Source organism: Sphaerotilus hippei, from assembly GCF_003201595.1.
GTDB lineage: Bacteria > Pseudomonadota > Gammaproteobacteria > Burkholderiales > Burkholderiaceae_C > Sphaerotilus > Sphaerotilus hippei.
Window position 1 is genome coordinate 1 of record NZ_QJJS01000023.1, and the last position, 54,152, is coordinate 54,152.

54 protein-coding genes and 1 riboswitch (1 of these 55 running past the window's edge) are annotated in these 54,152 nt (G+C 70.6%); of the genes, 29 read left to right on the forward strand and 25 right to left on the reverse strand.

Features of this window, described 5'->3' with window-relative positions; all coding sequences use genetic code 11:
* Positions 1–138: 138 nt before the first annotated feature.
* Complete coding sequence (gene mnmA / locus C7444_RS18110; RefSeq protein ID WP_110402267.1) at positions 139–1,377, reverse strand: tRNA 2-thiouridine(34) synthase MnmA; 1,239 nt, start codon at positions 1,375–1,377, stop codon at positions 139–141.
* A 104-nt stretch (positions 1,378–1,481) separates the two neighbouring features.
* Between mnmA and C7444_RS18115 the strand changes: the two genes are divergently transcribed.
* From C7444_RS18115 to C7444_RS18135, 5 genes are all read left to right on the forward strand, one after another.
* Positions 1,482–2,609 carry a Re/Si-specific NAD(P)(+) transhydrogenase subunit alpha gene (locus C7444_RS18115; protein WP_110402268.1) on the forward strand — a complete coding sequence of 376 codons (1,128 nt, stop codon included), beginning with the start codon at positions 1,482–1,484 and terminating at the stop codon, positions 2,607–2,609.
* A gap of 2 nt (positions 2,610–2,611) precedes the next feature.
* A complete protein-coding gene (locus tag C7444_RS18120; RefSeq protein WP_110402269.1) occupies positions 2,612–2,932 on the forward strand; it encodes an NAD(P) transhydrogenase subunit alpha part 2 in 321 nt (106 codons plus the stop codon).
* Complete coding sequence (locus C7444_RS18125; RefSeq protein ID WP_110402270.1) at positions 2,929–4,365, forward strand: NAD(P)(+) transhydrogenase (Re/Si-specific) subunit beta; 1,437 nt, start codon at positions 2,929–2,931, stop codon at positions 4,363–4,365. Before C7444_RS18120 ends, C7444_RS18125 begins: the two co-directional genes overlap by 4 nt.
* Positions 4,366–4,529: 164 nt before the next feature.
* Positions 4,530–6,212 carry a long-chain-fatty-acid--CoA ligase gene (locus C7444_RS18130; RefSeq protein WP_110402271.1) on the forward strand — a complete coding sequence of 561 codons (1,683 nt, stop codon included), beginning with the start codon at positions 4,530–4,532 and terminating at the stop codon, positions 6,210–6,212.
* 39 nt (positions 6,213–6,251) lie between these two features.
* Positions 6,252–7,040, forward strand: coding sequence for a 5'-methylthioadenosine/adenosylhomocysteine nucleosidase (locus C7444_RS18135; RefSeq protein WP_110402272.1), 789 nt, complete (start codon positions 6,252–6,254; stop codon positions 7,038–7,040).
* Here C7444_RS18135 and C7444_RS18140 read toward each other — a convergent pair.
* The 3 genes from C7444_RS18140 to metX form a co-directional block, all read right to left on the reverse strand.
* The gene (locus tag C7444_RS18140) at positions 7,021–8,511 is read right to left on the reverse strand and encodes a M20/M25/M40 family metallo-hydrolase (RefSeq protein WP_110402273.1); all 1,491 of its coding nucleotides are present in this window, start codon (positions 8,509–8,511) and stop codon (positions 7,021–7,023) included. The genes C7444_RS18135 and C7444_RS18140 overlap by 20 nt on opposite strands.
* 64 nt (positions 8,512–8,575) lie before the next feature.
* Positions 8,576–9,160 (reverse strand): methionine biosynthesis protein MetW, encoded by a 585-nt coding sequence (metW, locus tag C7444_RS18145; RefSeq protein ID WP_110402274.1) that lies wholly within the window; start codon positions 9,158–9,160, stop codon positions 8,576–8,578.
* Positions 9,157–10,290 (reverse strand): homoserine O-succinyltransferase MetX, encoded by a 1,134-nt coding sequence (gene metX, locus C7444_RS18150; RefSeq protein ID WP_110402275.1) that lies wholly within the window; start codon positions 10,288–10,290, stop codon positions 9,157–9,159. The genes metW and metX overlap by 4 nt, the downstream gene beginning before the upstream one ends.
* 50 nt (positions 10,291–10,340) lie before the next feature.
* Positions 10,341–10,413: riboswitch (SAM riboswitch) on the reverse strand.
* Between the two features lie 108 nt (positions 10,414–10,521).
* Between metX and C7444_RS18155 the strand changes: the two genes are divergently transcribed.
* Positions 10,522–11,364, forward strand: coding sequence for a sensor histidine kinase (locus C7444_RS18155; protein ID WP_146219439.1), 843 nt, complete (start codon positions 10,522–10,524; stop codon positions 11,362–11,364).
* Here C7444_RS18155 and C7444_RS18160 read toward each other — a convergent pair.
* The 8 genes from C7444_RS18160 to C7444_RS18195 form a co-directional block, all read right to left on the reverse strand.
* On the reverse strand, positions 11,337–11,954 hold the full coding sequence (locus C7444_RS18160; protein ID WP_110402277.1) for a glutathione S-transferase family protein: 618 nt from the start codon (positions 11,952–11,954) through the stop codon (positions 11,337–11,339). The genes C7444_RS18155 and C7444_RS18160 overlap by 28 nt on opposite strands.
* A gap of 111 nt (positions 11,955–12,065) precedes the next feature.
* Positions 12,066–13,367, reverse strand: a complete 1,302-nt coding sequence (locus tag C7444_RS18165; protein WP_245909629.1) for an amidohydrolase family protein — start codon at positions 13,365–13,367, stop codon at positions 12,066–12,068.
* Between the two features lie 3 nt (positions 13,368–13,370).
* Positions 13,371–14,963, reverse strand: coding sequence for a GGDEF domain-containing protein (locus C7444_RS18170; protein ID WP_146219440.1), 1,593 nt, complete (start codon positions 14,961–14,963; stop codon positions 13,371–13,373).
* A 240-nt stretch (positions 14,964–15,203) separates the two neighbouring features.
* Positions 15,204–15,842, reverse strand: coding sequence for a uracil phosphoribosyltransferase (gene upp, locus C7444_RS18175; RefSeq protein WP_110402279.1), 639 nt, complete (start codon positions 15,840–15,842; stop codon positions 15,204–15,206).
* A 39-nt stretch (positions 15,843–15,881) separates the two neighbouring features.
* Positions 15,882–17,153, reverse strand: a complete 1,272-nt coding sequence (locus tag C7444_RS18180; RefSeq protein ID WP_245909630.1) for a URC4/urg3 family protein — start codon at positions 17,151–17,153, stop codon at positions 15,882–15,884.
* Complete coding sequence (locus C7444_RS18185; protein WP_110402280.1) at positions 17,146–18,438, reverse strand: GTP cyclohydrolase II; 1,293 nt, start codon at positions 18,436–18,438, stop codon at positions 17,146–17,148. The genes C7444_RS18180 and C7444_RS18185 overlap by 8 nt, the downstream gene beginning before the upstream one ends.
* Before the next feature lie 124 nt (positions 18,439–18,562).
* The gene (locus C7444_RS18190) at positions 18,563–19,375 is read right to left on the reverse strand and encodes an HDOD domain-containing protein (protein WP_170130799.1); all 813 of its coding nucleotides are present in this window, start codon (positions 19,373–19,375) and stop codon (positions 18,563–18,565) included.
* A 96-nt stretch (positions 19,376–19,471) separates the two neighbouring features.
* Positions 19,472–19,717, reverse strand: a complete 246-nt coding sequence (locus C7444_RS18195; protein ID WP_146219441.1) for a hypothetical protein — start codon at positions 19,715–19,717, stop codon at positions 19,472–19,474.
* Between the two features lie 166 nt (positions 19,718–19,883).
* On the opposite strand from C7444_RS18195, the gene C7444_RS18200 reads away from it, so the two are divergent.
* Positions 19,884–21,083, forward strand: coding sequence for a zinc-binding metallopeptidase family protein (locus C7444_RS18200; protein ID WP_110402283.1), 1,200 nt, complete (start codon positions 19,884–19,886; stop codon positions 21,081–21,083).
* A gap of 3 nt (positions 21,084–21,086) precedes the next feature.
* On the opposite strand, the gene C7444_RS18205 is transcribed toward C7444_RS18200, so the two are convergent.
* Positions 21,087–22,346, reverse strand: a complete 1,260-nt coding sequence (locus tag C7444_RS18205; protein WP_110402284.1) for an NAD(P)/FAD-dependent oxidoreductase — start codon at positions 22,344–22,346, stop codon at positions 21,087–21,089.
* Between the two features lie 113 nt (positions 22,347–22,459).
* Here C7444_RS18205 and C7444_RS18210 point away from each other — a divergent pair, with 113 nt between their 5' ends.
* The 3 genes from C7444_RS18210 to C7444_RS18220 are packed head-to-tail and all read left to right on the forward strand — an operon-like array spanning position 22,460 to position 25,686.
* On the forward strand, positions 22,460–22,873 hold the full coding sequence (locus C7444_RS18210; RefSeq protein WP_110402285.1) for a TraR/DksA C4-type zinc finger protein: 414 nt from the start codon (positions 22,460–22,462) through the stop codon (positions 22,871–22,873).
* 44 nt (positions 22,874–22,917) lie between these two features.
* Positions 22,918–23,298 carry a hypothetical protein gene (locus C7444_RS18215; protein ID WP_110402286.1) on the forward strand — a complete coding sequence of 127 codons (381 nt, stop codon included), beginning with the start codon at positions 22,918–22,920 and terminating at the stop codon, positions 23,296–23,298.
* A gap of 24 nt (positions 23,299–23,322) precedes the next feature.
* On the forward strand, positions 23,323–25,686 hold the full coding sequence (locus C7444_RS18220) for a patatin-like phospholipase family protein (RefSeq protein WP_211317599.1): 2,364 nt from the start codon (positions 23,323–23,325) through the stop codon (positions 25,684–25,686).
* A gap of 22 nt (positions 25,687–25,708) precedes the next feature.
* Here the strand turns inward: C7444_RS18220 and yihA are convergent, their stop codons facing one another.
* Entirely contained in the window at positions 25,709–26,521 is an 813-nt protein-coding gene (gene yihA, locus C7444_RS18225; protein WP_110402287.1) for a ribosome biogenesis GTP-binding protein YihA/YsxC, read from the reverse strand.
* Between the two features lie 64 nt (positions 26,522–26,585).
* Here yihA and C7444_RS18230 point away from each other — a divergent pair, with 64 nt between their 5' ends.
* The 8 genes from C7444_RS18230 (at position 26,586) to C7444_RS18265 (ending at position 34,473) form a co-directional block, all read left to right on the forward strand.
* Positions 26,586–27,215 carry a c-type cytochrome gene (locus C7444_RS18230; RefSeq protein ID WP_110402288.1) on the forward strand — a complete coding sequence of 210 codons (630 nt, stop codon included), beginning with the start codon at positions 26,586–26,588 and terminating at the stop codon, positions 27,213–27,215.
* Between the two features lie 100 nt (positions 27,216–27,315).
* Positions 27,316–29,475 carry a cytochrome c biogenesis protein ResB gene (locus C7444_RS18235; RefSeq protein ID WP_110402289.1) on the forward strand — a complete coding sequence of 720 codons (2,160 nt, stop codon included), beginning with the start codon at positions 27,316–27,318 and terminating at the stop codon, positions 29,473–29,475.
* Positions 29,472–30,833 carry a c-type cytochrome biogenesis protein CcsB gene (gene ccsB, locus C7444_RS18240; protein WP_245909631.1) on the forward strand — a complete coding sequence of 454 codons (1,362 nt, stop codon included), beginning with the start codon at positions 29,472–29,474 and terminating at the stop codon, positions 30,831–30,833. Before C7444_RS18235 ends, ccsB begins: the two co-directional genes overlap by 4 nt.
* 72 nt (positions 30,834–30,905) lie before the next feature.
* A complete protein-coding gene (locus C7444_RS18245) occupies positions 30,906–31,277 on the forward strand; it encodes a hypothetical protein (RefSeq protein ID WP_110402290.1) in 372 nt (123 codons plus the stop codon).
* 143 nt (positions 31,278–31,420) lie between these two features.
* Positions 31,421–32,437 (forward strand): protein-methionine-sulfoxide reductase catalytic subunit MsrP, encoded by a 1,017-nt coding sequence (msrP, locus tag C7444_RS18250; protein ID WP_110402291.1) that lies wholly within the window; start codon positions 31,421–31,423, stop codon positions 32,435–32,437.
* Positions 32,438–32,442: 5 nt separating this feature from the next.
* Complete coding sequence (locus C7444_RS18255; protein WP_245909632.1) at positions 32,443–33,093, forward strand: protein-methionine-sulfoxide reductase heme-binding subunit MsrQ; 651 nt, start codon at positions 32,443–32,445, stop codon at positions 33,091–33,093.
* Positions 33,094–33,241: 148 nt separating this feature from the next.
* Entirely contained in the window at positions 33,242–33,778 is a 537-nt protein-coding gene (locus tag C7444_RS18260) for a hypothetical protein (RefSeq protein ID WP_110402293.1), read from the forward strand.
* A gap of 77 nt (positions 33,779–33,855) precedes the next feature.
* A complete protein-coding gene (locus C7444_RS18265) occupies positions 33,856–34,473 on the forward strand; it encodes a YitT family protein (protein WP_110402294.1) in 618 nt (205 codons plus the stop codon).
* A gap of 120 nt (positions 34,474–34,593) precedes the next feature.
* On the opposite strand, the gene C7444_RS18270 is transcribed toward C7444_RS18265, so the two are convergent.
* Genes C7444_RS18270 through C7444_RS18285 form a run of 4 tightly spaced genes read right to left on the reverse strand, consistent with a single transcriptional unit; the run spans position 34,594 to position 39,105 of the window.
* Positions 34,594–35,913: a HupE/UreJ family protein gene (locus tag C7444_RS18270; RefSeq protein ID WP_245909633.1), complete on the reverse strand. Its 1,320-nt coding sequence runs from the start codon at positions 35,911–35,913 to the stop codon at positions 34,594–34,596.
* 18 nt (positions 35,914–35,931) lie between these two features.
* On the reverse strand, positions 35,932–37,263 hold the full coding sequence (locus C7444_RS18275; RefSeq protein WP_110402295.1) for a tetratricopeptide repeat protein: 1,332 nt from the start codon (positions 37,261–37,263) through the stop codon (positions 35,932–35,934).
* Positions 37,264–37,316: 53 nt separating this feature from the next.
* Complete coding sequence (locus C7444_RS18280; protein WP_146219443.1) at positions 37,317–37,550, reverse strand: hypothetical protein; 234 nt, start codon at positions 37,548–37,550, stop codon at positions 37,317–37,319.
* A gap of 7 nt (positions 37,551–37,557) precedes the next feature.
* A complete protein-coding gene (locus C7444_RS18285) occupies positions 37,558–39,105 on the reverse strand; it encodes a DUF4331 domain-containing protein (RefSeq protein WP_110402297.1) in 1,548 nt (515 codons plus the stop codon).
* A 155-nt stretch (positions 39,106–39,260) separates the two neighbouring features.
* On the opposite strand from C7444_RS18285, the gene lipB reads away from it, so the two are divergent.
* The 6 genes from lipB to C7444_RS18315 all read left to right on the forward strand — a co-directional run bounded on the left by lipB (position 39,261) and on the right by C7444_RS18315 (position 43,809).
* The gene (gene lipB, locus C7444_RS18290) at positions 39,261–39,944 is read left to right on the forward strand and encodes a lipoyl(octanoyl) transferase LipB (protein ID WP_110402320.1); all 684 of its coding nucleotides are present in this window, start codon (positions 39,261–39,263) and stop codon (positions 39,942–39,944) included.
* 73 nt (positions 39,945–40,017) lie between these two features.
* Entirely contained in the window at positions 40,018–41,007 is a 990-nt protein-coding gene (lipA, locus tag C7444_RS18295; protein WP_110402298.1) for a lipoyl synthase, read from the forward strand.
* Positions 40,997–42,310: a hypothetical protein gene (locus C7444_RS18300; protein WP_110402299.1), complete on the forward strand. Its 1,314-nt coding sequence runs from the start codon at positions 40,997–40,999 to the stop codon at positions 42,308–42,310. The genes lipA and C7444_RS18300 overlap by 11 nt, the downstream gene beginning before the upstream one ends.
* Before the next feature lie 65 nt (positions 42,311–42,375).
* On the forward strand, positions 42,376–43,113 hold the full coding sequence (locus tag C7444_RS18305) for a DUF4197 domain-containing protein (RefSeq protein ID WP_110402300.1): 738 nt from the start codon (positions 42,376–42,378) through the stop codon (positions 43,111–43,113).
* A gap of 10 nt (positions 43,114–43,123) precedes the next feature.
* On the forward strand, positions 43,124–43,435 hold the full coding sequence (locus C7444_RS18310) for an antibiotic biosynthesis monooxygenase family protein (protein WP_110402301.1): 312 nt from the start codon (positions 43,124–43,126) through the stop codon (positions 43,433–43,435).
* A complete protein-coding gene (locus C7444_RS18315; protein ID WP_211317600.1) occupies positions 43,432–43,809 on the forward strand; it encodes a DUF4087 domain-containing protein in 378 nt (125 codons plus the stop codon). Before C7444_RS18310 ends, C7444_RS18315 begins: the two co-directional genes overlap by 4 nt.
* Before the next feature lie 13 nt (positions 43,810–43,822).
* On the opposite strand, the gene C7444_RS18320 is transcribed toward C7444_RS18315, so the two are convergent.
* From C7444_RS18320 to C7444_RS18330, 3 genes are all read right to left on the reverse strand, one after another.
* The gene (locus C7444_RS18320; RefSeq protein WP_110402303.1) at positions 43,823–44,374 is read right to left on the reverse strand and encodes a peroxiredoxin; all 552 of its coding nucleotides are present in this window, start codon (positions 44,372–44,374) and stop codon (positions 43,823–43,825) included.
* 31 nt (positions 44,375–44,405) lie between these two features.
* The gene (locus C7444_RS18325) at positions 44,406–45,605 is read right to left on the reverse strand and encodes an acyltransferase family protein (RefSeq protein WP_110402304.1); all 1,200 of its coding nucleotides are present in this window, start codon (positions 45,603–45,605) and stop codon (positions 44,406–44,408) included.
* 126 nt (positions 45,606–45,731) lie between these two features.
* Positions 45,732–46,235, reverse strand: coding sequence for a peroxiredoxin family protein (locus C7444_RS18330; protein ID WP_110402305.1), 504 nt, complete (start codon positions 46,233–46,235; stop codon positions 45,732–45,734).
* Between the two features lie 105 nt (positions 46,236–46,340).
* On the opposite strand from C7444_RS18330, the gene gatB reads away from it, so the two are divergent.
* Positions 46,341–47,795 carry an Asp-tRNA(Asn)/Glu-tRNA(Gln) amidotransferase subunit GatB gene (gene gatB, locus C7444_RS18335; protein ID WP_110402306.1) on the forward strand — a complete coding sequence of 485 codons (1,455 nt, stop codon included), beginning with the start codon at positions 46,341–46,343 and terminating at the stop codon, positions 47,793–47,795.
* A gap of 24 nt (positions 47,796–47,819) precedes the next feature.
* Here gatB and C7444_RS18340 read toward each other — a convergent pair whose 3' ends face one another.
* Together C7444_RS18340 and pyrE are read right to left on the reverse strand one after the other, a co-directional pair.
* Positions 47,820–48,503: a DUF4124 domain-containing protein gene (locus C7444_RS18340; protein ID WP_110402307.1), complete on the reverse strand. Its 684-nt coding sequence runs from the start codon at positions 48,501–48,503 to the stop codon at positions 47,820–47,822.
* A gap of 14 nt (positions 48,504–48,517) precedes the next feature.
* Positions 48,518–49,210, reverse strand: coding sequence for an orotate phosphoribosyltransferase (gene pyrE, locus C7444_RS18345; protein ID WP_110402308.1), 693 nt, complete (start codon positions 49,208–49,210; stop codon positions 48,518–48,520).
* Between the two features lie 18 nt (positions 49,211–49,228).
* Here pyrE and C7444_RS18350 point away from each other — a divergent pair, with 18 nt between their 5' ends.
* Positions 49,229–50,017, forward strand: coding sequence for an exodeoxyribonuclease III (locus tag C7444_RS18350; RefSeq protein ID WP_110402309.1), 789 nt, complete (start codon positions 49,229–49,231; stop codon positions 50,015–50,017).
* Positions 50,018–50,226: 209 nt separating this feature from the next.
* Here C7444_RS18350 and C7444_RS18355 read toward each other — a convergent pair whose 3' ends face one another.
* Entirely contained in the window at positions 50,227–50,670 is a 444-nt protein-coding gene (locus tag C7444_RS18355) for a Cd(II)/Pb(II)-responsive transcriptional regulator (protein ID WP_110402310.1), read from the reverse strand.
* 78 nt (positions 50,671–50,748) lie between these two features.
* Here C7444_RS18355 and C7444_RS18360 point away from each other — a divergent pair, with 78 nt between their 5' ends.
* A complete protein-coding gene (locus C7444_RS18360) occupies positions 50,749–51,396 on the forward strand; it encodes a cation efflux transmembrane domain-containing protein (protein WP_110402311.1) in 648 nt (215 codons plus the stop codon).
* 17 nt (positions 51,397–51,413) lie between these two features.
* On the opposite strand, the gene C7444_RS18365 is transcribed toward C7444_RS18360, so the two are convergent.
* Entirely contained in the window at positions 51,414–52,166 is a 753-nt protein-coding gene (locus C7444_RS18365; RefSeq protein WP_110402312.1) for an SDR family NAD(P)-dependent oxidoreductase, read from the reverse strand.
* A 282-nt stretch (positions 52,167–52,448) separates the two neighbouring features.
* Here C7444_RS18365 and C7444_RS18370 point away from each other — a divergent pair, with 282 nt between their 5' ends.
* Complete coding sequence (locus C7444_RS18370; protein WP_110402313.1) at positions 52,449–53,108, forward strand: hypothetical protein; 660 nt, start codon at positions 52,449–52,451, stop codon at positions 53,106–53,108.
* 302 nt (positions 53,109–53,410) lie between these two features.
* Positions 53,411–54,152, forward strand: partial view of an SIR2 family NAD-dependent protein deacylase gene (locus tag C7444_RS18375; protein WP_110402314.1) — the 5' portion only. Its footprint extends 59 nt past the window's final position; 742 of the gene's 801 nt are visible here — the first part of the coding sequence; its start codon is at positions 53,411–53,413; the stop codon falls past the right edge of the window.

Consider the following 54,152-nt stretch of genomic DNA (forward strand, 5'->3'; position numbering starts at 1 on the left):
CACCCGGTCCTTGTATTCCTTGCCGTATCGAGCCACGTCTTCTCCTCGTCTTCGCCCCCTCTTTGGGTTCTATCGACGCGGCAACTATTCTGACGTGAGGGGATCCCCACAGGGCGGCTCCACGCCGCCCCTCGGGCCTCACTCGATCATGCCTCCACCCAGGCACACGTCCCCGTCATACAGCACGGCCGACTGACCTGGCGTGACGGCCCAGTGGGGCTCCCGGAAGGTCAGCTGGAAGGTGTTCTCCCCTTCCCGCGCGCGATATTCACAAGCCGAATCGGCTTGCCGGTAACGTGTCTTGGCCGCGCAGGAATGCAGTTGCGGGGCCTGTCCGGCCACCCAGCTCGCATCGTTGGCGCGCAGTTCGTGCGACGTGAGCCAGGGGTGATCATGTCCCTGCACGACATAGAGCGTGTTGTTCGCCATCTCCTTGCGCGCGACGAACCAGGGTTCGTGATCACCGCCTCCGCGCGGGGCCTTGGCTTCCTTGACGCCCCCGATGCCGATGCCCTTGCGCTGTCCGAGCGTGTAGAAGCTCAGTCCGACGTGTTCGCCCAGCACCCGCCCACGATCGTCCCTGATCGGTCCGGGCTCCTTGCTCAGGTAGCGGTTCAGGAATTCCCGGAACGGGCGTTCGCCGATGAAGCAGATGCCGGTCGAGTCCTTTTTCCTCGCATTGGGCAGGCCGATCTGCTCGGCGATGCGCCGCACTTCGGTCTTGTGGATCTCGCCGATCGGGAAGATTGTGCGGGCCAGCTGGGCCTGGTTCAGGCGGTGCAGGAAATAGCTCTGATCCTTGGCGGGATCGATCCCCTTGAGCAGTTCGTGGCGATCGGTCAGCGGGTTGTGCCGCACGCGCGCATAGTGGCCGGTGGCGATGTGCCCGGCCCCCAGCCGGACGGCATGGTCAAGGAAGGCCTTGAACTTGATTTCCGCGTTGCAGAGGATGTCGGGGTTGGGCGTGCGCCCGGCGGAGTATTCCCGCAGGAACTCGGAGAACACCCGTTCCTTGTACTCGGCTGCAAAATTGACGTGCTCGAGGTCGATGCCGATGACATCGGCGACGGCCGCCGCATCGAGGAAGTCCTGACGCGACGAGCAGTACTCGCTGTCGTCGTCGTCTTCCCAGTTCTTCATGAAGATGCCGATGACCTCGTGGCCCTGCTGCTTGAGCATCCACGCGCTCACCGCGGAGTCCACGCCACCGCTGAGGCCGACCACCACCCGTTGTTTCATCATCGCTCGTGTTGTCCGATCAATCCGTGAACATACACGATTCGCCGGGTGTCCCCTCGTTGACCATGGCTTGAAGGACGAGTGTGCCCGACGGTGCTCGCCGATGCCACAGGCGGCCCGCGGCCCGGTGACACCCATGTCTGCTGAGCTGCGACAAGTGCGGGCAAACCTGATGCATGCGTTCGCTGTGCTTTCGCCGATTCTGTGCGAAGCTGAACTCACATGGAGTTGGAGGAGCAAACATGCTGATCGGAGTACCGCGAGAGGTGGCGGCGGGGGAGACCCGTGTGGCCGTGACGCCGGAGACGGCGAAGAAGCTGGCGGCACAAGGTCACCAGCTGGTGGTGGAGCGTGATGCGGGGCGCCTGGCCAGCGTGCCCGATTCGGCCTACGAGGCGGTGGGTGCACAGATCGCCGATGCGGCGCATGCCTATCGTGCCGACCTGGTGCTCAAGGTGCGTGCACCACAGGCTCACGAGCTGATCCTGCTGCGCGCCGGATCGACGATGGTGGGCATGCTCGATCCGTTCGATCGGGAGGGGCTGCAGCGCCTGGCTTCGGCCGGGGTCACCGGCTTCGCGCTGGAGGCCGCGCCACGCACGACGCGCGCCCAGAGCATGGACGTGCTGTCCTCGCAGGCCAACATCGCCGGCTACAAGGCGGTGATGCTGGCGGCGAACACCTACCAGCGCTTCTTCCCGATGCTGATGACGGCAGCGGGGACGGTCAAGGCCGCCCGCGTCGTGATCCTCGGGGTGGGTGTGGCGGGGCTGCAGGCCATCGCGACGGCCAAGCGCCTGGGGGCGGTCATCGAAGCTTCCGACGTGCGACCCTCCGTCAAGGAGCAGGTCGAGTCGCTGGGGGCGAAGTTCATCGACGTGCCCTACGAGACGGCCGAGGAGCAGGCCGCCGCCGAAGGGGTGGGGGGTTATGCCCGGCCCATGCCCCCCAGCTGGCTGGAGCGCCAGCAGCGTGAAGTGGCCAAGCGGGTCGCGCAGGCCGACATCGTCATCTCGACCGCGCTGATTCCGGGGCGTCCCGCCCCGACGCTGGTGACCGAAGCGATGGTGCAGGCGATGAAGCCGGGTTCGGTCATCGTCGACATCGCGGCCGGGCGCGGGCCGGGGGGTGGGGGCAACTGCCCGCTGACCGTGGCCGGCCAGACCGTTCAGGCGCACGGCGTCACGCTGATCGGCGAGACCAACCTGCCCGCCCTGGTCGCGGCGGACGCCTCGGCGCTGTACGCCCGCAACGTGCTGGACTTCCTCAAGCTGATCATCACCAAGGACGCCACGCTGCAGGTGCCGATGGACGACGACATCGTCGCGGCCTGCCTGATGACCCGTGACGGTCAGATCACCCGGAGCTGAACATGGATGCCGTTTCTCCCACCCTCATCAACCTGATCATCTTCGTGCTGGCGATCTATGTGGGCTACCACGTGGTCTGGACCGTCACGCCGGCGCTGCACACGCCGTTGATGGCCGTGACCAACGCGATCTCGGCCATCGTCATCGTCGGCGCCATGCTGGCGGCGGCCTTGACCGAGACCCCGACCGGCAAGGTCTTCGGCGTGCTGGCCGTGGCGCTGGCTGCGGTCAACGTGTTCGGCGGCTTCCTCGTGACCCGCCGCATGCTGGAGATGTTCAGGAAGAAGGACAAGAAGGCCGCGGCCGCAGGAGACAAGCAATGAGCATGAATCTGGTGACGCTGCTCTATCTGATCGCCAGCGTCTGCTTCATCCAGGCCCTGAAGGGCCTGTCGCATCCCACCACCTCGATCCGGGGCAACCTGTTCGGCATGGTCGGCATGACCATCGCCGTGCTGACCACGGCCGGCCTGATCCAGCGCCAGGCGGTGGCGCTCGACGTCGGCTTCGGTGACGGCCTGGCCTGGGTGCTGGGCGCACTGGTCGTGGGCGGGGCTGCCGGGGCCACGATGGCCCGGCGGGTCGAGATGACCAAGATGCCCGAGCTGGTCGCCTTCATGCACAGCATGATCGGCCTGGCCGCGGTCTTCATCGCGGTGGCGGCGGTGGCCGAGCCCTGGGCCTTCGCCATCACCACCAAGGGGGGCGAGATCCCGGGTGGCAACCGCATCGAGCTGGGCCTGGGTGCCTTCATCGGCGCGGTCACGTTCAGCGGCTCGGTGATCGCCTTCGGCAAGCTCAGCGGCAAGTACAAGTTCCGGCTGTTCCAGGGCGCGCCGGTGGTCTTCGCCGGCCAGCACAAGCTCAACGCCGCGCTGGGCCTGGCCTCGCTGTTCTTCCTGTTCGGCTTCTGGCACAGCCAGAGTCCGCTGGACTTCGGCCTGGTCTGCGCGCTGGGTCTCGTGATGGGCGTGCTGATCATCATCCCCATCGGCGGGGCCGACATGCCCGTGGTGGTGTCGATGCTGAACAGCTACTCGGGCTGGGCCGCGGCGGGCATCGGCTTCTCGCTGAACAACTCGATGCTGATCATCGCCGGCTCGCTGGTCGGCAGCTCGGGCGCCATCCTCTCGTACATCATGTGCAAGGCGATGAACCGCTCGTTCTTCAACGTGATCCTGGGCGGCTTCGGCGGGGATGCCGCCGCGGCCACCGGCGGCAAGGCCGAGCAGCGTCCGGTCAAGAGCGGCAGTGCCGACGATGCGGCCTTCATCCTGGGCAACGCCGAGACGGTGGTGATCGTGCCGGGCTACGGCCTGGCGGTCGCGCGGGCCCAGCACGCGGTCAAGGAACTGGCCGAGAAGCTCACGCACAAGGGCATCACGGTGAAGTACGCGATCCACCCGGTGGCCGGACGCATGCCGGGCCACATGAACGTGCTGCTGGCCGAGGCCGAGGTGCCCTACGACCAGGTCTTCGAGATGGAGGACATCAACGGCGAGTTCGGCCAGGCCGACGTGGCCATCATCCTGGGCGCCAACGACGTGGTGAACCCGGCCGCGCTGACCAAGGGCACGCCGATCTACGGCATGCCCATCCTGGAGGCCTACAAGGCCAAGACCATCATCGTCAACAAGCGCTCGATGGCGGCAGGTTATGCCGGCCTGGACAACGAGCTGTTCTACATGGACAAGACGATGATGGTGTTCGGGGATGCGAAGAAGGTGGTGGAGGACATGGTCAAGGCCATCGAGTGAACCCGTTGCCGTCCTGAATCCATGCCGGCAGACATGCCTGAAGGGCCGCCTCGTGCGGCCCTTTGTCGTGCGGTCTGGGATTAGAGTCCAGCCTCCAGCGCTGGCATCCCCCAATGACCGGTCCGCCGGGTCACGTGAGAATCGGTCGCAGACAGGAGATATCCATGGAGAAGATCTGGCTGAAGCACTATCCCGCAGGCGTGCCTGCGGAGATCGAGGCCGACCGCTATGCCTCGCTCGTCCAGTTGATGGACGAGAGTTTCACGACCCATCGTGATCGTGCGGCCTACCGCTACATGGGCCAGACGTTCAGCTATGGCGAGGTGGCCGAGCAGTCGCGCGGGTTCGCGGCCTGGCTGCAGGGCCAGGGCATCGGGCGAGGCGACCGGGTGGCGCTGATGATGCCCAACGTGCCGCAGTACCCGGTGGCCGTCGCGGCGGTGCTGCAGCTCGGCGCGGTGGTGGTCAACGTGAACCCGCTCTACACCGCGCGCGAACTGGAGCACCAGCTGCTCGATGCCGGTGCCACGGCCATCGTCATCCTCGAGAATTTCGCCCAGACCCTGCAGCAGGTGCGCAGCCGCCTGCCGGCGCTGCGCACGGTGGTGCTGTGCTCGATGGGCGAGATGCTGGGCTTTCCCAAGGCCCTGATCGTCGACCTGGTCGTGCGCAAGGTGCGCAAGCTGGTGCCGGCCTTCGACCTGCCCGAGGCCGTGCGCTTCAAGGCGGCCCTGGCCCGGGGGCGCACGATGGTGCTGAGACCCGCCGTGGTCGGCCCCGACGACATCGCCGTGCTGCAGTACACCGGCGGCACCACCGGGGTCAGCAAGGGCGCGGTGCTGCTGCACCGCAACCTGGTGGCCAACGTGCTGCAGTGCGAGGCCTGGTATCGGCCCGCGCTCGAGCGCATCGACCCCGACGAGCAGATCACCCAGGTCTGCGCGCTGCCGCTCTATCACATCTTCGGCTTCAACACGAACATGATGCTGGGCATGCGGGTGGGCGCCTGCAACGTGCTGATTCCCAATCCGCGTGACCTGCCGGCCCTGCTCAAGGAGCTGGTGGGCGTGCGCTTCCACACCTTCCCGGCGGTCAACACGCTGTTCCAGGCGCTGGCGAACCACCCGGACTTCAGCACGGTGGACTGGTCGCACCTGAAGATCTCCGTCGGCGGGGGCATGGCGGTGCAGCAGGCCACGGCCAGGCTCTGGCTGCAGAAGACCGGCTGCGCGATCTGCGAGGGTTACGGCCTGTCCGAGACCTCGCCGACCGTGGCCTGCAACCCGACGACGAGCAGCAGCTTCAGCGGCTCGATCGGCCTGCCGCTGCCCGGCACGGAGCTGAGGCTGCTCGACGACGAAGGCCGGGAGATCGCGCCGGGCTCGCCGGGCGAGATCGCCGTGCGCGGGCCGCAGGTGATGGCCGGCTACTGGCAGCGTCCCGACGAGACCGCCAAGGTGATGACCGCCGACGGTTTCTTCCGCACCGGTGACATCGGCCTGATGGACGAGCGGGGTTACTTCCGCATCGTCGACCGCAAGAAGGACATGATCCTGGTGTCCGGTTTCAACGTCTATCCGAACGAGATCGAGGACGTGCTGACCCAGATGTCCGGGGTGGCCGAGTGTGCGGTGGTCGGCGTGCCCGATGAGCGCACCGGCGAGGCGGTCAAGGTGGTCATCGTGCGCAGGGAGGCCGGACTGACCGAGCAGGCCGTGCGGGCCTACTGCGAGCAGAACCTGACCGGCTACAAGCGCCCCAAGGTGGTCGAGTTCCGCGACGACCTGCCCAAGACGCCGGTGGGCAAGGTGCTGCGCCGGCAGTTGCGCACGCCCACGCCGGCCTGACGTACGCTCGCGGGTGGATTCCACCCACCGAGCTCGACCATGCCCATCGCCCGTACCGCCATCGTCAGTGCCATGCAGGAGGAGCTGGCCGCCGTGCTGGCGCTGGCCGGCGATCTCGAGGTCCATGAACATGCCGGCCGGCGCTTCCACCGCGGCGAGCTGCAGGGCGAGCCGGTCGTGCTGGTGCTGTGCGGCATCGGCAAGGTGGCGGCCGCGACCACGGCCACGCTGCTGGCCGAACGCCATGGCGCGGACCGGCTGGTCTTCACCGGGGTGGCCGGCGGCCTGGGCGAGGGCGTGTGCATCGGGGACGCCGTGCTGGCCACCGAGCTGGTGCAGCACGACATGGACGCCCGCCCGCTGTTCCCGCGCTACGAGGTGCCGCTGACCGGCCGCTCGCACTTTCCCGCCTGCGCCACGCTGAACGCCGAGCTGGCGCAGGCCACCCGGACCGTGCTCGATCGCCCCGCGCACTGGGGTGACGAGGCGATCGCGCTCGGCGTGCGCACGCCCCGGCTGCACCACGGGCTGGTGCTCAGCGGCGACCGCTTCGTCTCGACTCGTGAAGAAAGCGCGGCCCTGCGCACGGCCCTGCCGGCGGCCCTGGCCGTCGAGATGGAAGGCGCCGCGCTGGCCCAGGTCTGCCACGACCTCGGGCTGCCGTTCGCGGTGCTGCGCACCATCTCCGACCGGGCCGACGACACCGCCCACCTCGATTTCGGCCGGTTCATCCAGGCCGTGGCGGCGCAGGCCAGTGCCGCCATCATCGACACCTGGCTGAAGGCGGCGCCACGCCGCCGGGCCGTGCTCAGGGATGGGCGGCGATGACGTCGGCCACGGCGGCGGTCAGCCGCTTGGCGTAGGGCAGGTGCAGGAACTCGTTCGGGCCGTGGGCATTGCTCTTCGGGCCGAGCACGCCGCAGACCATCATCTGGGCCTTCGGGAAGCCCTGCTGCAGCAGGTTCATCAGCGGGATCGTGCCGCCCTGGCCGATGAAGGCCAGCGGCGCGCCGTAGTGCGCCCGCGAGGCGCTGTCCATGGCGCGCTCCAGCCATGGTGCCAGGCTCGGGGCGTTCCAGCCGGTCGCGCCACCGCCGAGGCGGTCATCGGCCTCGAAGGTGACCCGCGCGTTGTAGGGCGCATCCAGCTCCAGCAGCTGCTTGAGGGCCTGGCAGGCGGTCGAGGCCTCGACCAGCGGCGGCAGGCGCAGGCTGAGCTTGAACGCGGTGAACGGCCGCAGCACGTTGCCGGCCTGGCCGAGGCCGGGAAAACCGTCGGCACCCGTGACCGACAGCGTCGGTCGCCAGGTGCGGTTGAGCAGCGCTTCGGTCGGGTCGGTGGTGGTCGGCAGCGTCGCTCCGCCGTCGGCACCGCAGGCCCAGGGATAACGTTTCCAGACCTCGTCGCCGAGGATCAGCGCGGTGTCGCGGGCCTGGCGCAGCCGGTCGCCGGGCACCTCGCAATGGAAGACGCCGGGCAGCAGGCGCCCGGTCGCGCTGTCCTCCAGCCGGTCGAGCACCTGGCGCAGGATGCGGAAGCTCGAGGGCACCAGCCCGCTGGCGTCCCCCGAGTGCACCCCTTCTTCCAGCACCTCGACCTTCAGCGTGCCGGTCACGTTGCCGCGCAGCGAGGTGGTCAGCCAGAGCTGGTCGTAGTTGCCGGCGCCCGAATCGAGGCAGACCACCAGGCTGACCTCGCCCAGACGCCCGCCGAGGGCGTCGATGCAGGCCGGCAGGTCGTGGGAGCCGCTCTCCTCGCAGGTCTCGATCAGCCCGACGATGCGGGGATGGGCGCGGCCCTGCCGCTTCAGCGCCTCGATCGCGGTGATGCTGGCGTAGACCGCATAACCGTCGTCGGCGCCGCCGCGGCCGTACAGCCGGTCCTGGTCGATCACCGGCGTCCAGGGACCGAGGTCGGAGCGCCAGCCGCTGAACTCGGGCTGCTTGTCGAGGTGGCCGTACATCAGCACCGTGGGCGCCGGCCCCGGGTCGGTCGACGGGGCCGTGGCCGGCACCTCGAAGAACAGCACCGGGGTGCGGGGCCGTCCGGCCGCGTCGACCAGGCGGATCACCTCCAGCGTCAGGCCGGGCACCCGGCGCGACTCGACCCATTCGGCCGCCCGTCGCATCACCGTCTCGATGTGGCCGTGGGCCACCCAGTCGGGGTCGAACATCGGGCTCCTGGCCGGGATCTCGATGTACTGGCGCAGTTGCGGGATCAGGTCCTCGTCCCAGCGCTGGTTCACCCAGGCGGCAAGCGTGTCGGCGTCCGGGGCGGGCAGGCGGTCAGGTGCGTTCATCGTGGCGACTCCAGAGGCGGCGGATCAGGTCCGCCGCCAGTTTATGCCGCCTCGGCCGCCGGGTTCAGGCGCGCTCGAACTTGAACACCGCGGTGCTGGCCAGCAGGTTCGGCAGGTGGCGCACGACCTGGCCCTCATGCAGCCCGAAGGACTCGAGGATGCGCAGCCCGCACTGGCCGGCCAGCACCTCGAAGTCCTTGAACGTGCCCACGCGGATGTTGGGCGTGTCGAACCACTGGTAGGGCAGCGCCTTGGTCACCGGCATGCGCCCGCGCATCACGCTCAGGCGGTTGGGCCAGTGCGCGAAGTTCGGGAAGGCGACGATGCCGATGCGTCCGACCCGGGCGGTCTCGCGCAGCATCGCCTCGGTGTTGCGCAGGTTCTGCAGCGTATTGAGCTGCAGCACCACGTCGAAGCTGCCGTCCTCGAACAGGCTCAGGCCTTCCTCGAGGTTGCGCTGCAGCACGTTGACGCCGCGCTTGACGCAGTCGAGCACCTTGGCATCGTCCAGCTCCACGCCGTAGCCGACGCAGCCGCGCTCGCGCGCCAGCAGGGCCAGCAGGCCGCCGCCGCCGCAGCCGAGGTCGAGCACGCGGCTGCCCGGGGGCACCAGCGAGGCGAACACGTTCATGCTGTCGTGCTGGCTCATGCGCCGACCTCCTGGGCGATGCGCTCGAAATAGGCCCGCACGACCCCGTGGTAGCGCGGGTCGTCGAGCAGGAAGGCGTCGTGGCCGTGGGGGGCGTCGATCTCGGCGTAGCTCACGTCGCGGCGGTTGTCGACCAGCGCCTTGACGATCTCGCGCGAGCGCAGCGGCGAGAAGCGCCAGTCGGTGGTGAAGCTGACCACGAGGAAGCCGGCCTGGGCGCGCGCCAGCGCGCGCGACAGGTCACCGCCGAACGCGCGGGCCGGATCGAAGTAGTCCAGCGCCCGCGTGATCAGCAGGTAGGTGTTGGCGTCGAAGTACTCGCTGAACTTGTCGCCCTGGTAGCGCAGGTAGCTCTCGATCTGGAACTCGATGTCCTGGGTCGAGTAGGCCAGCTCGGCCGCGCGCAGCTCGCGGCCGAACTTGGCCTCCATCGAGTCGTCCGACAGGTAGGTGATGTGGCCGATCATGCGGGCCACCCGCAGGCCGCGCTTGGGCAGCACGCCGTGGGCGTAGAAGTGGCCGCCGTGGAAGTCGGGGTCGGTCACGATGGCGCGCCGTGCCACCTCGTTGAAGGCGATGTTCTGCGCCGACAGGTTGGGCGCACTGGCCACCACCACGGCATGGCGCATGCGGTCGGGATACTGCAGCGTCCACGACAGCGCCTGCATGCCGCCCAGGCTGCCGCCCAGCACGGCCGCGAGCCGGCGGATGCCCAGCCGCTCGAGCAGCCGTGCCTGGGCGTCGACCCAGTCTTCCACCGTCACGACCGGGAAGTCGGCGCCGTAGGGGCGGCCGGTGTCGGGGTTGTCGTGCATCGGCCCGGTCGAGCCGAAGCACGAGCCCGGGTTGTTGACGCAGACGACGAAGAAGCGGTCGGTGTCCAGCGGCTTGCCGGGGCCGATCAGGTTGTTCCACCAGCCCTCGCTCTTCGGGTCGTCGGCGTGCACGCCCGCCACGTGGTGGCTGGCATTCAGCGCGTGGCAGACCAGCACGGCATTGCTGCGGTCGGCGTTGAGCGTGCCGTAGGTTTCGTAGACGAGGTGGTAGTCCCGCAGTGACGCGCCGCTGCGCAGTGGCAGCGCCTCGTCGAAATGCATCTGCAGGGGAACGACGGTGCCGAGTGACGCCATGCTTGCCCAAAAAACAAAAACCGGCTCCACCTGCAGAGGTGAACACCGGTCGATTCGGGTGCCCCTCTTTAGCGGAATTTCTAAAGCGCCCGCAAGCCGGACCAAATCGGCGCTGAAATCGCAGTGTAGCGCGGCTCGAGGGTCCCCGATGCGGGGGGCTTCCCCCCGAGGACCAGGGTGCCCCCGGAGCCTGGGATGGGCCTGGAGAGCGGGCTGCGGACAATCCGCACGATGCCTTGTCTGTCTGCCTTCTTCTTTCCGGGAGCGCTGGAAGTGTCCGGTCCGCCGTCACGTGAACGTCCGTCGACCGCACGGGCGGCCGTGTCGCATCGGCTGCGGTCCTGGTGTGCGGCCGCTCGTGGCCTGTGGCGGCGCCGGCGCGGGGCCGGGCCGGAGGTCACCACGCCGGCGCCGCTCGAGGCGCAGGGCTCGGCGCTGTCTCCCCACGAACTGCTGCGAGATGTCCAGGACGGGCTGGGCGCGCGGCTGAGTCGCCTCGCCGGTGCGGCGGGCCATGCCGGGCGGCCCGAAGGGGCCCTCGGACGTGATCTGGAGGCCAGCCGGTTCGAGATGCGGGTGCTGGGTCATGCCGCGCAGCGCTCCATGCTGACGCTGGACGAGCCGCTCGGCTGGCTGCACGAACAGGTGCAGCAGGCCTTGTGCGATCGTGGCCTGGTGCTGCACTGGCAGGTCGATGAGCGGGTGGCGCAGCTGGCGCTGCCGGTGCGCGACACGCTGGCCCTGCTGTGGATCGCCCGCGAGGCGCTGGACAACGTGGTCCTGCATGCCCATGGCGCGGTGTCCGCCCGTTTCGGGCTGGAGCTGACCTGCGGCGAGACCGGCTGCCACCTGCGGCTGAGCGTCGAGGACGACGGCCGCCCGAACGCGGTCATCGGATCGGTGGCGCGTTTCCATCCGGGGCGTGGCCTGGCCCGGGTGCAGCGTCAGGCCACGGCACTGGGGGCCCAGCTGGTGGTCGGGCCGGAGGCGCAGGGCTGGACGCTGGAGATCGGCCTGCCGCTGGAGCCGGCCGATCGTTGCCAGGTTCAGGCGCGTGGGGGCTCGGTCGCCTGAAAGCTCGGGCGCAGCGCCAGCTTGTCCGACAGGCGGGCCAGGTTGGGATGGCGGCTGCGCCAGTCGATCTCGGGGAAGCGGAAATCCAGGTACTGCAGCGCGCAGCCGGCGGCGATGTCCGCCAGCGACAGGTAGAGACCGCAGCACCAGGCCTGCTCGCCGAGCGAGGTGCTCATGGTCTGCACGCTGGCGCGCACCTTGCCCAGCTGGCGGTCGATCCAGGCCTGGCTGCGCTGGCCGTCATTGCGGCCGGGCCAGGTGGCCTCCAGCCGCGCGAGGATGGCGGCGTCGAGCAGGCCGTCCGACAGCGCTTCCCAGGTGCGCACGACCGCCCGCTCGCGGCCCTTTTCAGGGATGAGCCGGCCCACCGGCGACAGGGTGTCGACGTATTCGACGATCACCCGGGAGTCCTGCAGCACCTCGCCGCCTTCCAGCACCAGGCAGGGCACCTTGCCCAGCGGGCTGGTCGCCTGGTCCTGCGGCTGGGCCCAGACGTCTTCCAGCTCCAGCTTGTAGTCGAGTTTCTTCTCGGCCAGCACGATGCGGACCTTGCGGACGTAAGGGCTGGTCAATGATCCGATGAGTCGCATGGAGAGGGCAGTGTCCGGGGGTCGCGGTGCGACGTGAACCACGATTCTACCGGCAGGGTCAGGGTCGACCCGCCCCCCTCGGCGGGGTCTGCCGGTACCGTCGTGAACGTGTCAGCGTGCGAGGGTCCAGTCGACCCGGGACGGCCGTCCGGGCAGATCGAGGCAGCTCTGCACCGGGGCGGTGCGTGCGACGATGCGCCCGCGCCGGGCCACGAGCAGGCGGGCCGACCGCAGCCGCAGCGCCTCCACGCAGGAGCGGGCCTGCAGCAGCACGAAATCGGCATGGCAGCCGGGCTCGAGCCCGTAGCCGTCCAGGCCGAGGATGCGGGCACTGTTGACCGTCACCGCGTCGAAGCAGGCCTGCATCTGCGCCTGCGAGGTCATCTGCGCGACATGCAGGCCCATCTGGGCCACCTCGAGCATGTCGCCCGAGCCGAGGCTGTACCAGGGGTCCATCACGCAGTCGTGCCCGAAGCCCACGTTCACGCCGGCGGCCATCAGTTCGGGCACCCGGGTCATGCCGCGGCGTTTCGGGTAGCTGTCGTGCCGACCCTGCAGCGTGATGTTGATCAGCGGGTTGGCCACCGCGTGCACGCCGGCTTCGGCGATCAGCGGCAGCAGCTTGGACACGTAGTAGTTGTCCATCGAATGCATCGAGGTCAGGTGCGAGCCCGTCACCCGCCCCTGCAGGCCCAGCCTCAGCGTCTCGGCGGCCAGCGTCTCGATGTGGCGCGACAGCGGGTCGTCCGATTCGTCGCAGTGCATGTCCACCCGCAGGCCACGCTCGGCGGCCAGCGTGGTCAGCAGCTTCACGCTCTCGGTGCCGTCGGCCATCGTGCGTTCGAAATGCGGGATGCCGCCGACGACGTCGACGCCCAGGTCCAGCGCCCGCTTCAACTGGGCCAGCGCGCCCGGCGAGCGCAGCAGGCCGTCCTGTGGAAACGCCACCAGCTGCAGGTCGATCCAGGGCCTCACCTGCTCACGCACCGCCAGCAGCGCCTCGACCGCCAGCAGGCGCGGGTCGCAGATGTCGACATGGGTGCGGATGGCCAGCAGGCCCCTGGCCACCGCCCAGTCGCAGTACTGCAGGGCGCGCTCGATCAGGGCCTCGGCGGTCAGCAGCGGCTTGAGCTCGCCCCACAGCGTGATGCCCTCGAGCAGCGTGCCGCTGCGGTTCACCCGCGGCAGGCCGTGGCTCAGCGTCGCATCCATGTGGAAATGCGCGTCGACGAACGGCGGGCTGAGCAGCCAGCCGTCCGCGTCGACCTGCTCGCAGCCTTCGGGCGCGGGCAGGCCCGGGCCCAGCGCGGCGATGCGGCCGTCGAGGGCCAGCAGGTCGATGCCCTGGCGCCCGTCGGGCAGGCAGGCGTTGCGGATCAGCAGCGGGCGAGGGGCGTCGGGCGGGGTGGGCACGGTTCAGGCGGTCTGGGGCTGAGGTTCGGGGGCGGTCCGACCGGCCGAACGCACCTCCTGGCAGCGCTGCATCAGCAGCGTCAGCGTGTCGTTCGGGCGGGCCTGCGTGTGGCCGGTCTGCAGCTGCACAAGCAAACCGCCGGCCAGCACCGACCAGTCCTCGCTGGCCAGGTGCTGGCGCACCCGTTCGGCGACACGCTCCAGGTCCTCGCCCCCCGACCGGTGCAGCAGCACCGCGAGCTCGTCGAGGCTCCAGCGCGCCGGCAGGTCACCGGCGCGCAAGGCCTGGCGCAGCAGCATCGCCGCCCGGCCCAGCGTGCGGTCACGCACCTGCGCGCCCTGCTGTTCGCCCACGTCGGCCAGGCCGGCGATGCGCACGGTCAGCACGGCGCAGCGCTGCCGAGACAGGTCCAGACCCTGCAGGGCCTCCTCGCCACGCTGCACGAACTGCTGGCGGCTGATCACGCCGGTGAAGGGGTTGTCGAGCAGCCACGACGAGGCGCCCGACCCCGTGCCCGTGTGCTCGCGGTGCTGCAGCTGGAATTCCAGGATGTGCTGGCGCAGCGGGCGTGCCAGCTGGCTGGCCAGCAGCCGGGCCTGCCAATCCTCTTCCAGCACCGCCATCGCCTCGTCGAGGCGGCCGAGCTGGGTGAGCCAGCGGGCGCGCCGGCGGGTGCCGAATTCGGCCAGCGTCTGGTGGTGCAGCGTCCGCGCGGCCTCGACCCAGTTGCGCGCGCCGGCCACGGCGAGGTCGATCGTGCCCTGGGCGGCAGCGAGTTCCACTTCCGTCCAGTCGGCCAGCAGGTTGAGCCAGGCCCGGCCGGCGCTGCGCTCCTGGTGCAGCACGCTCACCCCCTCGAGCGCGAGGTCGAGCCGGCCTTCCCAGCAGTCCAGCAGCGTGCCGATGATGCCCAGCAGGCGGTGGTCGGTGGGCGACGGTGCCGGTCCGTCCGGCGCCGTGCTCCGGGCCCGCGCGGCCGCCAGCGTGTGGCGCAGCTCCTCGAGGACCGGGCCGGCCTGGCCGGCGGCCAGGTCGTGCACCACCGCGATCGCGGCGATCGCCGCCTGCAGGATCAGGAAGTGCAGCTCCCAGTCGCCGCGCTGCAGCTGCCGGGCCACGGTCAGCCCCAGTTCGGTGCAGCGGCGTGCATGGCGGGTGTCGCCTTGCCAGGCGCAGGCGAGCGATTTCTGGTCGAGCACCTGCAGGCGCAGCAGCTCATGGCCTGAGCGTTCGGCCCACACCGCGGCCTGATGCGCCGCGGCGATCGCCTCGTCATGGCGGCCCAGCGCGCTGGCGGCCGCACAGATGCAGGCCAGCGCACGGATCTCGGTCGGGTGGCCATCGGTGGCCTGCGTGGCCCGGCGGGCGAGCTCGGCCGACCAGCGTGCCGCCGTCAGGGCCTCCTCGCTGTTGGACTCGCGCTGCAGGCACTGGGCGATCCACAGCACGGCCCGGGCCTCGGCCGCGGTGTCACCCAGTTCGGTGGCGCCTTGCAGCATCTGGCGGGCGCACTGCATGCAGCGGTCCCAGCGGCCTTGCCGCCAGTGGCCCAGGCAGGCGTGATCGAGCTCTTCCGGATTCAACAGTCGGGTCATTCCCGCTACTCCATGGTGACGACGCACTGATGCCGGCCAGATCGATGTGAAAAAACCAGACAGTCCCGATCGAGTATGCAGCGAACCGTTCTGGTGCAGGCCGTCAATCGTGACGGCGAGGCGGCGGGGGTTTCCCGGGGCCCCTGAATGAGGGGGTCGTCGACCGGTGCTGCGCCGTCCAGGCGCAGCGGGTGCGGGCTGCCCGCGAGCCCCCGGGCGGCCCGGCCCGGGGAGCCGGCCTCACTTGGTGCCGAACATGCGGTCGCCCGCGTCGCCCAGGCCCGGCACGATGTAGCCGTGTTCGTTGAGCTGGCGGTCGATCGCGGCGGTGTAGATCGGCACGTCCGGATGGGCGGCCTGGAAGGTGCGGATGCCCTCGGGCGCCGAGACCAGGCTGACGAAGCGGATCGAGCGGGGTCGGGTCTCCTTGAGCCGGTCCACGGCCGCCACCGCCGAATTGCCGGTCGCCAGCATCGGATCGAGCACGATGGCGTCCCGCTCGTGCATCTCGCCGGGCATCTTGAAGTAGTACTCCACGGCCACCAGCGACTTCGGGTCGCGGTACAGGCCGATGTGGCCCACGCGAGCCCCCGGCACCACGTCGAGCATGCCGTCGAGGAAACCGCTGCCGGCCCGCATGATCACCACGAACACCGTCTTGCGGCCTTCGATCACCGGGCTGAGCATGGTCTCGAGCGGGGTCTCGATCTCGGTCAGCGTGGTGGGCATGTCACGCGTCACCTCGTAGGCCATCAGCTTGCTGATCTCGCCGAGCAACCGGCGGAAGCTGCTGGTCGAGAGGTCTTTCTGGCGCATCAGCGTGAGCTTGTGCTGAACCAGCGGATGGGTGATGACGCGCACGTCGGGGAAGTCGCTCATCGTCGCTCCTGTGTCGAAATAAGGGTCGGTCTTGCGCCGTCAGAACACGGTGCCGTCGCTGTCGATCTGCACCGGAGGTGCCCCGCCGGGGCGCCGTTCGGCGGCGATCTGGCGCCCGGCGGCCCAGCTGCCGCCTTCGAGCATGCAGGCCAGCGGCAGCGCCTCGGCCGAGGCGCCCAGCTCGGCTCGCACCCGCGGAGCCAGCTCGTCGAGCAGCGTGATCGTCAGCGCACGCCACTCGATCACCCACGGATCGGCCGGGCTCAGGGGCCGGGACATCACCTCGGGCCGCAGCGGCACGAGCACGCCGGCGTCCAGCAGCAGGCCGCCGTTGCGGTATTCGGGCAGGCCGGTCAGCTCGTCGAGGCCGGCCACGGCGATGCCGGACCACTCGAACGGCTCCAGCAGCGAGTAGCTCAGCCACTGCGACAGCTTGTGGAACGGCACCCAGCCGGCCGCGACCTCGTCGGCGGCGCCTGCATGGGGGTGGGGCCAGACATCGCCCAGGGCCTCGCCGTCGATCCACTGGCCGCTCGGCCAGATCGTGCTGAAGGCGTCGAGCAGCTCGGCCAGCAGCTCGCGGGCCGGCAGCGTCGGCACGGCGGGGTCCCGGGCGGCGGCCCGGGCGCTCAGGCGATCGAACATCCGCCCGGGGCGGCCGTCGGCGCCGAAGCGTGCGGGCTGCGCCGCCAGGGCCTGACCCAGGCCGTGCATCAGCGCGACCCGGCCGTCGAGACCGACCAGCGGGTTGAGGTCGCTGACCTGGAAGATGGCCGCCAGCGTGCCGGCGTCGAGCGTGAGCAGGCCCCGGGCATCGACCTGGCAGGGGCGCTCAGGGTCCGACGAGAACGCGCCGCCGAGGAAGGCCCGGAACGTGGCCACCGCCAGTCCCTCGGAGCGGCCGAACGACCGGCCCGACGCCTCCTCGTGGCAGGTCCAGCCGGCACCGGCGCCGGCGTCGAGCAGCACGCTGACCAGCGTCAGGTCGATGCGCGCCCGTGCCAGCTCGGCCGTGCCGGCGCCTGCCAGCAGGGTGTCGAGCTCGTCCTTGCGGTCCACGCCACCAGCCTCGAAATGGCGCCAGCGGCTGTGATACGGGATCTGCAGGTCCGGGAAGTGCTGCCGGGTCAGCTGCGCGATGCGCTGCGCCACGGCCGGCAGCTGGCGGCGGTCGATGCGGAAATGCGCCGAATGGCCGGCGTCCACCGCCGCGGTGATCTGGCGGCAGCGCCGGCGGATGGTGGCCGGATCGCGCAGCAGGCCGGTCAGGGTGCCCGGGTCGCGGGCGACGAGGGTGTCGGTGTCAGTCAAGGCCGCGCCCCTTCACGCCGGCCAGGTCGGACTCGGTGGGCACGCTGCCGTCGGTGAAGTAGCCGGCGGCGATCTTGGCCTCGATCTCGACCCGTGCATCGGCCGGCACCAGGGCGTCGGGGATCTTGATGCGCTCGCCCACCTCGATGCCGCTGCCGGTGATGGCGTCGTACTTGTCGTTGCTCATCGACACCAGCCGGTGGATCTTCTTCACGCCCAGCCAGTGCAGCACGTCGGGCATCAGCTCCTGGAAGCGCATGTCCTGCACCCCGGCCACGCACTCGGTGCGCAGGAAATACTTGTCGGCCGAGTCCCCGCCCACCTGGCGCTTGCGGGCGTTGTAGACGAGGAACTTGGTCACCTCGCCCAGCGCCCGGCCTTCCTTGCGGCTGTAGGCGATCAGGCCGACGCCGCCTTGCTGCGCGCCCTGGATGCACTCCTCGATCGCGTGCGTCAGATAAGGCCGGCAGGTGCAGATGTCCGAGCCGAACACGTCCGAGCCGTTGCACTCGTCGTGGATGCGGGCGGTCAGCGTCACCTCCGGGTTGGCCAGGTCACGCGGGTCGCCGAAGATGTAGAGGGTCTGGCCGCCGATGGGTGGCAGGAAGACCTCGATGTCGCTGCGCGTGACCAGCTCGGGGTACATGCCCCCGGTCTCCTCGAACAGCGTGCGGCGCAGCTCGCCCTCGCTGACGTTGAAGCGCCTGGCCACGCCCGGCAGCCACCACACCGGTTCCAGCGCGACCTTGGTGACCACGGCCGAGCCGTTGTCGAGCAGCACGCGGCCGTCCGGCCTGAGCCGCAGGAAGGCCATGGCCTGGCGGATCTCGGGCAGGTCGATGTGGGCCTTGGTGACCGCGATCGTCGGGCGGATGTCGTAACCCTGCGCGATCTGCGCGGCGTAGACCGAGGCGACGGTGGCGCCCCAGGGGTCGATCGACACGATGCGGTCGGCGTCGGCCCACTGCGGGTGGGGGCCGACCACGTCGGTCGGCGAGGTGTCGGTCAGGTCGGCGCGGTGGCCACGCTCGAGGTTGCCGGCCGCGACGGCCAGCGCACGGTAGACGCCGTAGCTGCCGCTGTGCGTGCCGATCACGTTGCGCTGGCTGCGGTGGGTCGTGGTGCCCACGACCGGTCCGCGCTCGATCGGGTCGGCGGCGCCCCAGCGGATCGTCGGCGCTCCAGCCGAGCCCTGGCCGGGGTGCGAGGTCAGGCGGATGTGCTGGCGGGGCGCGGGCACGGCGGCCGCGGGGCTGTCGGTGGGAAGGACGGCGTCGGGGGCCATGGATGCTCCTGGTCTGATGGGCTGGGGGGCAGGGTCGATCCGGGATCTGCTGGAGCACAGGGGTCTAGCAAGGTGCGCGCCGGGTGCTTGGGGGCCGGGCGGGCCGCAGCGTGGCGCGGGCGGGTCATGCCGGGGCCAGCGCGGTGAGCAGCCGCTCCCAGGGGCGGGCGAGGGCGCCCTCCAGCGTGTCGCCGGTGCAGCCGGAGCCGGGCGTGTGCGTGGCGACGGCCTCGGGCAGCGTGCGGCCCGACAGCAGGTCGTCGACGATCAGGCCCAGCGTGAGCAGCCGCCGGGCGGGACTGCCCGGCGCGGCGGCGAGTTCGGCCGGATGGGCGTGGTCGCGCACGTAGCGCACGACGTCGCCGGCCAGGCCCCAGGCGGCGCAGAGCGCACTGCCGTAGGCGGCATGGGTGACGCCGTACTGCTGCTGCTCGGCCTCGGCCAGTTGCAGCCGGTCGTGGCCATGGGCCTGCAGCAGCTCGGCATACGGTGTCTTCAGCTTGACCAGCAGCACGGCCTGGCCGCTGCGGGCGAACAGGCCGGCGGTGTGGGCCTGCAGCGGGTCCAGCCCGAGCGCCATCGCGCTGCGGCCCATCAGCAGCCCGGCCTGGCTCGAGCGGGTCCAGATCGCCTCCATCGCCGGCGTGGGCACGAAGGCCGCCCGCAGCGCGATCTCGAAGGTGATGGCGGCGACCTCCCGCGTGCCAAGGTAGCGCACCGCCTCGCCCACCGTCTCGACCCGCCGCAGCAGGCCGAACATCGCGGAGTTGACCGTGCGCACCACGGCCGAGGCCAGGGCCATGTCGGCCTCGACCAGCGCGGCGATGTCGCCGATCGTGCTGTCGGCGCGGTTCAGCAAGGCCAGCAGCTCCACCAGGGTGAGCGGCCGGGCGGGCAGGTCGACGTCGAGGTTGCGCAGGTCAAGGGCCGGGTTCATCGTGGTCATTGCAACAGATTGCCGGCCCCCCTGGGGCCCCTGGCCGAGCGGGGCGGGCGCCCGGCGCCACATCGGTCACGGCCGGGCGGGCGGCGCTCAGGCGTTGCCATTGCGGATCAGGGCGATGAAGTCCTCCGGCGCCATGCCCAGGGGCAGCAGGTGTTCGGTGATCTCCATGCCGGTGGACGGCTCGAGGGTCGCCTCGAACCACTGCCAGTCCGAATCCTGGCCGGTGTCGGGCGCACCGCCGCCCGGCGGGGGCGGCAGCAGCAGGCGATCCAGTGCCGGATCGAACCGCATGACCTCGAGCATGAATTCGCTCAGTGGCATGACTTGAGCCATGGATGTGTCTCCCCGGTGGCCGCGCCGTCGTCGACGTGCGGTGCATGTGGCGTACTTTGCGCGCGCCCTCCGGGGCTGTCATCACCCGGAGGGGGGAACCCGTGGGGGAGGGGCCGCTCAGAATCGGGGCCGAGGGCGCATCGATCGCCCGAGCCGAGGGAGTCCGATGAACAGTTTCCTGGCCGCCTTGCGGCGGCAATTCAGTGCGGTCCTGGACGCGTCGCGCTCGCCCGCGGCACCGGCCCGGTCGATGACGCGGGGGGCACGCTCGTTCCACTGCGTCTGCGGCCAGGCGGTCTTCTTCGACAACAGCCGCTGCCTGGCCTGCGGCCGCGAGCTGGGCCTGGTCGTGTCCCTGCGTCGCGTGGTGTCCCTGCAGGTCCGGGGCGAGGGGCTCGAAGGGCTGGGCGAGGCGGCCGGCCAGCGTTTCGTGCGCTGCGACAACAGCCGGCTGGCGGCGGCCTGCAACTGGCTGATCCCCGCGGCCGAGCGCGACGGCCGGGGCCGGCGGCCGCTGCACTGCGCGGCCTGCCGGCTCAACCGCACGATTCCGGACCTGGCGCTGCCCGCCAACGCGCAGGCCTGGGCCCGCATCGAGGCGGCCAAGCGCCGGCTGGTGTCGCAGCTGCTGGGCCTGGGGCTGCCGGTCGCGTCACGCCTGCCCGATGCCGGCGCCGAGGACCTCGAGCGGGGGCTGGCCTTCGACTTCCTGCGCGAGTGGCCGGGCGGGCCGCCGGTGCTGACGGGCCATGCCGGGGGCATCATCACCCTCGATGTCGAGGAGGCCGACGACGTCGAGCGTGAGCGGACCCGCACCCTGCTGCACGAGCACTACCGCACCGTGCTGGGTCATCTGCGCCATGAGGTGGGGCACTACTACTGGGACCGGCTGGTGGCCGACGGCCCCTGGCTGGAGGCGTTCCGCACGCTGTTCGGCGACGAGCGGGTGTCCTACCGCGACGCGCTGCAGCGCCACTACGACCAGGGACCGACCCCCGACTGGCCGCAGCGCCACGTCAGCGCCTATGCCAGCAGCCACCCCTGGGAGGACTGGGCCGAGACCTGGGCGCACTACCTGCACATCACCGACGGGCTGGACACGGCGCTGAGCTTCGGACTCGACGCGGGGGATGTGCGGCTGGACCTGACGCCGTTCCCGGCCTCGGCGCTGGACACGGCGGACCCGGCGTTCCTGCAGCTGATCAACGCCTGGGTGGAGCTCAGCGGCGTGCTGAACGAGGTGGCCCGCAGCCTGGGCCAGCCCGACCTCTATCCTTTCGTGCTGGGCGTGCCTGCGGTGCGCAAGCTGCACCTGGTGCACCGGGTGGTGCAGGCGCAGGCGCTGCAGGCCGGTCGTGCAGACTGAGCCTCAGCCCGTCAGCAGGCGCAGCAGGCCGCGGGCCGAGATCAGGTGGCCCGGATTGCTGGTCTCGTTGAGCACCCCGCTCATGCGCTGCAGCAGCCGCGGGCTGCGACGGGCCCGCCAGATCACCAGATCGGCCAGCCAGGGGTGGGCGTTGACCCGGTTGGCACGTTCGTACAGCGCGAACTTCGGGCGCAGCGTGTCGAGCCGGCGTTCGTAGTCGGCCAGGGTGGCGTGGTCATCGGTGCCGGCGCCGAGCAGGGTGTCGGCGGCCATCAGGCCGGTTTCCAGCGCCTTGCCGATGCCCTCGCCGGTGAAGTCGTAGGTCGAGCCCAGCATCTCGCCGGTGGCCAGCAGGCCGGGGCGGCCGCTGCGGGCGCCGCTCAGCGTGCAGCGCAGCGGCGCGCCCCGGAGTTCGCCCTGCATCGTGCCTCCGTCCATCAGGGCCCGGGCCGGCTCGTAGAGGCGGGTGAAGGCGTCGAAGACCTCGCGCAGGTTGGCGTCGGCCGCGCGGTCCCGCTCCCGGGTGTCCCCGCGCCGGAAGAAGGCGCCCACGCCGATGTTGTAGACGTCGCCGCCGCACGGGAAGATCCAGCCGTAGCCCGGGCGCAGCGCCCGATGCCAGACCACGTCCATCGTGCGGTGCGACTCGGCCAGGCCCGGGTGGTGCACATAGGCGCGCAGCGCCACGCCGCTGGGCGTGCGGCGGTCGCACAGGCCCGTGCGGGCCAGCGCGGGCACGTGCGCCCCGGTGGCCATCACCACCCAGCGGGTGTGCACCTCGCGGGTCTGCCCGCCGTGCACCAGCCGGGCGCCGACGACCTGGCCGTCCTGCTCGATCAGCGACTCGAAGCGCGCCGGGGTCAGCACCCGCGCGCCGCTGCGTCGCGCGTGGCGGCAGAGCAGGGCGTCGAGCCGGCGCCGCGGCAGCACCGCGAGCGTGCCCGGCACGTCCACATGGCCGCCTCGCGGGGCCACGCAGCGCACGTGGCTGACGGCGTGGGCGTGGCGCATCACCTCGTCGAGCACGCCCAGGCGCTGCAGCGCCTGGTGGGCGTCTGGGATCAGGCCGTCACCGCAGACCTTGTCGCGCGGGAAGTCGTGCTGGTCGACCAGCCAGACCTCGTGCCCCGCCCGCGCCAGGTGGGCGGCGCAGGCGCTGCCGGCCGGGCCGGCCCCGACCACGAGCACCTCGCAGCGCGCGGGCAGGGCCGGCTCGGAGGGCACGGCGAGATCGTCGTCGGGGGCGTCAGCAGGGGAGCTCATGCCCGAATTCTAGGCAAGAGGAGGGGATTGATGCCTGTCAAGCCGGCCCGGCCGGCGCAGTGACACGATGCAGTCATGCGCTGCGCAGCGTCGATTTCGTCAGGAGATGCACCATGACCACCGTACTCGACCCCCCTCGCCGCGCAGCCCTGCGTCAGGCCCTGCTGCAGCAGCGCGAGGCGCTGCTGGACCGGATGGCCACCCACCAGGGTGACACCACCCGCATCCAGCATGCCCGCGAGGTGCTGGAGCAGGCCCAGGAGGACGGCCGTGCCGCCGACGCCGACCGGGAGGTCGATCTCGTGCTGACCGACCACGACCGGCTCAACCTGGCCCACCTCAGCGCCGCCCTGCAGCGCATGGACCATGAAGGTTATGGCGTCTGCGTCGACTGCGGCTGCGAGATCGCCTTCGAGCGCCTGCTGGCCCAGCCGCAGGCCCTGCGCTGCGTGCCGTGCGAGCAGCGGCACGAGGGCAGCCAGGCCGGCGGCCGCGGCTTCCCGGGCCACCGTCCGGCCACGCTCTGAATTTCCCTCCCACCCGGTTTTCCCACCCGAAAAGGACCTGCTTCATGACCACTTTCCACGCTGTCGTCTGGATGGACCACCAAGGCGCCCATGTCCTGCAGTTCGACGAGGACCATGTCCAGACCCAGCTCGTCAAGGCGCACAGCCACCACCTGCGCCACCACGCCTCCGATGCCCGGGCCGAGCGCGAGTTCTTCGAGGCCGTGGCCCAGGCGGTCACGGGGGTCCAGGAGGTGCTGCTGGTCGGTCCGGGCCAGGCGCGCGACGAGTTCCGCAAGTTCTGCGTCGAGCGCCATGCCGCCGTGGCCGGGCACATCGTCGACAGCCTGCCGGCCGATCACCCGACCGACCACCAGCTGGTGGCGCTGGCGCGCAAGTTCTTCGCCAAATATGACCTGATGGCCGCAACGACCACCGTCGCCTGATCCCTCTGCTTGCACAATCGGCCCATGAATGGGCCGATCCGTCCTTGTCTCCCGTGGCTGCGGTCCGGTCTGGCCGTGCTGGCGTTCGTGCTGGCCGCCGCGGCCCCCGTGCGGGCCCAGTCGACGGATGCCCTTCCCCTGCCGCCCGAGGCGGCCGCCTCCGCCCCCCCGGTGCCGCCGGGCCGGCCGCGCGTCGGACTGGTGCTGTCCGGTGGCGGCGCGCGCGGCCTCGCGCACGTGGGCGTGCTCAAGGTGCTCGAGCGTGAGCGGGTGCCGGTCGACCTGATCGCCGGCACGTCGATGGGCGCCATCATCGGCGGGCTGTACGCCAGCGGCATGGACGCGGCCGAGCTGGAGCGTGAGCTGTCCACCCTCGACTGGGTCGGCCTGTTCGCCAACCGGCAACCGCGTGAACGCCTGGCCCAGCGCCGCAAGGAAGAGGACTTCGAGATCTCGCCCGCCCTCGAGGCCGGGCTGAGCCGCAGCACCGGCGAGCTGATGCTGCCGCTGGCCTCGGTGTCCAGCCGCGGGCTGGAGCTGCTGCTGCGCCGCTACACGCTGCCGGTGCGGCAGGTGCGTCGCTTCGACGAGCTCCGGGTGCCGTTTCGCGCCGTGGCCACCGACATGGAGACGGGCGAGGCGGTGGTCTTCGGTGCCGGCGACCTGTCCCAGGCCCTGCGCGCGAGCATGTCGGTGCCGGGCGTGTTCCCGCCCACCGAGGTCGACAACCGCATCATGGGCGACGGCGGCCTGGTCAACAACCTGCCGGTCGACGTCGTGCGCGCGATGGGTGCGGACATCGTCATCGCCGTCAACATCGGCACGCCGCTGGGTGCGCGCGACTCGCTGGGCACGGTGCTCGGGCTGACCAGCCAGATGATCAACATCCTGACCGAGCAGAACGTGCAGCGCTCGATCGCCAGCCTGCAGCCCGGGCGCGACGTGCTGATCGCGCCGGCGCTCGGCCGCCTCACGTCGGGGGATTTCGAGAAGGCGGCCGAGCTGATGCGCCTGGGCGAGCAGCAGGCGCTGGCGCTGCTGCCCCGCCTGGCGGCGCTGTCGCTGTCGCCCGAGCAGTGGGCGGCGTGGCGGCAGTCGCGCCCGCAGGTCGCCACGGCGCCGGTGCCCGACATCGTCTCGGTGCGTTTCGAGGGCAGCGACGAGACCCGCCCCGAGCATTTCGCCGGCGTGCTGACCAGTCAGCCGGGCCAGCCCTTCCGGGTGGCGGCGGCCGAGCAGGACAGCCGCATCCTGGCGGCCACCGGCGATTACCTGCACACCGACTACCGCCTCGAGGACCTGCCCGCCGGCACCGGCCTGGTGTTCCAGCTCGAGGAAAAGCCCTGGGGGCCGAACTATTTCCGCCTCGGCCTGGACCTGGTCAGCGACTTCGCCGGGCGGGGCGACTTCAACATCAAGCTCAGCCACAACCGCCACTGGCTCGACGACAACGGCTCCGAATGGCGCAACCGCGTCCAGATCGGCTCGGTGCCCCGCTGGTTCAGCGAGTGGTACCGCCCGCTGGGGCCGCAGCGCAGCCGGGCGAGCGACTGGTTCGTCTCCGTCCACGGCGACGCCGAGCGTCGCCGCCAGACCGCCTATGCACCGCTGGCCGCGGGCGAGGACGGTGGCCAGGCGGTGGTGCAGGGCCGTTACGTGCGTGGCCTGGTCCGGCTGGGGGTCGACGTCGGCCAGCCGCTGGGCGTGATCGGCGAGTGGCGCCTGGGCCTGCTGCGCGACGGTCTGCGCTACACGCCCGAATTCATCGCCGGCACCGACGTCAGCGCCGAGGCGCTGTCCCCACGCGACGTGGAGGAGAGCTCGCTGCGGCTGGCGCTGATGCTCGACACGCTGGACCACGTCAGCTTCCCGCGTGCGGGCTGGCGGCTCAAGATGGTGGCCCAGGCCGGTCGGCGCCGCGGGCTGGGCACGCTGGTGGCGGGCGGGCGCGAGGACTTCCAGCGCTACGAGATCGATGCCACCCATGTCGTCAGCCTCGGCCGGCAGACCGTGGACGCCACGGTCAAGCTGCGCGAGGCCCACCAGACGCTGGCGGGCGGGCTCGGCCACTACACGCTCGGCGGCTTCCACAACCTGTCGGGCTACCGGGCCGACCAGCTGTCGGGCAACCAGGTGCTGCTCGGCCGGCTGACCTACACGCTGCGGCTCAACCAGCAGCCGGTGCTGACGCGCGGCTTCTTCGCCGGGGCGACGCTGGAAGCGGGCAATGCCTGGAGTTCCAGCGGGTCCGCCCTGCGGGTCAACGACCTGCGCTGGGGCGGGTCGCTGTTCCTCGGGGCCGACACCGGCCTGGGGCCGCTGTACTTCGGCTTCACCTGGGCGCCGCTGGGCAGCGGCGGGGTCTACCTGCTGCTCGGCCGGCCCTGAACGGCCCGGCCGGTCAGGCCGTTCAGGGCGCGGGCGCCTGCTCCGGGGCCGCCGGATCGTCCTGCCCATCCTCGTGCGTGGCGTCTGCGTCGAGTTCATCGAACTCGTCGTCGTTCTGCTGGCCGGGGTAGGAGAAGACCGAAGCCGCCGCGTCGGCCGGCGGGCACCAGCCGTGCAGGATCTGCGCGACATCGGCCACGCCGGTGCGCTTGAGCGCCGAGAACAGCGCGATGCTCACGTCCGACTCGTCGGTCACCAGCTCGCCCAGCACCTCCTGCGCCTTGCGCAGCGACAGGTCCGACTCCTTGCGGTTGAGCTTGTCGGCCTTGGTCAGGATCACCAGCAGGCGGACCTCGCCGTTGCTCACCCGCGGGGCGACGAAGCTCAGCAGCTGGCGGTCGAGGTCGGTGAAGCCGTGGCGCGAGTCCACCATCTGCACCACGCCCGACAGGTTGCGCCGCACCGCCAGGTAGTCGGCCATCACCTTCTGCCAGCGCAGCTTGGCGGTGCGGGCCACCGCGGCGTAGCCGTAACCCGGCAGGTCGGCCCAGAGCGCGTTGGGCGTCTCCTTCGGACCCACCATGAACAGGTTGATATGTTGAGTGCGACCAGGGGTCTTCGACGCAAATGCAAGCTGACGCTGCTGGGCCAGCGTGTTGATCGCGGTGGATTTGCCCGCATTCGATCGCCCGACGAAGGCAATTTCAGGCAGGTTGTGTCCCGGAAGCTGGTCCAGACGGGCTGCCGTGGTGAAAAACCGGGCCGTGTGGGTCCAGGCCAGGGCCGTGCGCGTGGCGTCCGCGCCACCGGCGGCAGAGGAGGGTGTGGAGGTCATTGGGCGTCATTGTAAAATCCACAGGTTCAACGTCCCGTTCCCTGCCTCAAATTAGCCGCTCATCATGAACCTGAACGTCAAGTCGATTCTTGCTCTGCTGGCGGCCTCCGCCCTGGCTGCCCCGCTGTATGCCGCCGATGCCCAGCCCGCCGTCAAGGTCGACCTGGCCAAGGGTCAGGCGATCTCGGCGCAGGTCTGCTCGGCCTGCCACACGGCTGACGGTTCGCGCGGTGTGCCGACCAACCCCATCCTGCAGGGTCAGCATCCCGAGTATCTGGTCAAGCAGCTGACCGAGTTCAAGGCAGGCAAGCGCGAGAACGCCGTGATGAGCGGCATGTCGGCCGCCCTGTCGCCGGAAGACATGCGCAACGTGGCCGCCTTCTACGCCAGCAAGCAGGCCAAGCCCGGCACCGCCAAGACCAAGGACCTGGTCGTGCTGGGTGAGCAGATCTACCGCGGGGGCATCGCCGATCGCCGCGTTCCGGCCTGCGCCGGCTGCCACAGCCCGACCGGCGCCGGCCTGCCGGTGCAGTACCCGCGCCTGTCCGGCCAGCACGCCGAGTACACCGAAGCCCAGCTGCGCGGCTTCCGCGACGGCGTACGCAAGAACAACGCCGTGATGACGGGCGTGACCGCCAAGATGAACGATCGCGAGATCAAGGCCGTCGCCGACTACATCGCCGGCCTGCGCTGAACGCCCGCCCGCTGAACCTGACCTGAAGAGGCCGGTCCTGGACCGGCCTTTTTGCTGGGCGTTTTTCTTTCGATGCCCTGACGCTGATAATCCGCACGCCATGTCTGCTTCCACCGCCGGTCTTGAAGTCCGCGCCGGCGCCCGCTGGGTCCGGGACGCGATCGAACTGTTCTCGTCGATGCGTTTCGCGATCGCGCTGCTGACGCTGATCTGCATCGCCTCGGTCATCGGCACCGTCGTGCGCCAGCACCTGCCACCGATCAACTACGTCAACCAGTTCGGCCCGTTCTGGGCCGAGGTGTTCGGCAAGCTCGGGCTCTATGCGGTCTACAGCGCGGGCTGGTTCCTGCTGATCCTGGCTTTCCTGGTGCTGTCGACCAGCCTGTGCGTGGCCCGCAACGCACCCAAGATCCTGTCGGATCTGCGCAACTTCAAGGAAGACCTGCGCGAGAACTCGCTGCAGGCCTTCCACCACAAGGCCCGCGGCACGCTGGCCATGAACCGCGACGCCGCGATCGCCCGGGTCAGCGAGGTGCTGTCGGCCGGCGGCTGGAAGGCCAAGGCCCAGGTGCGCGACGGGGGCGTGATGGTCGCGGCCCGCCAGGGGGCGGCCCACAAGCTGGGCTACATCGCCGCGCACGGCGCGATCGTGCTGATCTGCATCGGTGGGCTCTTCGACGGGGACCTGGTCGTGCGCGCCCAGATGGCGCTGCTGGGCAAGACCACCTACCGCGGCGGCGGGCTGCTGCAGGACGTCGCGCCCGGGCACCGGCTGTCGCCGTCGAACCCGACCTTCCGCGCCAACCTGTTCGTGCCCGAAGGGGCCACCTCCGGCACGGCGGTCATCAACATGACCGATGGGGTCGTGCTGCAGGACCTGCCGTTCTCGGTCGAGCTGAAGAAGTTCATCGTCGAGTACTACGACACCGGCATGCCCAAGCTGTTCGCCAGCGACATCGTGATCCACGACGTCGACGGCCAGCGCACCGAGGCGCGCATCAAGGTCAACGAGCCCTTCATCCACCGCGGCATCGCGATCTACCAGTCGAGCTTCGACGACGGTGGCTCGAAGCTGACGCTCAAGGCCCACCCCTTCGGGCGTCCCGGTCCGGCCTTCGAGGTCAAGGGCGAGGTCGGTGGATCCACCGAGCTGAAGCCGGCCGGTGAGCGTTCGACCGTCGCCCCGCTGCAGCTGGAGTTCTCCGGGCTGCGCGTGATCAACGTCGAGAACATGGCGGCCGAGCAGGCCGGTGCGCGCAACGGTGCCGACGTGCGTGGCGTGGACCTGGCCAGCCAGCTCGATCGCCACCTGGGCTCCGGCGCCCGGCCGTCGGGCGACAAGAAGCTCAACAACGTCGGCCCGTCGGTCAGCTATCGCCTGCGGGACGCGTCGGGCCAGGCCCGTGAGTACAACAACTACATGCTGCCCGTCGAGATCGACGGTCTGCGGGTGTTCCTCGCCGGCGTGCGTGACAGCCCCGACCTGCCTTACCGTTACCTGCGCATGCCCGCCGACGAACGCGGCGAGCTCGACGGCTGGCTGGCACTGAAGGCGGGCCTGGCCGATCCGGCGCTGCGCACCGAGGCTGCTGCTCGTTATGCCAGGAAGTATGCGCCCGCTGACAAGCCTCAGTTCGTCGAGCAGCTGCAGGCCTCCTCGCTGCGCTCGCTCGGCCTGTTCGCCGGGGCGGAGCAGGTGCGGACCGGGCAGACGACCGCCGGCCTGCAGGCCATGCAGGACTTCATCGAGGTCAACGTGCCCGAGGCCGAGCGGGCCCGCACCTCCGAGGTGCTGATCCGCATCCTCGATGGCGCCCTGTTCGAGCTGCTCAACCTGACCCGTGAACGCCAGGGCCTGCCCGCGGCGAAGCCCGACGAGGCGACCCAGCGTTTCATGTCGCAGGCCGTGCTGTCGCTGTCCGACTCGTTCGCCTACCCGGCTCCGCTGCTGTTCTCGCTGCAGGACTTCCAGCAGGTCCAGGCCAGCGTGTTCCAGGTCACCCGCGCGCCGGGCCAGACGCTGGTCTACATCGGCTGCGCGCTGCTGATCCTCGGCGTGTTCTCGATGCTCTACATCCGGGAGCGTCGCCTGTGGATCTGGCTGGGCGGTGATGCCCGGGCCGAAGGCATGGACGTCAGCATGGCGCTGTCGTTCAACCGCAAGATGCTCGACAACGATCAGGAGTTCGAGGCCGTGCGCCGTGCGCTGCTCGGCGCACCGACCGCGCCATCCTCGACGACCGGAGACAAGACCCCATGAGTTCCACCACCACGACCACCACCCTCGAGCTGGGGCGCCCTTCGCTGCTGGGTCGCCGCGGCGTCCTCGACTGGCTGTTCGCCGCGCTGATCCTCGGCGGGGCGGCCTTCGCGTGGCAGCGCTACGGCGCCAGCATGGACGGCTACGAACGTGGCATCCTGATCTGCGCGGTGCCCGCGCTGGTCTCGCTGGGCTGGTTCTGGTCGCCGCTGCGCCTGCTGTCGGTCGGCGTGGGGGCGGCATCGCTGCTGGCCATCGCGCTCTACCAGCGCCACACCGACAGCTTCGGCGCCGATCTGGCCGCCGCCGAGACGGTGTTCTGGCTCAAGTACGCGCTGTCCAGCCAGAGCGCGATCCTGTGGATGGGCGTGCTGGTGTTCATGAGCACGATCACCTACTGGATCGGGCTGTTCGCGGGGCGCGACGGCTCGTCGGCGGCGCAGCGCATCGGCTCGGGCCTGGCCTGGGCGGCCGTGTTCATGGCGCTGGTCGGCACCTTCGTGCGCTGGTTCGAGAGCCACCAGATCGGCGCGGACATCGGCCACATCCCGGTGAGCAACCTCTACGAGGTCTTCGTGCTCTTCACCTGGATGACGACGCTGTTCTACCTGTACTACGAGCAGCTCTACGGCACCCGTTCGCTGGGCGCCTTCGTGATGCTGATCGTCAGCGCGGCGGTCGGTTTCCTGCTCTGGTACACGGTCTCGCGCGGGGCCCAGGAGATCCAGCCGCTGGTGCCGGCGCTGCAGAGCTGGTGGATGAAGATCCACGTGCCGGCCAACTTCGTCGGCTACGGCACCTTCGCGCTGTCGGCCATGGTCGCGCTGGCCTACCTGCTGAAGTCGGCCGCGCCCCGCTCGCTGTGGACCGGCCTGGTGGCGGTGCCTGGCGCGCTGCTGGCGGTGCTGGGGCTGTTCCTGGTGGCGGGCAACCTGACGCCCGAGGTGGCCGGGGCGGTCGGCAAGTCCATGCGCATGCTGGGTGTCTGCGTGGCGATCTTCGCCTTCACCATCCTGACCCGCCGCACCCTGAACGCCCGCACGCCGGCGCCCGAGCTGCTCGACGACCTGATGTACAAGGCCATCGCGGTCGGCTTCGCCTTCTTCACCATCGCCACCATCCTGGGCGCCTTCTGGGCCGCCGAGGCCTGGGGCGGCTACTGGAGCTGGGACCCGAAGGAGACCTGGGCGCTGATCGTCTGGCTGAACTACGCGGCCTGGCTGCACATGCGTCTGGTCAAGGGCCTGCGCGGCGTGACGGCCTCCTGGTGGGCGCTGATCGGCCTGCTGGTCACGACCTTCGCCTTCCTCGGCGTCAACATGTTCCTGTCGGGCCTGCACTCCTACGGCGAGCTGTGACGCGCGGCGGGTGGCGGGGCCCTACAGCCGCCGCCCCGTCCTGCCGATAACCAGGCTTCACGAGGTGAAGCCATGCCCTACATCCTGCGCAATGCCCTGGGTCAGATCGACAGCCTCCACCGCGAGGCCGCCCAGGGCTGCGAGTACATCGCGGTCGACGATCCACAACTGCAGGCCTGGCTGGCCGGCGACGCCGCGGCCGCCCGGGCCCCCAGCTTCGCCGCCCTCGACGCCGGGCTGGTCCGGGTGCTCGAGGATCTGGTCGACGTGCTGATCGCCCGCAACGTCATCTGCATCACCGACCTGCCCGTCGAGGCCCAGCAGAAGCTGTTCGAGCGCAAGAACTTCCGCGAACGCTTCCAGCACCAGGCGCTCAGCCTGTTCGGCGACGAGGCGACCTTCGGCCAGCGTGGCGTGATCCGCACCGGACACGAAAAGATGTAAGCCCGGACCGCCCTGGCGCGACCGAGAGCACAGGACGTCATCCCGCGCCGGCCCCACGGCCACCGGGTTTTGCCGACCGGGCCATCATGCCCGGCGGATGCACGTCATCCCGCTCTCATTTCCCCGGCGCCAGGAGCCTTGCCATGTCCCTTCCCCGATTCGGTCGTGTCGACCAGGGTCACGTCCACCCCGTGGCCAGCGAGATCACCCCCCGCGAGGTCCATGACAGCCGGCGCGACTGGCTGCGGCAGGTGGCTGGCGCGGGGCTGGCGCTGGGCACCGGCCTGCCGGGCCTGGCGCTGGCGCAGGCCGCTGCCGCGCCTGCCGTGGTCCGCCCGGGCCAGCTCGCGGCGCTGGCCACGGTGCGCAGCGCCACCGCGGGGGCGGTCGTGATGGACAAGCCCACCGCCTACGGCGACGCGACCAGCTACAACAACTTCTACGAGTTCGGCACCGACAAGGCCGATCCGGCCCGCAACGCCTCGCGCCTGAAGACCCGGCCGTGGACGGTGCAGGTCGAGGGCGAGGTGCTCAAGCCCGCCACCTTCGACCTCGATGCCCTGCTCAAGCTGGCGCCGCTCGAGGAGCGCATCTACCGGCTGCGCTGCGTCGAGGCCTGGTCGATGGTGATCCCGTGGGTGGGTTATCCGCTGGCCGATCTGCTGCGCCGCGTGCAGCCGACCGGCAACGCCCGCTTCGTGCAGTTCGAGACCCTGGCCGATCCGAAGCAGATGCCGTTCGTCGGCAGCCGCTCGCTGGAGTGGCCGTATGTCGAGGGGCTGCGGCTGGACGAGGCCATGCACCCGCTCACGCTGCTGGCGCTGGGCATGTACGGCGAGGTGCTGCCCAACCAGAACGGCGCGCCGGTGCGCCTGGTCGTGCCCTGGAAATACGGCTTCAAGAGCGCCAAGTCCATCGTGCGCATCCGCCTGGTCGAGAAGCAGCCGGCCACCGCCTGGGTCAAGGCGGCCCGGCAGGAGTACGGCTTCTACTCCAACGTCAACCCGCAGGTCGACCACCCGCGCTGGAGCCAGGCCAGCGAGCGCCGCATCGGCGAGGACGGCCTGTTCGCCCGCAAGCGCCCGACGCTGATGTTCAACGGCTACGAGGCCCAGGTCGGGCAGCTCTATGCCGGCATGGACCTGCAGCGCAACTTCTGAACACCATGACGCTGCGCATGGTGGCGCTCGACCGCGCCCTGCGGCCCGCCTGGGTCCGCCGCCTCGCCTGGCTGCTGTGCCTGCTGCCGCTGCTGCTGTGGATCGTGCGGGGCGTGCAGGGTGAGCTCGGCGTGAACCCGGCCGAGACCCTGGTGCGGGGCACCGGGATCTGGACGCTGCGCATGCTCTGCGTGGTGCTGGCGGTCACGCCGCTGCGCCAGTGGGCGGGCCTGGCCTCGATCGCCTCCTGGCGCCGCATGCTGGGGCTGTTCGCCTTCTTCTACGCGGTGCTGCACCTGCTGGCCTACGCGTGGCTGGACCAGGGGCTGGAGCTGCCCGCCATCGCGCGGGACATCGCCAAGCGGCCCTTCGTGCTGGTGGGCTTCGCGGCCGCCGTGCTGATGCTGCCGCTGGCGCTGACCTCCTTCAACCGGGCGATCCGGGCGCTGGGGGCGCGGCGCTGGAAGCTGCTGCACCGGCTGGTCTACCTGATCGGCCCGCTCGGCCTGCTGCACTTCTTCTGGATCCGCAGCGCCAAGCACCGCGAAGGGGAGGTGCTGGTCTACGCGGCGATCATGCTGGTGCTGCTGGCGGCCCGGCCGCTGTACCAGTGGCACCAGCGGCGTGCACCGGCGCGCCGGGTGATGTCGGCCTGAGCACGCTCGATCACGGGTGCGCCGGTCTTCTGGCGTCCCTGCACCCCTGTCCGGGGGTGCCATCCGGGTTATCCCGCAACTGAGGGTGGGCGCCGATCGACCTGGCATCTAGCATGCAAGCGTGAGTTGCCAAAGGGAGGCTGATCGCATGAATGCTCGATACACCGAAACCGCCGCGCACCCCTCGCGCGAGTCCGTCCTGTCGGCGATGCACGGCGAGGGCGCCCGCCAGGAGCCGTCCCGCGAAGAGGCCTGGCTGCGTCATTTCGAGAAGGTCCGCCTCGGCGGGGACGCCTTCGAGATCGCGGCGCTGTCGCTGAGTGCGGCCCGGCGCAGCCTCGACGGCGACGATGCGGAGCAGGCGCTGACCCACCTCAACCGGGTCGAGCGTGTGCTGGGCGGCGTGCCGGTGCAGTGGCGCACGCTGAGCCTGCAGGCCGATCTGGCCGAGCTGACCGGCGACGTGGCGCGCGCGGTCCGGCAGTCACCGCTGCTCGAGGATCCGATGCAGGCCCGCCAGCTCGGTGAGCTGGCCCGCGACCGCTGCTATGCCGTCACCGCGCTGCTGGACCGGCTGCATGACCACGGCGCGCGGGTCACGCTGCGCCTGCGGGTGGCCGATCTGCTCGAGGCGGCCGGCGACGTGGCCGACGCCAGCGCGATGCGTGCCCGCGCGGCCCGCTGATCCACGCGTCGGCGTGAGCGGGCGGCGCTGTTGCGGCAGCGCACAATGAAGGACATCGGTTTTCCCCTGTCCTTTCCATGACCTTGCCTTCCGAGCCGGTGACCCTGGCCCACAGTCGCTTCGAGGACGCCCAGGCGCTGCTGATCGGCACGCTGCTGCTGTCGCTGGCGGTGCAGATGTACCGCCACGCCGGGCTGCTGTCCGGCGGCACGTCGGGCCTGGCCTTCCTGGTCCACTATGCCGGATCCTGGCCGTTCGGCCTGGTGTTCTTCGTCATCAACCTGCCGTTCTACTGGCTGGCCTGGCGGCAGATGGGTCCGGTGTTCACCCTCAAGACCTTCACGGCGGTGGCGCTGCTGTCGGTCGAGACCGAGCTGATGCCGCAGTGGCTGTCCTTCGGTCAGCTCGATGCGCTGTTCGCCGCGCTGATCGGCGGGGTGCTGATGGGCAACGGCCTGCTGATCCTGTTCCGTCACCGCGCCAGCCTGGGCGGCGTGGGCATCGTGGCGCTGCTGCTGCAGGAGCGCCGCGGCTGGCGGGCCGGCCACGTGCAGATGGCGGTCGACTGCGCCATCGTGGCCGCCTCGCTCTGGCTGTTCGAGCCGCAGCGGGTGCTGGTCTCGGTGCTCGGCGCCGTCGCGGTGAACATGGTGCTGGCCACCAACCACCGGCCGGGGCGCTACGTCGCCCAGTGAGCGGCGGGGTTGCTGCCGGCATCCATCCGATGCCGAGGACCCGCGCCAGCCACGGCAGCAGCACGGCGTGGCCGGGCCCGGCCGGTGGGGCGACGGGGCATGGTCGTGCGGCGACCCGCTTCACGGCCATGCCAGCACGACGTCGAATGCCCGCTCGATCAGCCAGACCGTGGCGAGCAGCGCGATCAGGCCGGACCCCGCCACCATCACGCCGCGCTGGTACAGCCCGGTGCCGCGCCCGGCCCAGGCCAGGGGCAGGAACAGCGCGACCAGGCCCAGCTGTCCCAGTTCGACGCCGACGTTGAAGCCCGCCAGGGCCTCGAGCAGCGAGGTGCCGCCCACGTCCAGGTCCTTCAGCGCGCCGGCAAAGCCGAAGCCGTGCACCAGCCCGAACAGGAAGGTCAGCGGCCAGCGCTGGCGCGGCAGCATCGGCCGCAGGTTGTCGATCGCGGTGAGCAGCACGCTGGCGGCGATCAGCGACTCCACCCAGCGCGACGGCGGATCGATCACGTCCAGCACGGCCAGCGCCAGCGTGATCGAGTGGGCGACGGTGAAGGCGGTCACCACCCGCAGCACGTCCGTCAGCACCGGCCGCCACGCCGGCGCCGGCGCCCAGCCGCCGCGTGGCCGGACCGTCGCCACGGCCGCCGGGTCGGCGAGCGTGCGGCCCCCGGTCTCGAACGCCAGGTTCGTGCGCTGCAGCCCCATCCAGCGGGTGTCGTCGGGCCCGGCGGGTTCGGGGGCATCGGCCGGCTGCCCGGGTGCAGGCGTGCGGCGCACCAGCACCGCCGGCAGCAGCAGCGCCAGCAGGAAGAGCACGTGGTCGGTGCCGATCAGGATGTGGTGCACCCCTTCGGCGACGAAGCCGAGCCAGCCGGTGGCCGGCCGGTCACCGGTCGGCCCGAAGCTCGGCACCGGATCGCCGGGCTGGCGCGGCACCAGCACCGCCACCTCGGCCGCCGACTCCCGGGGGGCCGTGTCCCGCTGCAGCCTCAGGATGCCGCGGTGGGTGGCGTCGCTGTCGGCGAACAGGCGGTAGTCCACCGCCAGCGTGGACACGGCGGCCGCGCAGGTCCAGCGTCGACGCAGCACCACATAGGCCCCGTCGCTGTGTTCATCGATCTGCGGCGGGCCCGCGGGGCGGCTGCTGCAGGCCTGTCCGCCAGCGCCCAGCGCCAGCCGGTCCGTCGACCAGCGCTGCAGCTCGTCCGCGCGCGAGCGCACCTCGCCCCACTGCAGCTGGCCATCCTGGTCGCGGTCCAGGTCGAGTTCACGGTCCAGGTCGCGCAGGTGCACGTCCAGGCGCTGCTCGACCCCGTCGCCCGTGACCGTCAGCGTCAGGTAGGCGTCGCTGGGCTTGTGGGCCCGGGCGGCGCCGCCGGCCAGCAGCAGGATGAGGCCCATCAGCAGGATCCGCAGGGTCGGGGGTGGGGTGATCATGTCGGCCAGCCTCTCGGGTCAGCGGGTCAGGGCGGCGCCCGGGGTGCCGGCCAGCGCCGGGGGCGACAGGCGCACGTCACGCAGGCCGGTGCGCTCCAGGTGGCGCATCACGTCGGCGCCGGCCTGGGGCTGGCCGGCGGCGCGGGCGCTGTCGAGCAGCACCCGTGCATCGGCGGGCTCCTTCTGCTCGGCCCAGTGGGCCCGGGCCAGCGGCAAGGCTGCGGCGGGTTGGTCTCGCAGTTCGAGCAGGTGGCGTGCTTCCTCGCGGCGGTGCAGCGTGTCGCCGCGCAGCCGGGCGGCGTCGAAGCGGGCCTGCAGCAGGTCGATGGCCGCCGTGGCCGTCGGTCGATCCAGCCTGCGCAAGGCGATGGCATGGCGCAGCAGCAGCGCATCCGGCAGGTCCTGCAGCCGCTCGGGGGTCAGCGCCAGCACCTCGGTGTCGAGGCGCCGGTCCAGCAGCCAGTCGGCGTAGGCGGCGCGGGTGTAGACGTCGGGCTGCTGTCCGAGCGCCTGCCGGTAGAGCGCCCGGGCGGCCGGATCTCCCCGGCGCTCGGCCAGCTCGGCCCGCACCAGCGCGAGCCAGGCCACGAGGCCTGGGTCGGTGGTGGTGGCCGCGTGCTCCCCGGCGAGTCGGCGCAGCGCCCGGTCCGCGGCCTCGTCCCGGCCCTGCAGGCTGGCGAGTTCGGCGGCACAGACCCGCGCCGGCAGCGTGGTCGCCGTGCCGAGGGCGGCATAACGCTCGCCGGCCAGACGCGCGCAGCCCGTGGTCGCCTCCTGCAGCCGGCCCTGCGCCTGCAGCAGCGTGATGCGGGTCAGCTCGGCCTGGGCCTGGATCTCCAGCGGCACCCCCGGCCCGGGCGCGGACGAATGACCGGTCGAGGTAGGGGCGGCGATCAACGCGTCCAGCTCGGCCAGCGCGGGCGCGAAGGCGTGCTGGCTCTGGCGGATCGTCGCGCGCAGCAGGCGCACGGGGGCCGGCGCATCGGGGCGGCTCCACCACGGGGCCAGGGCGGCCTGGGCGACGCCGAGCTCACGCGGGTCGCCGTCGCGGCGGGCTCGCCCGATGGCCTGGCGCGCGAGGTGCAGCGCGGTGCCGAGGTCCGCCGCCTGACCCGAGGGGCCGGCCTTCACCGCGGCCCGCAGCAGGCGCTCCTGGCGGGCCTGCGGATCGCGGCCGCCGGGCAGGGTACCGATCACTTCGTCGTCGCCGACCGGGGTGCGGGGGGCGGCCTGCACGAGGCCGCACAGGCTCGCGCCCAGCAGCAGCGTCGGCAGCGCGGCCCGCAGCCGCTGCAGGGCCGGGCGGGTGCGTCGGGTCCGGGCGCAGGCCCGGGGGCAGGTCGGGTTCATGGTCACGTCGGTTCCTGTGGTGGGACGGGCCGGCCGGTCACCGGCCCGGGGCCTCAGAGATCGACCGGCTCGTCGGTCTCGCTCGTCGGCGGGGTCAGCGGGCTGACCTCGACCGGATCACCCTGCTCGTCGGTCGCCAGGCTGGCGGCGTAGGTCGCATAGGCCGCCGGCGTGGTGGTGGCCGAGGCGGGCACCTCGTGGCCGGCCTGGGTCGGTGCCACGTCGTCGCTGCCGCCGCAGGCCGCGAGCGCACCACAGAACATCAGCATCATCAGGGGCTGTTTCATGCCGGCCTCACTGGGTGCCGCCGAGGGGCGTGTTCAGGTAGGGGAAACCGGCCAGCAGCGGCACGGTGGCCTGGTCGACCGCGTCGTGCAGCTTGAAGGCCGTGGCTCCCAGCGGCACCGCCGACGGCTTGCAGCCCGTCCCCAGGCCCAGCGCGTCCGTGTCGCCGTTGGCCATGCACAGCCCGCCCATCACCGCGATCAGCGAGATGTCGACCACGTCGTCCTTCGGGCGGCGGCCGTTCGGGTAGCCGGCGTTGTCGCTGCCCCCCGCGAGCAGGTTGCCGACCACGCCGAGCCGGTTCTGGGCCGCGAAGGCCACGGGCGCGATGGCGGTGTTCAGCCGCAGCATCTCCGAGGCCGTGACCGTCGCCGGCTGGTTGACCCCCTTGATGCCCGTCAGGAAGGTGGTGACCAGGTCGGTGCGCGGGTAGTGGGTGGGGGCGGTGCCGGGCAGCGCCAGCGCGATCTCCAGCAGCTTGGGCAGGGTCGGGTTCGTCACGTAGTCGGCGAAGCGGCTGTCGTCCCGCGGCCGGGACGCGTTGAAGCGGTCCTTGTCCTTCAGGCCGATGACCACCTCGTTGACCAGGGGCATGCCCAGGCGGGAGACCTGGGTCCAGGCGCCGCCGACCTTCTCGCTGGTCTGGTGGCCCGAGGCGGGCTTGCCGTCGAGCAGGCGTGCCTGGCGCAGGCTGGCCGTGGTCCAGCCGCCGATCACCGTCTCGCTGCCGGCGGTCAGGCAGCTCCTGTGCACCTCGAGCGCCAGCGTGGTGACGTTCTTGTCGGCGAGCGTGCTGGTGACCGCGCCCTTGAGCTCGGGGTTGGTGATGACGCTGACCGGGGCGTTGACCAGGTCGAAGATCGTGCCGAGGTTGACCGCGAACGGATCCTGGCGCTGGCCGACGAAGACCTTGCCCGGCATGGCGCAGCCCGGGATGTTGACGCCGTGGATGTGCCTGGCCGCATAGGCGGCGTAGTCGGGGACGCTCTTGACGCCGATGTGATCGACCGGCTTGGCGAAGGACGTGCCGCCACCGGCGGTGTGGGTCAGCGCCGCGGCGCTGCCCTTGCGGCGGTCGCCCCGCACCAGGCTGACGCCGTAGGTCTCGGCCAGCTGCAGGTTGGTGTCGCCGACGCTGCTGATCGCTCCGGCCTGGATCAGCGGGATGTTGACCTGCTTGCCGCCCACGTCCAGCGCCACGCCCGCGCCGTTGCCGGCCAGCGTGTTCCTGAAGCGGAACTGGAAGGTCAGGTCCTCGACCGCATCGCCGTTGTTGTCGATGTGGATCTCGTAGAGCGCGTTCGGGTCGAGCGCGAAATAGTTCGGGCCGCCGTAGGCGTCCTGCAGCGGCAGGTAGTTGGCGATCAGCGTGACGTAGTCGCTGCGGTCGGCCTCGTAGCTGCGGAACAGGTAGAAGTCCGAGGCATCGACCTTGGGCACGGTGGTGATGAACGGGGCCTCGCGGTGGCTGGAGGCGAAGGTGCCTGTGGTGAGCAGGCCCAGGCTGGCGACGACGGTGGCCAGCATGGCCTTCCTGGAGCGGGGGGCAGAACGCATGTCGGATCTCCTGGTGCGGGGGGACGGACGTCGGTGGCGGGGTGGATCGCGGCACGGGAGCCCCACGATCCGTGAACCCTTACGCGGTCGGTCACGATCCGGATGCAGCGATCCGGACCCGGCGCCGGCCGGATCGCCCGGGTATGCTCGCCGCCATGTCGACGATCGCTCCCCTGATCCGCCCGCTCGGGCGGCTCGCCTATGCCCCGGTGTTCGAGCGCATGCAGGCCTGGACGGCCGCCCGCGGCCCCGACACCCCCGACGAGCTCTGGCTCTGCGAGCACGATCCGGTCTACACCCAGGGTGTGGCCGGCAAGGCCGAACACGTGCTGCTGCCCGGTGACATCCCGGTGGTGCAGAGCAACCGTGGTGGCCAGGTCACCTACCACGGGCCCGGCCAGGTGGTCGCCTATCCGCTGATCGACCTGCGGCGCCTGGGCATCTACGTCAAGGAATACGTCTACCGCGTCGAGGCGGCCGTGATCCGCACGCTGGGCGACTTCGCCGTGGTCGGCCACCGGGTCGGTGGCGCGCCCGGCATCTACGTGCGGCTGGACGATCCGTTCGCCCACGGCGCGCTGACCGGCCCGGCCGATCCGCGCGATCCGTTCCGCGGGCTGGGCAAGATTTCCGCGCTGGGCATCAAGGTCAGCCAGCACTGCACCTACCACGGGGTCGCGCTGAACGTGGCGATGGACCTGCAGCCTTTCGAGCGCATCAACCCCTGTGGTTATGCGGGGTTGCGCACGGTCGACTTGGCTACACTGGGCGTTTCGGTCGAGTGGAACGACGCCGCCGCGCGCCTGGCACAGCACCTCGGAGCGCTCCTGCAGCCCTGACCCGCTGCCGCCCGGCCCGCCGCCCGCACGCCCACACCGACCCGCTGTCTACCGGCGAACCGAGGCCCGCTGCATGTCCACCGATACCCAGAACACCCCGGCCGCCCCGGCCGCCTACGATCCCACCGTCAAGCAGAAGGCCGAGGCCAAGACCGCACGCATCCCGATCAAGATCGTGCCGGCCGAGACCCTGAAGAAGCCCGACTGGATCCGCGTCAAGGCCGGCAGCCCCAGCACCCGCTTCTACGAGATCAAGCAGATCCTGCGCGAGCACAAGCTGCACACGGTCTGCGAGGAAGCCAGCTGCCCCAACATCGGCGAGTGCTTCGGCCACGGCACGGCCACCTTCATGATCATGGGCGACAAGTGCACCCGCCGCTGCCCGTTCTGCGACGTCGGCCACGGCCGCCCGGATCCGCTCGACGTGAACGAGCCGGCCAACCTGGCCAAGACCATCGCCGCGCTCAAGCTCAAGTACGTCGTCATCACCAGCGTCGACCGCGATGACCTGCGTGACGGCGGTGCCGGCCACTTCGTCGAGTGCATCCGCCAGGTGCGCGAGCTGTCGCCCGCGACCCGCATCGAGGTGCTGGTGCCCGATTTCCGCGGCCGCATGGACCGTGCGCTCGACATCCTCAAGACCTCGCCGCCGGACGTCATGAACCACAACCTCGAGACCGCGCCGCGCCTGTACAAGGAAGCGCGTCCGGGTTCGGACTACCAGTTCAGCCTGAACCTGCTCAAGCGCTTCAAGGAAGCCGTGCCGGGCGTGCCGACCAAGAGCGGCATCATGGTCGGCCTGGGCGAGACCGACGAGGAGATCCTCCAGGTCATGCGCGACATGCGCGAGCACGGCATCGACATGCTGACCATCGGCCAGTACCTGGCGCCGTCCGGCCACCACCTGCCGGTGCGCCGCTACGTGCACCCCGACACCTTCAAGATGTTCGAGGCCGAGGCCCACAAGATGGGCTTCACCCACGCCGCCGTGGGCGCCATGGTGCGCTCGAGCTACCACGCCGACCAGCAGGCCGCAGGGGCTGGCGTTGCGGATGCGGTCTGAGCCGGGGCGTCTGGCCCGGCGCCTGAGCGCCTGGGCGTCGACCGGGCTGGCGCTGATCGCCGCTCTGCTGCTGGGGCTGCCCGCCCGGGCCGACGAGGCCTGTGCGGCCGATGCGGCCGCGGTGGTCGGTTTCCTGCGTGGCAACGATGCCGGCGTGGTCGAGGAGCTGGCCCAGGACGGCCCCGCGCGCCTGGACGCCCTCGACGCCGAGCTGGGCCGTGCCGCCGCGTCGGCCCAGGGCACGGCGGCCTGTGCCGACGTGCTGGGGTCCCACCTGCGGGCCGTGCGGCCCGGCCAGCTCTCGCTGCAGTGGAGCGGGCTGCCGGCGGCCGCATCGGCGCTGCCACCCGCCTCCGCGCCGGTGCTGCCGTTCGAGGTCAGCCTGCAGTCCGGCCTGCCGGTGCTGACGCTGCGCAGCCTGTCCACCGCCTACCAGGCCGAGCTGCACGCCGTCATCGCCCGGATGGCGCCGCGCTGGCGTCAGGCTGGTCGGCTGATCATCGACCTGAGGGGCCAGACCGAAGCCGGCTCCGACGGCGTCTGGGAGCCGCTGCGTGACCTGGCGCTGGGCTCGGCCATCGAGCTGCACGGTGTGCGCTGGTGGGCCACGCCGGCCAATGCCCAGGTGCTCGACGAGACGCTGGCCCGTTTCCCCGACGCGTCCGGCGCCTGGCGCGAGGCCATGCAGGCTCGCATCGCCGCCCTGCGGGCCGCCCCGGCCGGATCGTGGCTGCCCGTCGGGCCGGCCTCGATGCGCTACGAGCCGCCGCAGGCCGCCCAGGCGATCCGCCATGTCGCGCTGATCGTCGACCGCAGTTGCCGCGACAGCTGCGAACAGCTGGTCATGGAGCTGCGCGGCGCGAGCAATGTCGTCGTCTGGGGGCGTGCGACCCTGGGCGCGCTCGATGCCGGCAACCCCGGGCGCCATGCCCTGCCCGGTGGGCGGGCCACGCTGACCTATGCGATGAGCCTGACCCAGCGCCCGCGCGCCCTGCAGGTCGACGGCAAGGGCATCGCCCCGGCCCGTGACCTGGGCGAGGTGGCGCCCGAGCGCTGGCGTGCCGCCGTGGCCGCCTGCGACCTGCAGTGGCCGTGTGCCGAACCGCCACCACGGGTGGCCGAGCGCCGCAGCACCGGCAGCCGGAGCAAGGCCTCCGCCCGATCGACCGGCGGCAAGGCCGGCAGCAAGAAGAGCCGCGCCGGGACGACCCGGAAGTCGAGCCGCACCACCTCGTCGGCCGCGCCCTCGCGCAGCGGCAAGGCGAAGGTCAAGGCAGGGGACCGCAAGAGCCCGCGCCGCTGACCCGCCCATCGAGGGGGGGCATCGGCGCCGGCCGCCCACACCCACATCACACAGGAGGTCGGACCATGGAACACCACTTTCACGCCGCAGCGCTCGACGAGGACGCACGCACCCTGGACCTGGCGCGCCGCCGTTGCCTGCGGGTCCTCGGGGCCCTGGGCGCCGCGGGCTCGCTGGGCAGCGTGCACGCCTTCAGCCTCAGCTCGGCCGATGCCACCGCCGGCCTGCGCGCCGCGCTGGAGCAGGGCGCCAAGGTCGCGGTCAGCCAGCTCGGCCAGCCCGGCGGCTTTCTCGGCAACGAGGCCCTGCGCATCCCGCTGCCGGGCTGGCTCGAGCAGGCCGGCAAGCTGCTGCGCACCCTGGGCCAGGGCAAGCGTGTCGACGAGCTGGTCAACGCGATGAACAGTGCCGCCGAGCAGGCCGTGCCGGCCGCGCAGCCGCTGCTGCTCAACGCCATCAAGGGCATGAGCGTCACCGACGCGCAGAAGATCCTCACCGGAGGGGAAACCTCCGTCACCGAGTTCTTCTCGGGCAAGACCCGCGAGCCGCTGACCGAGAAGTTCCTGCCCATCATCACCCAGGCCACCGCCAAGGTCGATCTGGCCAGCAAGGCCAACCGGCTGATCGACCAGTCGCGCAAGCTGGGCATCTCCAGCGGTGGCCAGACCATCGAGCAGCACGTCAATGCCAAGGCGGTGGACGGCCTGTTCACCGTCATCGGCGAGCAGGAGAAGAAGATCCGCCAGGATCCGGTCGGCACCGGCTCGGCCATCCTCGGCAAGGTGTTCGGCGCATTGAAGTGAGGAGATCGCCATGGTGCTCGTCGTCTTCCGTTCACGACTGAAACCCGAAGCGCTGCCGGCCTACACGCCGATGGCGCAGCGCATGAGCGAGCTGGCCCGGCAGATGCCGGGTTACCACTCGCACCAGGCGTTCACCGCGGCCGACGGCGAGCGGGTGACCCTGGTGGAGTTCGAGACCGAGGCGCAGATGCGCGCCTGGTCCGTGCATCCGGAGCACCTGGAGGCGCAGCGCATCGGGCGCGAGCAGTTCTACGCGTCCTACAGCCTGCAGGTGTGCACGGTCGAGCGTGAGCGCCACTTCGAGGCGGGGCCGTCCGCTTGATCTCCACGGGCCGGCGGCGCCAGGCCCGCCGCGTGGCACTGGCCCTGCTCGGCAGCGCGCTGGTGGTGTCGGCGGCCGTGGCTGGTCCGGTGCGTCGCTGCGGCTGGTTCCAGAACCCGACGCCGGGCAATGCCTGGCTGGTCGACCGCGACGGGGAATGGGTCGTCGGACTCCAGGGTGGCCATCAGGCCGAAGGCGACTGGCCGGTGTTCAGCCAGGCCCGCTGGGTCCGCACCAACGGGCACTACGGTCATGGTTGTGCCTGCCTGACGGTGCGGGTCGATGCGGCGGCGCGCACCGTGCTGCGCATCGACGCGGCCACGGCCCGGCCGCTGTCGGCCTGCCGGCGTGATCCGCGCCTGCCCCGGGAGTGAGGCTGCCGGCCGTTCAGCGGGGCTGCTGCTGGCGCCAGCGCCGGACGGCGTCGAGCATCTGGCTGACGTGGCTTTCCGGGTTCATGCTGGCGTGGTGCGCGATGACCTTGCCGGCCGGGCTGACGAGGTAGGAGACCCGGTCGGCGACGTCGGGCATCAGCAGGATGCCGGCGTCGTACTGCCGGATGACCCGGCCGCCCGGGTCGGCCGCGACGGCAAACTGGCTGCGGCACGCTTCGACGCTGAACTTCTTCAGCGTCTCGATGCTGTCGCTGGACATGCCGATGACGGTGGCGCCGAGCTGCTGGAACTCGGGGGTCGCCTCGGCGAAGGCGTGCGCCTCGACGGTGCAGCCGCTGGTGAAGGCCTTCGGGAAGAAGTACAGCACCACCGGGCCCTTGCGCAGCGCGTCGGCCATCGAGAAGGTCGACGCCTTGCCGCCCAGCGCGGCCTCGGTGACGAAGGCCGGCGCCTTCGCCCCGATGGGCAGGTCGGCCCGGGCGGGCAGCCCGATCAGGGCGAGCGCCGCGACGGCGGCTGCACGGGTGAACAGCGAGGCGGGCATGGGGTGGATCTCCGTCTGGCGCGAGGGCTGGTCAGGCCGGTGACTGCCGGGCCTGCACCGTCGTGCGGCGGGCCATCAGGGCGCCGATCCTGCCGCCGAGCTTCTGCGACGGGCGCTCGAAGGCCCGATAGGTCACGACCGCCAGCACGATGGACAGCGGCAGCCCCACCGCCGTGGCCATCAGCGTGCCGTGGGCGGCCCTGAAGCTGCCCATCACGGCAAAGATCACCAGCGCGTGGAACAGGTAGAGGCTGTAGGAGATCGTGCCCAGCTTCTGGATCAGCGGCCAGCGCAGCACACGGGTCACGGCCGGACTCGAGATGGCCAGCACCAGCAGGATGGTCACCGAGGGCAGCGTCATCCAGTGGGTGGCGATCATCGGGAAACCCGGCATGCCCAGCTCCCGGATCTGCGAAGGATAGGTGTAGGACAGCACCGCGATGAGCACCAGCAGCCCGCGCCGGCGCGGGTCGAGCTGCCGGTACCAGACCTGGATGGCTTCGGCATGCAGCGCCAGTACCGCCCCGATGGTGAAGAACAGCGCGTAGTGCAGCGAGATGACCAGATCCGCCAGGATCGGCATGTGCAGGTACTTGGCCAGGTAGGACACCCCGGCCGCGCCGATGCTGACCGGCACCGACCACTGCAGGGCCTTGCGGGCCCCGAAGCGGGTGATCAGCAGGTAGATGACGGGGAAGAACAGGGAGATGCGCAGTTCGTGGACCAGCGTCCAGGCGACGAAGTTGTAGTGCGCCTCGAACGGCCAGAGCAGGAGCAGGTGCTGCAGCAGCAGGTCCCAGTGCAGCGGCTGCCCGGTCACGCTGCCCAGCCAGCTGCTCGGCGCGGCGCCGCCCGGCCAGCCGAGCCAGGCGATCAGCAGCACGTTCAGCAGGATCGACATCACGTAAGGGGGCCAGATCCGGATGATGCGTCGTGCGGCGTAGGACGCGTAGTCGCTGTCTGCCTTGCGCAGCATCAGCGCCAGCGAGAAGCCGGACAGCACGAAGAACAGCAGCACCGCCGGCAGGCCCAGCATCAGCCCGCCCAGCGGTGACAGCGCCAGCGCGTGCAGCCCCCGCTGGATCGCGGAGCCCGCGAGCGCAGGGTCGTCCTGGATCACTGCCGCGTAATGGCAGATCACGACACACAGCGCCGCGATTCCCCGCAGCCCGTCCAGTTGAGTCCAGCGCGGTGCGCGCCTGTTTTCTGTCGACATCGAACAAACCTTCATGGGCGGAGGCGCCCACTGAACATGGACAGGATTGTCGGCGTCAATGCCGGTTCCTCCGCCAGCCGATGCTCTGGATCGGGGGGGTGTACGCGTAGGAGCTCGTGTTTTCGCGTGACGGACTGCCGCTCAGGCCGATTCGGCCAGCAGCTTCTCGAGCAGCTGGTGCAGCTGTTCAAAATCCGGCGCCCCGACATAACGCTTGACGATCTCGCCCTGCTTGTTGAGCACGAAGGTGGTCGGCGTGATCTGCACGTTGCCGTAGCTGCGCGCGATCTCGCCCTTCTGGTCCATCGTCACCTGGAAGGGCAGCTGGCGGCTCTGGGCGTAGTTCACCACGTAGGCGGGGGGGTCGTAGGCCATCGCCACCGAGAGCGTCTCGAAACCCTTGGCCTGGTACTTCCTGTGCGTGGCCACGAGCTCGGGCATCTCCTTCATGCAGGTGGTGCAGCTGGTGGCCCAGAAGTTGACCAGCACCACCTTGCCGCGCAGGTCGTCGCTGCGGTGCTGGCTGCCGTCGAGCAGGGTGTAGCTCACCGAAGGCGCCTTGTCCTTCTGGGTCAGCGCCAGCGTGGCCGCCGTGGCCACGGCGGCGAAGGCGGCGACGGAGAGGACGACGTGGGTCAGCTTCATGGCGGGCTCGGCAGGTCAGGCAAAGGCCGAGTGTAAGCGTGCGTCCGATGTCCTTGTGCGTCGGGCGGGCTCGCAGGCGGTCGGCTTTGCCTTACGATCGGCACCATGAGTGCATCCCTTCTTGTCCGGGGCTACGAGGTCGTGATCGGCTTCGAGACCCATGCCCAGCTCTCGACCCGTTCGAAGATCTTCTCCGGTGCTTCGACGCAGTTCGGCGCCGAACCCAACACCCAGGCCTGTGCGGTCGATCTGGCGCTGCCGGGCAGCCTGCCGGTGATCAACCGCGGTGCCGTCGAGCGGGCGATCCGCTTCGGCGTGGCCGTGGGCGCGACCATCGCGCCGATGTCGATCTTCGCGCGCAAGAACTACTTCTACCCCGACCTGCCCAAGGGCTACCAGATCAGCCAGTACGAGATCCCGGTGGTGCAGGGCGGCCGGATGTCGTTTTTCGTCGATGCCCAGCCCATGGCGATCAACCTGACGCGTGCCCATCTGGAAGAGGATGCCGGCAAGTCCCTGCACGAGGACTTCCACGGCATGAGCGGCATCGACCTGAACCGCGCCGGCACGCCGCTGCTCGAGATCGTCACCGAGCCCGAGCTGCGCTCCAGCCGGCAGGCGGTCGAATACGCGAAGGCGCTGCACACGCTGGTGGTCTGGCTGGGCATCTGCGATGGCAACATGCAGGAAGGCAGCTTCCGCTGCGACGCCAACGTGTCGGTGCGCCGCCCGGGTGAGCCCTTCGGCACGCGCCGCGAGATCAAGAACCTCAACAGCTTCCGTTTCCTGCAGCAGGCCATCGACTTCGAGGTCAACTGGCAGATCGACCAGATCGAGGACGGCTACGAGATCCAGCAGGCCACCGTGCTGTTCGACCCGGACACCGGCGAGACCCGCATGATGCGCACCAAGGAAGATGCGCACGACTACCGCTACTTCCCCGACCCCGACCTGCCGCCGCTGGTGATCGCCTCGGCCTGGGTCGACGAGGTGAAGTCCGCCATGCCCGAGCTGCCCGGTGCGCTGGCCGCCCGCTTCCAGAGCGAGCAGGGCCTGCCGGCCTACGACGCGGCGATGATGACCGCCAGCCGCGCCACGGCCGAGTATTACCAGGCGGCCGCGGCCGCCTGCGGCCAGCCCAAGCTGGTGGCCAACTGGGTGATGGGCGAGATCAGCAAGCGACTCAACGCCGAAGGCGGCGACATCGCCCGGGCGCCGGTCGGCCCGGCCACGCTGGCGGTGATGATCGGTCGCATCCAGGACGGCACGATCTCCAACAACGCCGCCCGCCAGGTGTTCGAGGCGCTGTGGTGCGGTGAAGGCTCGGACGTCGACTCGATCATCGAGTCCAGGGGCCTGCGGCAGATGAACGACAGCGGGGCGCTCGAGGCCATCCTCGACGAGGTCATGGCCGCCAACGCCAAGTCGGTCGAGGACTTCCGGGCCGGCAAGGAAAAGGCCTTCGGTGCACTGGTCGGTCAGGCGATGAAGGCGACCAAGGGCAAGGCCAACCCGGCCCAGGTCAACGAACTGCTGCGGCGCAAGCTGGTCGGTGCCTGAGCCTGCGGGCCGGCCGCTCCGGTCTCAGCGGGCCGGTGCGGCCGCGCCGCTGCTGCCGCCCGCTGCGGTGGCACGGTTGGCACCCGACGGCAGGCCCCACAGCGTGCGCAGTCGCTGCAGCTCCTCGTCGTAGCGGGCGTTGATGCGCTGGATCTCGGCCTGGTGGGTGGCCGCGGCCGACTGCTGGGCCTCGATGCTGGCCCCGTTGCCCTCGATCTTCGACTTCAGCGGCCGGGGCAGGGCCTTGCCCTTGTAGAACTCGGCCTCGTCGAGCAGGCGCTTGTTCTCGATGCGCAGCTGGTCGAGCCGGCGGGTGTTGAACTGCATCGCCTCGACCGCCGGAGCCAGCGCGGCCGCGCGGGCCCGCTGGTGGGCCGCCTCGTTCGGGAAGCGGGTCAGCAGGTTGCGGTCATGGCGGATCGCGTCCCGCAGGGCCGCCTCCCGGACCATCTGCTTGCGCTGCGATTCTTCATAGGCGGCACGCTCTTCGGCCGTCAGGCTGGGCGTCAGCACCCGCCGCACTGAACCGTCGCTGTTGCGCACCGCCTGTTCGCGGTCGGCACACTCGGGGATCGGCCGGTCCGACGTGATCTTGCGTCCCTTGCCGTCCACGCAGGTGTAGATGCCGGTCGCGTGCGCCGGCGCCACATGGACCATGGCGGCCAGCGCCGACCAGGCGCAGCCCAGCGCCAGTGTGCGCACTTCCATGGTCCGTCGCCGGGTCACTCGCTGACCCCGTAGCGCTCGCGGTAGGCCTGCACCGCCGGCAGGCTGGCCGACAGGGTCGGGTCCTGCTGCTGCTGCAGGTACTGCAGCAGGTCGGCCAGCGTGGCGATCGGCACGACCGCCAGGCCCAGCTCACGCCGCACGAACTGCACGGCCGAATGGGCGGCGTCCACGCCGTGCTCGCTGGCCTTCTCCTGGCGGTCCAGGGCGATGGTCACGCCGCAGGGCGTCGCGCCGGCGGCCTGGATCATCGCGATGGACTCGCGCACCGACGTGCCCGCCGAGATCACGTCGTCGATGATCAGCACCCGACCGCGCACGGGGGCGCCCACCAGCGTGCCGCCTTCGCCATGGTCCTTGGCTTCCTTGCGGTTGTAGGCGTAGGGCAGATTGCGGCCCAGGCGCGCCAGCTCGACCGACACGGCCGCCGCCAGCGTGATGCCCTTGTAAGCGGGCCCGAACAGCATGTCGAACTCGACGCCCGAGGCCAGCAGGCGGCGTGCATAGAATTCGGCCAGCCGACCAAGCTTGGCGCCGTCGTCGAACAGCCCGGCGTTGAAGAAGTAGGGCGACAGCCGTCCTGCCTTGGTCTTGAATTCCCCGAAGCGCAGCACGCCGGCATCCACGGCAAAGGCCACGAAGTCCTGGGCCAGATCGTCGGAGGTGAGTGAGGGGTGTTGTGTCGTCATGTCGAAAGAAGGTCCTGCGTGCGTCTGGTCAGTCTCAACCTCAACGGCATCCGTTCCGCGGCCACCAAGGGCCTGCACGCCTGGGCCGAGACCCTCTCGGCCGATTGTATTGGCGTGCAGGAACTCAAGGCTCAGGTCGTGGACCTGAAGTCTCCGCTGGATGTGCTGGACGGCATGTCGGGCGCGTTTCATTGCGCCGAGAAGAAGGGCTATTCCGGCGTCGGCCTGTACACGCGCCACGAGCCGACCGAGGTCCGGGCCGGCCTGGGCGTGCCGGAGTTCGATGCCGAAGGCCGCTACATCGAAGCCCGTTACGACCGCCCCGGGCGCAAGCTGTCGGTCATCAGCTGCTACTTCCCGAGCGGATCCTCGGGCGAGGAACGCCAGCAGGCCAAATTTCGATTTCTAGACATCATTTACCCTCACTTACTGGCGCTGAAGGCCGAGCGCGAGTTCGTGCTGATGGGCGATGTCAACATCGCGCACAAGGAAATCGACCTGAAGAACTGGAAGGGCAACCTGAAGAACAGCGGCTTCCTGCCCGAGGAACGGGCCTGGATGACCCGCCTGCTCGACGAGGCCGGCCTCGTCGACGTCTACCGGCGCCTGCACCCCGAGACCACCGACGCCTGTTACACATGGTGGAGCAACCGCGGCCAGGCCCGCGCCAAGAACGTCGGCTGGCGCATCGACTACCACCTGGCGACGCCCGGCCTGGCCGCGACCGCCCGGCAGGCCTCGATCTACAAGGATCAGTGGTTCAGCGACCATGCGCCGCTGACGATCGACTACGACTTTGAGTTCTGACTCCGCCGGGGCAGGGCCCTCGGGTCGATGCTTTCGTGGCAGGTGGCGGCCTTCTTCGATCCGCCCGACCCGGCCTCCGGCGGGCTGAGGCGCTGCCGGGGTGACCACGGCGCGCATGTGGCATGTGTATTGGCATGGGCATGCCCAGGTGCTGTTCGGTGTCACCGGCTGCGCGCAGTGCCCGCGCGTGCTCCGGGTCAAACCGTGTGTCAGACCCCCTGTTTCGCCGGCACCGGATGGCACGCGCAGGCCTCTCCATGCGCGGCGGCCACCAGTTCGTCGAGGATGCCGCAGGCGCCGTCGGCGTGGCGGCCCTGGCAGCGTGAGCGCAGCTCCACCAGCTGGCGCTCCAGCGCGTGCATGCTGTCCAGGCGGGCCTGCACCCGCGCGAGCTGGGCCTCGACCAGCCGGTCGACGTCGTCGCCGTGGCGCTGCGGGTCGTCGACGAAGTCCAGCAGGCGCCGGATGTCCGACAGCGGCATGTCGAGCGCCCGGCAGTGACGGATGAAGGACAGTCGCTCCAGGTGCGCCGCCCCGTAGTCGCGGTAACCGTTGTGCGACCTTGCGGGGGCCTGCAGCAGGCCGGTCTTCTCGTAGTAGCGGATGGTCTCCACGTCGACGCCGGTCGCGTCGCCCAGGGCCTTGATGCGCATGGCCTCGTCCTTTCAGGGCAGGTCTTGACACTGTAGCGGCTCCAGGGTTTCCAATCGAATCCTTGATCAGGAGTCCCCATGTCTGCCCACTGCTGCGAACACGACACCCCCCGGCCCGAGACGATCGCCCACCTGGCGCGTTACCGGCGCATCCTGTGGATCGCGCTGCTGCTCAATGCGGCGATGTTCGTGCTCGAGCTGGGCGCCGGCTACCGCGCCGGCTCGGTGTCGCTGCTGGCCGATGCGATCGACTTCGCCGGTGATGCACTGAACTACGGCGTGTCGCTGGCCGTGCTGTCGGCCGCGCTGGTCTGGCGCGCGCGTGCGGCCCTGGTCAAGGCGGCCAGCATGATGGGCTTCGGCCTCTTCGTGCTGGGGCGGGCCGGCTGGAGCGTGTTCACCGGCGTGCTGCCCGATGCCACGACCATGGGCGTGATCGGCCTGTGCGCGCTGGCGGTCAACCTCGGCGTGGCCTGGATGCTCTACGCCTTCCGCGAAGGGGACGCCAACATGCGCAGCGTCTGGCTCTGCTCGCGCAACGACGCCATCGGCAACCTGGCGGTGATGGCCGCGGCGCTGGGCGTGCTGGGCACCGGCACGGCCTGGCCCGACCTGGCCGTGGCCGCCGTCATGGCCTCCCTGGCGCTGCACGGGGGCTGGCAGGTCTGGCGCCATGCCCGCAGCGAGCTGGACCAGGACGGTCACGGGCACGGCCACGTGCATTGAGGCCGGCCCGGCCGGTTTCAGGACTTGCCGGCCGTGAACCCGCCGTCGACCAGCAGGTGGGCGCCGGTGATGAAGCTGGCCTCGTCGCTGAGCAGGAACAGCGTGGCGTTGGCGACCTCCTCCGGCCGGCCGAGGCGGCCGATCGGGTGCTGCCGGACCAGCGCCTGACGCAGCGTGTCGTCGAGCCCCGACAGCAGCGGCGTGTCGATGTAGCCGGGACCGATCGCATTGACCCGCACGCCGCGGGCCGCCGACTCGAGCGCCAGCGTGCGCGTCAGGTTGACCACCCCGCCCTTGGCCGCGGAGTAGGCCGCCGTCATGCTCTGGCCGAACACGCCCAGGATCGAGGCGCAGTTGACGATGCTGCCGCTGCCCTGCCGATGCATTTGCCGCAGGGCAGCCCGGGCGACGCGGAACACGCCGTTGAGGTTGATGTCGATGATGCGCAGGAAGTCCGCGTCGGGGTATTCGGCTGCCGCGCTCAGGCCGCCGATGCCGGCGTTGTTGAAGACGCCGTCCAGGCGGCCGAGCTGCGCCACGGTGTCGGCGACCAGCTGGTCGACCTGCTCCGTGGCGCTGACGTCGACGGCCAGGAACAGGCAGCGCCTGCCGTCCTGCGTGTCGCGGGCCGCGGCGAGCGACGCTCCGGCTGAGCCGGGCAGGTCGGCGATGACCACGTTCGCCCCTTCCTGGAGGCAGCGGTCGACCGTGGCCAGCCCGATGCCGCTGGCGCCGCCGGTGACGAGGATGTTCTTGCCTTGAAGCCGCATGGGGACTCTCCTTGGGGTTGCTGCAGACGATTCTGCGGCGCGGGGCGCGCGCGCGGCGGCCTCCGCGCGGGGGCTGACATTCGTCAAGCCATGCTGTGGGCTGGCGGCAACCCCCGGTTCACGGGTCCGTGAAGCCCGCACGCTGCCCCGGCCTTCCTGCCCCGATCCGGGGTCGCACGATGGCTGGAACGACCGCGTACGCCTAGCATCGATCGCATGGCGAGGCGACACGGCCGTGCGACGCGGGTTGCACCGGGGCCTCGCGCTTCAGGAGAAGAATCGATGCGTGCACACCGGATGCTGATGCCTGCGCTGCTGCTGGCGAGCGGCCTGTGGTCCACCGCCGCCGCCCAGGCGGGCGAGCTCTACGGCCAGCTCGGCTTCCCGGGCTTCGGGCTGGGTTATGCCCATCCGGTCAGCGAGCGGATCTCCCTGCGCGGTGATTTCATGACCCTCGGTTCCCGCAGCGATGAGCAGACCGAGGACGGCATCACCTACCAGGGCCAGCTCAAGGCCCATCGCCTGGGCCTGTTCGCCGACTGGTTCGTCTTCGGCGGCAGCTTCCGCCTGACCGGCGGGGTGGCGTCGTCGCGTTACCAGCTGGACCTGGACGCCTCCGGCGCCGGCCGCCAGCTCGACGTCGGCGGCACCACCTACACGCTGGGCGCCGACGACGGCCTGAACGTGCGCGTCAAGTTCCCGACCACCATGCCCTACCTGGGCCTGGGCTGGGGTCACCAGGCCGCCCAGGGTCTGCGCTTCTCGGTCGACCTGGGCGCGCTGATCGGCAAGGCCAAGGTCAGCGCCACCGGCCGCGGCACCCAGCTGGGTTCGGCCTCGGCACAGGCCAGCATCGACCGGGAAACGGCCGAGCTCAAGGAGAGCGTGGGCAAGGCGAGCTTCATCCCGCAGATCACCTTCGGGCTGGGTTACAGCTTCTGACGGTACCGGCCAGGGCGCCAGGCGCACGGCATCCGTGATGCCACGACCGGCCGTCGATCGTGCCATGCGCCTGATGATGGCGGTCACGGAAACCGGCTGATCGGGATGACAGCGAGGCCACTACGCCCACGTCGGCATCGACGTGGCCGATTTTCCCTCGCACGTGGCCGTATTCCCTCCGAGGTGATATGGCTGTTGGCGTGCTGCAGGCGGTTCCGGCATCGAGGCGCCTGCGTGCATGCGACATCCGTTGTCGCAGTCGTCAGGAGGATCGTTTCCGTCTACCACCAGAGGATGTCGACATGACCTGTACCCCCGCCGCCGGGTTGCCCGAAGAATGGCTCCGCGTGGCCGACTGGCTGCACAAGGCGCGCCACGTGGTGGTGGTGACCGGCGCCGGCATCTCCGCCGAAAGCGGCATGCCCACCTTCCGCGATGCGCAGACGGGCCTGTGGCAACGCTTTCGCGCCGAGGAACTCGCCACGCCTGGGGCCTTCCGGCGGGACCCCGCGCTCGTGTGGGGTTGGTACGAGTGGCGCCGCATGCGGGCGCTGCAGTGCGAACCCAATGCGGGCCACCTGGCGCTGGCGGAACTCGCCAGGCGGGTGCCGCAGTTGACCCTCGTCACCCAGAACGTGGACGACCTGCACGAGCGGGCGGGCAGCCCGGACGTCATTCACCTGCACGGCAGCCTGCATGCACACCGCTGTCTGGCGTGTGCCCGACCGCATGCGATGCCGCCGGGCGTGCCGTCCGAGCCTGAAGGCGGGCGCCTGCTCGATCCACCCCGCTGCGCCCATTGCGGAGGACGAATCCGGCCCGGGGTGGTCTGGTTCGGGGAGTCCTTGCCCGAGCAGGCCTGGGCGCAGGCGGAGGAAGCCGTGAAGGAGGCCGACCTCATGCTGGTGATCGGGACCTCCGGGCTGGTGCATCCGGCCGCCTCGCTGCCGGAAAAGGCAGTCAGGCGTGGGTGTCCGGTGGTGGTGGTCAATCCGGCGGAGAGTGAGTTGGATGGGGTGGCGGAGGTGGTGTTGCGTGGGGCTG

What these genes read in the sequence shown, in the direction of transcription:
- mnmA (WP_110402267.1), bottom strand. Translation starts at nt 1,377, where the DNA reads ATGGGTGTCACCGGGCCGCGGGCCGCCTGTGGCATCGGCGAGCACCGT.
- C7444_RS18115 (WP_110402268.1), top strand. Translation starts at nt 1,482, where the DNA reads ATGCTGATCGGAGTACCGCGAGAGGTGGCGGCGGGGGAGACCCGTGTG.
- C7444_RS18120 (WP_110402269.1), top strand. Translation starts at nt 2,612, where the DNA reads ATGGATGCCGTTTCTCCCACCCTCATCAACCTGATCATCTTCGTGCTG.
- C7444_RS18125 (WP_110402270.1), top strand. Translation starts at nt 2,929, where the DNA reads ATGAGCATGAATCTGGTGACGCTGCTCTATCTGATCGCCAGCGTCTGC.
- C7444_RS18130 (WP_110402271.1), top strand. Translation starts at nt 4,530, where the DNA reads ATGGAGAAGATCTGGCTGAAGCACTATCCCGCAGGCGTGCCTGCGGAG.
- C7444_RS18135 (WP_110402272.1), top strand. Translation starts at nt 6,252, where the DNA reads ATGCCCATCGCCCGTACCGCCATCGTCAGTGCCATGCAGGAGGAGCTG.
- C7444_RS18140 (WP_110402273.1), bottom strand. Translation starts at nt 8,511, where the DNA reads ATGAACGCACCTGACCGCCTGCCCGCCCCGGACGCCGACACGCTTGCC.
- metW (WP_110402274.1), bottom strand. Translation starts at nt 9,160, where the DNA reads ATGAGCCAGCACGACAGCATGAACGTGTTCGCCTCGCTGGTGCCCCCG.
- metX (WP_110402275.1), bottom strand. Translation starts at nt 10,290, where the DNA reads ATGGCGTCACTCGGCACCGTCGTTCCCCTGCAGATGCATTTCGACGAG.
- C7444_RS18155 (WP_146219439.1), top strand. Translation starts at nt 10,522, where the DNA reads ATGCCTTGTCTGTCTGCCTTCTTCTTTCCGGGAGCGCTGGAAGTGTCC.
- C7444_RS18160 (WP_110402277.1), bottom strand. Translation starts at nt 11,954, where the DNA reads ATGCGACTCATCGGATCATTGACCAGCCCTTACGTCCGCAAGGTCCGC.
- C7444_RS18170 (WP_146219440.1), bottom strand. Translation starts at nt 14,963, where the DNA reads ATGACCCGACTGTTGAATCCGGAAGAGCTCGATCACGCCTGCCTGGGC.
- upp (WP_110402279.1), bottom strand. Translation starts at nt 15,842, where the DNA reads ATGAGCGACTTCCCCGACGTGCGCGTCATCACCCATCCGCTGGTTCAG.
- C7444_RS18185 (WP_110402280.1), bottom strand. Translation starts at nt 18,438, where the DNA reads ATGGCCCCCGACGCCGTCCTTCCCACCGACAGCCCCGCGGCCGCCGTG.
- C7444_RS18190 (WP_170130799.1), bottom strand. Translation starts at nt 19,375, where the DNA reads ATGAACCCGGCCCTTGACCTGCGCAACCTCGACGTCGACCTGCCCGCC.
- C7444_RS18195 (WP_146219441.1), bottom strand. Translation starts at nt 19,717, where the DNA reads ATGGCTCAAGTCATGCCACTGAGCGAATTCATGCTCGAGGTCATGCGG.
- C7444_RS18200 (WP_110402283.1), top strand. Translation starts at nt 19,884, where the DNA reads ATGAACAGTTTCCTGGCCGCCTTGCGGCGGCAATTCAGTGCGGTCCTG.
- C7444_RS18205 (WP_110402284.1), bottom strand. Translation starts at nt 22,346, where the DNA reads ATGAGCTCCCCTGCTGACGCCCCCGACGACGATCTCGCCGTGCCCTCC.
- C7444_RS18210 (WP_110402285.1), top strand. Translation starts at nt 22,460, where the DNA reads ATGACCACCGTACTCGACCCCCCTCGCCGCGCAGCCCTGCGTCAGGCC.
- C7444_RS18215 (WP_110402286.1), top strand. Translation starts at nt 22,918, where the DNA reads ATGACCACTTTCCACGCTGTCGTCTGGATGGACCACCAAGGCGCCCAT.
- C7444_RS18220 (WP_211317599.1), top strand. Translation starts at nt 23,323, where the DNA reads ATGAATGGGCCGATCCGTCCTTGTCTCCCGTGGCTGCGGTCCGGTCTG.
- yihA (WP_110402287.1), bottom strand. Translation starts at nt 26,521, where the DNA reads ATGACCTCCACACCCTCCTCTGCCGCCGGTGGCGCGGACGCCACGCGC.
- C7444_RS18230 (WP_110402288.1), top strand. Translation starts at nt 26,586, where the DNA reads ATGAACCTGAACGTCAAGTCGATTCTTGCTCTGCTGGCGGCCTCCGCC.
- C7444_RS18235 (WP_110402289.1), top strand. Translation starts at nt 27,316, where the DNA reads ATGTCTGCTTCCACCGCCGGTCTTGAAGTCCGCGCCGGCGCCCGCTGG.
- ccsB (WP_245909631.1), top strand. Translation starts at nt 29,472, where the DNA reads ATGAGTTCCACCACCACGACCACCACCCTCGAGCTGGGGCGCCCTTCG.
- C7444_RS18245 (WP_110402290.1), top strand. Translation starts at nt 30,906, where the DNA reads ATGCCCTACATCCTGCGCAATGCCCTGGGTCAGATCGACAGCCTCCAC.
- msrP (WP_110402291.1), top strand. Translation starts at nt 31,421, where the DNA reads ATGTCCCTTCCCCGATTCGGTCGTGTCGACCAGGGTCACGTCCACCCC.
- C7444_RS18255 (WP_245909632.1), top strand. Translation starts at nt 32,443, where the DNA reads ATGACGCTGCGCATGGTGGCGCTCGACCGCGCCCTGCGGCCCGCCTGG.
- C7444_RS18260 (WP_110402293.1), top strand. Translation starts at nt 33,242, where the DNA reads ATGAATGCTCGATACACCGAAACCGCCGCGCACCCCTCGCGCGAGTCC.
- C7444_RS18265 (WP_110402294.1), top strand. Translation starts at nt 33,856, where the DNA reads ATGACCTTGCCTTCCGAGCCGGTGACCCTGGCCCACAGTCGCTTCGAG.
- C7444_RS18270 (WP_245909633.1), bottom strand. Translation starts at nt 35,913, where the DNA reads ATGATCACCCCACCCCCGACCCTGCGGATCCTGCTGATGGGCCTCATC.
- C7444_RS18275 (WP_110402295.1), bottom strand. Translation starts at nt 37,263, where the DNA reads ATGAACCCGACCTGCCCCCGGGCCTGCGCCCGGACCCGACGCACCCGC.
- C7444_RS18280 (WP_146219443.1), bottom strand. Translation starts at nt 37,550, where the DNA reads ATGAAACAGCCCCTGATGATGCTGATGTTCTGTGGTGCGCTCGCGGCC.
- C7444_RS18285 (WP_110402297.1), bottom strand. Translation starts at nt 39,105, where the DNA reads ATGCGTTCTGCCCCCCGCTCCAGGAAGGCCATGCTGGCCACCGTCGTC.
- lipB (WP_110402320.1), top strand. Translation starts at nt 39,261, where the DNA reads ATGTCGACGATCGCTCCCCTGATCCGCCCGCTCGGGCGGCTCGCCTAT.
- lipA (WP_110402298.1), top strand. Translation starts at nt 40,018, where the DNA reads ATGTCCACCGATACCCAGAACACCCCGGCCGCCCCGGCCGCCTACGAT.
- C7444_RS18300 (WP_110402299.1), top strand. Translation starts at nt 40,997, where the DNA reads ATGCGGTCTGAGCCGGGGCGTCTGGCCCGGCGCCTGAGCGCCTGGGCG.
- C7444_RS18305 (WP_110402300.1), top strand. Translation starts at nt 42,376, where the DNA reads ATGGAACACCACTTTCACGCCGCAGCGCTCGACGAGGACGCACGCACC.
- C7444_RS18310 (WP_110402301.1), top strand. Translation starts at nt 43,124, where the DNA reads ATGGTGCTCGTCGTCTTCCGTTCACGACTGAAACCCGAAGCGCTGCCG.
- C7444_RS18320 (WP_110402303.1), bottom strand. Translation starts at nt 44,374, where the DNA reads ATGCCCGCCTCGCTGTTCACCCGTGCAGCCGCCGTCGCGGCGCTCGCC.
- C7444_RS18325 (WP_110402304.1), bottom strand. Translation starts at nt 45,605, where the DNA reads ATGAAGGTTTGTTCGATGTCGACAGAAAACAGGCGCGCACCGCGCTGG.
- C7444_RS18330 (WP_110402305.1), bottom strand. Translation starts at nt 46,235, where the DNA reads ATGAAGCTGACCCACGTCGTCCTCTCCGTCGCCGCCTTCGCCGCCGTG.
- gatB (WP_110402306.1), top strand. Translation starts at nt 46,341, where the DNA reads ATGAGTGCATCCCTTCTTGTCCGGGGCTACGAGGTCGTGATCGGCTTC.
- C7444_RS18340 (WP_110402307.1), bottom strand. Translation starts at nt 48,503, where the DNA reads ATGGAAGTGCGCACACTGGCGCTGGGCTGCGCCTGGTCGGCGCTGGCC.
- pyrE (WP_110402308.1), bottom strand. Translation starts at nt 49,210, where the DNA reads ATGACGACACAACACCCCTCACTCACCTCCGACGATCTGGCCCAGGAC.
- C7444_RS18355 (WP_110402310.1), bottom strand. Translation starts at nt 50,670, where the DNA reads ATGCGCATCAAGGCCCTGGGCGACGCGACCGGCGTCGACGTGGAGACC.
- C7444_RS18360 (WP_110402311.1), top strand. Translation starts at nt 50,749, where the DNA reads ATGTCTGCCCACTGCTGCGAACACGACACCCCCCGGCCCGAGACGATC.
- C7444_RS18365 (WP_110402312.1), bottom strand. Translation starts at nt 52,166, where the DNA reads ATGCGGCTTCAAGGCAAGAACATCCTCGTCACCGGCGGCGCCAGCGGC.
- C7444_RS18370 (WP_110402313.1), top strand. Translation starts at nt 52,449, where the DNA reads ATGCGTGCACACCGGATGCTGATGCCTGCGCTGCTGCTGGCGAGCGGC.